The organism is Aminobacter sp. GW821-FHT11F06 (assembly GCF_058808215.1).
Genome location: NZ_JBXARL010000001.1, coordinates 337506 through 393570 on the forward strand (window position 1 = coordinate 337506; position 56065 = coordinate 393570).

At 63.1% G+C, this 56065-nt stretch carries 55 protein-coding genes and 1 pseudogene (2 of these 56 only partly in view); 11 read left to right on the forward strand and 45 right to left on the reverse strand.

What is annotated here, in order from left to right; translation table 11 throughout:
• From AC1RTB_RS01645 to AC1RTB_RS01690, 10 genes are all read right to left on the reverse strand, one after another.
• Positions 1-473, reverse strand: partial view of an Ldh family oxidoreductase gene (locus tag AC1RTB_RS01645; protein ID WP_492876721.1) — the 5' portion only. 442 nt of this gene lie to the left of the window's left edge; 473 of the gene's 915 nt are visible here — the first part of the coding sequence; the start codon lies at positions 471-473; its stop codon lies beyond the left edge, outside the window.
• Positions 470-1189 carry a GntR family transcriptional regulator gene (locus tag AC1RTB_RS01650; protein ID WP_492876720.1) on the reverse strand — a complete coding sequence of 240 codons (720 nt, stop codon included), beginning with the start codon at positions 1187-1189 and terminating at the stop codon, positions 470-472. Before AC1RTB_RS01650 ends, AC1RTB_RS01645 begins: the two co-directional genes overlap by 4 nt.
• Before the next feature lie 21 nt (positions 1190-1210).
• On the reverse strand, positions 1211-2026 hold the full coding sequence (locus tag AC1RTB_RS01655) for an ABC transporter permease (RefSeq protein ID WP_492876718.1): 816 nt from the start codon (positions 2024-2026) through the stop codon (positions 1211-1213).
• 1 nt (position 2027) lies between these two features.
• On the reverse strand, positions 2028-2831 hold the full coding sequence (locus AC1RTB_RS01660) for an ABC transporter ATP-binding protein (protein WP_492876716.1): 804 nt from the start codon (positions 2829-2831) through the stop codon (positions 2028-2030).
• On the reverse strand, positions 2831-3850 hold the full coding sequence (locus AC1RTB_RS01665) for an ABC transporter substrate-binding protein (RefSeq protein WP_492876714.1): 1020 nt from the start codon (positions 3848-3850) through the stop codon (positions 2831-2833). Before AC1RTB_RS01665 ends, AC1RTB_RS01660 begins: the two co-directional genes overlap by 1 nt.
• 215 nt (positions 3851-4065) lie before the next feature.
• On the reverse strand, positions 4066-5694 hold the full coding sequence (locus AC1RTB_RS01670) for an MFS transporter (protein WP_492876712.1): 1629 nt from the start codon (positions 5692-5694) through the stop codon (positions 4066-4068).
• Between the two features lie 89 nt (positions 5695-5783).
• Positions 5784-7478 carry an amidohydrolase gene (locus AC1RTB_RS01675; protein WP_492876710.1) on the reverse strand — a complete coding sequence of 565 codons (1695 nt, stop codon included), beginning with the start codon at positions 7476-7478 and terminating at the stop codon, positions 5784-5786.
• Between the two features lie 47 nt (positions 7479-7525).
• Positions 7526-9358: a phosphoenolpyruvate carboxykinase (GTP) gene (locus tag AC1RTB_RS01680; RefSeq protein WP_492876708.1), complete on the reverse strand. Its 1833-nt coding sequence runs from the start codon at positions 9356-9358 to the stop codon at positions 7526-7528.
• Positions 9359-9363: 5 nt separating this feature from the next.
• On the reverse strand, positions 9364-9609 hold the full coding sequence (locus AC1RTB_RS01685) for a hypothetical protein (RefSeq protein ID WP_492876707.1): 246 nt from the start codon (positions 9607-9609) through the stop codon (positions 9364-9366).
• A gap of 96 nt (positions 9610-9705) precedes the next feature.
• Entirely contained in the window at positions 9706-9909 is a 204-nt protein-coding gene (locus AC1RTB_RS01690) for an FAD-binding protein (RefSeq protein ID WP_492877303.1), read from the reverse strand.
• Positions 9910-10256: 347 nt separating this feature from the next.
• On the opposite strand from AC1RTB_RS01690, the gene AC1RTB_RS01695 reads away from it, so the two are divergent.
• On the forward strand, positions 10257-11474 hold the full coding sequence (locus AC1RTB_RS01695; RefSeq protein WP_492876705.1) for an ABC transporter substrate-binding protein: 1218 nt from the start codon (positions 10257-10259) through the stop codon (positions 11472-11474).
• Positions 11475-11898: 424 nt separating this feature from the next.
• Complete coding sequence (locus AC1RTB_RS01700; RefSeq protein WP_492876703.1) at positions 11899-12966, forward strand: helix-turn-helix transcriptional regulator; 1068 nt, start codon at positions 11899-11901, stop codon at positions 12964-12966.
• Between the two features lie 94 nt (positions 12967-13060).
• Here the strand turns inward: AC1RTB_RS01700 and AC1RTB_RS01705 are convergent, their stop codons facing one another.
• From AC1RTB_RS01705 to AC1RTB_RS01750, 10 genes are all read right to left on the reverse strand, one after another.
• Positions 13061-14155: an NADH:flavin oxidoreductase gene (locus AC1RTB_RS01705; RefSeq protein ID WP_492877301.1), complete on the reverse strand. Its 1095-nt coding sequence runs from the start codon at positions 14153-14155 to the stop codon at positions 13061-13063.
• 4 nt (positions 14156-14159) lie between these two features.
• On the reverse strand, positions 14160-14795 hold the full coding sequence (locus AC1RTB_RS01710) for a nuclear transport factor 2 family protein (protein WP_492876701.1): 636 nt from the start codon (positions 14793-14795) through the stop codon (positions 14160-14162).
• Positions 14796-14831: 36 nt separating this feature from the next.
• On the reverse strand, positions 14832-15290 hold the full coding sequence (locus AC1RTB_RS01715) for a MaoC family dehydratase (protein ID WP_492877299.1): 459 nt from the start codon (positions 15288-15290) through the stop codon (positions 14832-14834).
• Complete coding sequence (locus tag AC1RTB_RS01720; RefSeq protein ID WP_492876700.1) at positions 15265-16092, reverse strand: SDR family oxidoreductase; 828 nt, start codon at positions 16090-16092, stop codon at positions 15265-15267. The genes AC1RTB_RS01715 and AC1RTB_RS01720 overlap by 26 nt, the downstream gene beginning before the upstream one ends.
• A 24-nt stretch (positions 16093-16116) precedes the next feature.
• Complete coding sequence (locus tag AC1RTB_RS01725) at positions 16117-16875, reverse strand: enoyl-CoA hydratase family protein (protein WP_492876699.1); 759 nt, start codon at positions 16873-16875, stop codon at positions 16117-16119.
• Positions 16876-16889: 14 nt separating this feature from the next.
• Entirely contained in the window at positions 16890-17957 is a 1068-nt protein-coding gene (locus AC1RTB_RS01730) for an NAD(P)H-dependent flavin oxidoreductase (RefSeq protein ID WP_492876697.1), read from the reverse strand.
• Between the two features lie 129 nt (positions 17958-18086).
• Positions 18087-18854, reverse strand: a complete 768-nt coding sequence (locus AC1RTB_RS01735; RefSeq protein WP_492876695.1) for an SDR family NAD(P)-dependent oxidoreductase — start codon at positions 18852-18854, stop codon at positions 18087-18089.
• Positions 18855-18895: 41 nt separating this feature from the next.
• Positions 18896-19432, reverse strand: a complete 537-nt coding sequence (locus tag AC1RTB_RS01740; RefSeq protein ID WP_492876693.1) for a nuclear transport factor 2 family protein — start codon at positions 19430-19432, stop codon at positions 18896-18898.
• Between the two features lie 50 nt (positions 19433-19482).
• Positions 19483-20658, reverse strand: a complete 1176-nt coding sequence (locus AC1RTB_RS01745; protein ID WP_492876691.1) for an acyl-CoA dehydrogenase family protein — start codon at positions 20656-20658, stop codon at positions 19483-19485.
• On the reverse strand, positions 20655-21797 hold the full coding sequence (locus tag AC1RTB_RS01750) for an acyl-CoA dehydrogenase family protein (RefSeq protein ID WP_492876689.1): 1143 nt from the start codon (positions 21795-21797) through the stop codon (positions 20655-20657). The genes AC1RTB_RS01745 and AC1RTB_RS01750 overlap by 4 nt, the downstream gene beginning before the upstream one ends.
• Before the next feature lie 200 nt (positions 21798-21997).
• Between AC1RTB_RS01750 and AC1RTB_RS01755 the strand changes: the two genes are divergently transcribed.
• Positions 21998-22768: an SDR family NAD(P)-dependent oxidoreductase gene (locus AC1RTB_RS01755; RefSeq protein WP_492876687.1), complete on the forward strand. Its 771-nt coding sequence runs from the start codon at positions 21998-22000 to the stop codon at positions 22766-22768.
• Between the two features lie 6 nt (positions 22769-22774).
• On the opposite strand, the gene AC1RTB_RS01760 is transcribed toward AC1RTB_RS01755, so the two are convergent.
• Positions 22775-23188, reverse strand: a complete 414-nt coding sequence (locus AC1RTB_RS01760) for a nuclear transport factor 2 family protein (protein WP_492876685.1) — start codon at positions 23186-23188, stop codon at positions 22775-22777.
• Between the two features lie 133 nt (positions 23189-23321).
• Here AC1RTB_RS01760 and AC1RTB_RS01765 point away from each other — a divergent pair, with 133 nt between their 5' ends.
• The 4 genes from AC1RTB_RS01765 to AC1RTB_RS01780 all read left to right on the forward strand — a co-directional run bounded on the left by AC1RTB_RS01765 (position 23322) and on the right by AC1RTB_RS01780 (position 26600).
• Positions 23322-23810 (forward strand): nuclear transport factor 2 family protein, encoded by a 489-nt coding sequence (locus AC1RTB_RS01765; RefSeq protein ID WP_492876684.1) that lies wholly within the window; start codon positions 23322-23324, stop codon positions 23808-23810.
• A gap of 96 nt (positions 23811-23906) precedes the next feature.
• Entirely contained in the window at positions 23907-24785 is an 879-nt protein-coding gene (locus AC1RTB_RS01770) for an SDR family NAD(P)-dependent oxidoreductase (RefSeq protein WP_492876683.1), read from the forward strand.
• Positions 24782-25675, forward strand: coding sequence for an SDR family NAD(P)-dependent oxidoreductase (locus AC1RTB_RS01775; protein ID WP_492876682.1), 894 nt, complete (start codon positions 24782-24784; stop codon positions 25673-25675). The genes AC1RTB_RS01770 and AC1RTB_RS01775 overlap by 4 nt, the downstream gene beginning before the upstream one ends.
• Before the next feature lie 184 nt (positions 25676-25859).
• Positions 25860-26600, forward strand: coding sequence for a TetR/AcrR family transcriptional regulator (locus tag AC1RTB_RS01780; RefSeq protein ID WP_492876681.1), 741 nt, complete (start codon positions 25860-25862; stop codon positions 26598-26600).
• A 43-nt stretch (positions 26601-26643) separates the two neighbouring features.
• On the opposite strand, the gene AC1RTB_RS01785 is transcribed toward AC1RTB_RS01780, so the two are convergent.
• The 9 genes from AC1RTB_RS01785 to AC1RTB_RS01825 form a co-directional block, all read right to left on the reverse strand.
• The gene (locus tag AC1RTB_RS01785; RefSeq protein WP_492876680.1) at positions 26644-27249 is read right to left on the reverse strand and encodes a VOC family protein; all 606 of its coding nucleotides are present in this window, start codon (positions 27247-27249) and stop codon (positions 26644-26646) included.
• 26 nt (positions 27250-27275) lie between these two features.
• Positions 27276-28481, reverse strand: a complete 1206-nt coding sequence (locus tag AC1RTB_RS01790; protein ID WP_492876678.1) for an acetyl-CoA C-acyltransferase — start codon at positions 28479-28481, stop codon at positions 27276-27278.
• Between the two features lie 185 nt (positions 28482-28666).
• Complete coding sequence (locus tag AC1RTB_RS01795) at positions 28667-29446, reverse strand: SDR family NAD(P)-dependent oxidoreductase (RefSeq protein WP_492876676.1); 780 nt, start codon at positions 29444-29446, stop codon at positions 28667-28669.
• Between the two features lie 13 nt (positions 29447-29459).
• Positions 29460-30530: a phosphotransferase gene (locus AC1RTB_RS01800; RefSeq protein ID WP_492876673.1), complete on the reverse strand. Its 1071-nt coding sequence runs from the start codon at positions 30528-30530 to the stop codon at positions 29460-29462.
• A gap of 9 nt (positions 30531-30539) precedes the next feature.
• A complete protein-coding gene (locus tag AC1RTB_RS01805) occupies positions 30540-31748 on the reverse strand; it encodes an acyl-CoA dehydrogenase family protein (RefSeq protein ID WP_492876672.1) in 1209 nt (402 codons plus the stop codon).
• Between the two features lie 65 nt (positions 31749-31813).
• Positions 31814-32614: a CoA-transferase subunit beta gene (locus AC1RTB_RS01810; RefSeq protein ID WP_492876670.1), complete on the reverse strand. Its 801-nt coding sequence runs from the start codon at positions 32612-32614 to the stop codon at positions 31814-31816.
• A gap of 11 nt (positions 32615-32625) precedes the next feature.
• On the reverse strand, positions 32626-33504 hold the full coding sequence (locus AC1RTB_RS01815) for a CoA transferase subunit A (protein ID WP_492876668.1): 879 nt from the start codon (positions 33502-33504) through the stop codon (positions 32626-32628).
• 50 nt (positions 33505-33554) lie between these two features.
• Positions 33555-35648, reverse strand: coding sequence for a 3-hydroxyacyl-CoA dehydrogenase NAD-binding domain-containing protein (locus AC1RTB_RS01820; protein ID WP_492876666.1), 2094 nt, complete (start codon positions 35646-35648; stop codon positions 33555-33557).
• Entirely contained in the window at positions 35645-36655 is a 1011-nt protein-coding gene (locus AC1RTB_RS01825) for an NADPH:quinone oxidoreductase family protein (RefSeq protein WP_492876664.1), read from the reverse strand. The genes AC1RTB_RS01820 and AC1RTB_RS01825 overlap by 4 nt, the downstream gene beginning before the upstream one ends.
• A 225-nt stretch (positions 36656-36880) precedes the next feature.
• Between AC1RTB_RS01825 and AC1RTB_RS01830 the strand changes: the two genes are divergently transcribed.
• Complete coding sequence (locus AC1RTB_RS01830) at positions 36881-37636, forward strand: SDR family NAD(P)-dependent oxidoreductase (protein ID WP_492876662.1); 756 nt, start codon at positions 36881-36883, stop codon at positions 37634-37636.
• Positions 37637-37735: 99 nt separating this feature from the next.
• The gene (locus AC1RTB_RS01835) at positions 37736-39274 is read left to right on the forward strand and encodes a class I adenylate-forming enzyme family protein (protein WP_492876660.1); all 1539 of its coding nucleotides are present in this window, start codon (positions 37736-37738) and stop codon (positions 39272-39274) included.
• Between the two features lie 102 nt (positions 39275-39376).
• Here AC1RTB_RS01835 and AC1RTB_RS01840 read toward each other — a convergent pair whose 3' ends face one another.
• The 8 genes and pseudogenes from AC1RTB_RS01840 to AC1RTB_RS01875 all read right to left on the reverse strand — a co-directional run bounded on the left by AC1RTB_RS01840 (position 39377) and on the right by AC1RTB_RS01875 (position 45930).
• Positions 39377-40162 (reverse strand): SDR family NAD(P)-dependent oxidoreductase, encoded by a 786-nt coding sequence (locus AC1RTB_RS01840; protein WP_492876658.1) that lies wholly within the window; start codon positions 40160-40162, stop codon positions 39377-39379.
• Positions 40159-40920, reverse strand: a complete 762-nt coding sequence (locus AC1RTB_RS01845) for an SDR family NAD(P)-dependent oxidoreductase (protein WP_492876656.1) — start codon at positions 40918-40920, stop codon at positions 40159-40161. The genes AC1RTB_RS01840 and AC1RTB_RS01845 overlap by 4 nt, the downstream gene beginning before the upstream one ends.
• The gene (locus AC1RTB_RS01850) at positions 40917-41822 is read right to left on the reverse strand and encodes a branched-chain amino acid ABC transporter permease (RefSeq protein ID WP_492943793.1); all 906 of its coding nucleotides are present in this window, start codon (positions 41820-41822) and stop codon (positions 40917-40919) included. Before AC1RTB_RS01850 ends, AC1RTB_RS01845 begins: the two co-directional genes overlap by 4 nt.
• 126 nt (positions 41823-41948) lie before the next feature.
• A pseudogene (locus tag AC1RTB_RS01855) lies at positions 41949-42857 on the reverse strand (branched-chain amino acid ABC transporter permease); the annotation flags it as partial.
• Positions 42858-42861: 4 nt separating this feature from the next.
• Positions 42862-43578: an ABC transporter ATP-binding protein gene (locus AC1RTB_RS01860; RefSeq protein WP_476801085.1), complete on the reverse strand. Its 717-nt coding sequence runs from the start codon at positions 43576-43578 to the stop codon at positions 42862-42864.
• Entirely contained in the window at positions 43571-44338 is a 768-nt protein-coding gene (locus AC1RTB_RS01865) for an ABC transporter ATP-binding protein (protein WP_492876654.1), read from the reverse strand. The genes AC1RTB_RS01860 and AC1RTB_RS01865 overlap by 8 nt, the downstream gene beginning before the upstream one ends.
• Before the next feature lie 52 nt (positions 44339-44390).
• Positions 44391-44675 carry a DUF1330 domain-containing protein gene (locus AC1RTB_RS01870; RefSeq protein WP_492876652.1) on the reverse strand — a complete coding sequence of 95 codons (285 nt, stop codon included), beginning with the start codon at positions 44673-44675 and terminating at the stop codon, positions 44391-44393.
• Positions 44676-44730: 55 nt separating this feature from the next.
• Positions 44731-45930 (reverse strand): ABC transporter substrate-binding protein, encoded by a 1200-nt coding sequence (locus tag AC1RTB_RS01875; protein WP_492876650.1) that lies wholly within the window; start codon positions 45928-45930, stop codon positions 44731-44733.
• Positions 45931-46170: 240 nt separating this feature from the next.
• On the opposite strand from AC1RTB_RS01875, the gene AC1RTB_RS01880 reads away from it, so the two are divergent.
• Positions 46171-47775 (forward strand): GMC family oxidoreductase, encoded by a 1605-nt coding sequence (locus tag AC1RTB_RS01880; RefSeq protein WP_492876648.1) that lies wholly within the window; start codon positions 46171-46173, stop codon positions 47773-47775.
• A gap of 114 nt (positions 47776-47889) precedes the next feature.
• On the opposite strand, the gene AC1RTB_RS01885 is transcribed toward AC1RTB_RS01880, so the two are convergent.
• Complete coding sequence (locus tag AC1RTB_RS01885; protein ID WP_492876646.1) at positions 47890-49098, reverse strand: ABC transporter substrate-binding protein; 1209 nt, start codon at positions 49096-49098, stop codon at positions 47890-47892.
• A gap of 98 nt (positions 49099-49196) precedes the next feature.
• A complete protein-coding gene (locus AC1RTB_RS01890) occupies positions 49197-50003 on the reverse strand; it encodes an SDR family oxidoreductase (protein ID WP_492876644.1) in 807 nt (268 codons plus the stop codon).
• 183 nt (positions 50004-50186) lie between these two features.
• Between AC1RTB_RS01890 and AC1RTB_RS01895 the strand changes: the two genes are divergently transcribed.
• Positions 50187-51773, forward strand: a complete 1587-nt coding sequence (locus AC1RTB_RS01895; RefSeq protein ID WP_492876642.1) for a FadD3 family acyl-CoA ligase — start codon at positions 50187-50189, stop codon at positions 51771-51773.
• Between the two features lie 179 nt (positions 51774-51952).
• Here AC1RTB_RS01895 and AC1RTB_RS01900 read toward each other — a convergent pair whose 3' ends face one another.
• The 5 genes in view from AC1RTB_RS01900 to AC1RTB_RS01920 are tightly spaced (at most 15 nt apart) and all read right to left on the reverse strand, a layout consistent with a single transcriptional unit that may run on beyond the window.
• Complete coding sequence (locus AC1RTB_RS01900; protein WP_492876640.1) at positions 51953-52858, reverse strand: SDR family oxidoreductase; 906 nt, start codon at positions 52856-52858, stop codon at positions 51953-51955.
• Between the two features lie 11 nt (positions 52859-52869).
• The gene (locus AC1RTB_RS01905) at positions 52870-53472 is read right to left on the reverse strand and encodes a gamma carbonic anhydrase family protein (protein ID WP_492876638.1); all 603 of its coding nucleotides are present in this window, start codon (positions 53470-53472) and stop codon (positions 52870-52872) included.
• Between the two features lie 2 nt (positions 53473-53474).
• Positions 53475-54626 (reverse strand): acetyl-CoA C-acetyltransferase, encoded by a 1152-nt coding sequence (locus AC1RTB_RS01910; RefSeq protein WP_492876636.1) that lies wholly within the window; start codon positions 54624-54626, stop codon positions 53475-53477.
• Positions 54619-55683 carry an acyl-CoA dehydrogenase family protein gene (locus AC1RTB_RS01915; RefSeq protein WP_492876634.1) on the reverse strand — a complete coding sequence of 355 codons (1065 nt, stop codon included), beginning with the start codon at positions 55681-55683 and terminating at the stop codon, positions 54619-54621. The genes AC1RTB_RS01910 and AC1RTB_RS01915 overlap by 8 nt, the downstream gene beginning before the upstream one ends.
• A gap of 15 nt (positions 55684-55698) precedes the next feature.
• Positions 55699-56065, reverse strand: partial view of an acyl-CoA dehydrogenase family protein gene (locus AC1RTB_RS01920; RefSeq protein WP_492876632.1) — the 3' end only. It continues 797 nt past the right edge of the window; only the last 367 of its 1164 coding nucleotides appear in the window; its start codon lies off the right edge, out of view — the gene reads right to left on this strand; the stop codon is at positions 55699-55701.

Here is a 56065-nt window from a genome sequence, read left to right on the forward strand (position 1 = left end):
ACGACGCGAGTGGCGCCCTGCCCCATGGCAAGCGCCAGCGGATTGGTGCCGATCACCGGACGGTTGCCGCCATGCGCCGCGACGAAAGGCGGGCCTTCGGCGCCGGCGATACCCAGGAGGCCGGCATCGGCGAGATGGCGGACGAAGGGAGCGAGCCGGCCAAAGCCCCTGACGCCGCGCAGGAAGACGGCGGCGATGCCGAACTGTCGGGCAGTCGCGGCCAGGTCGAGCGTCGCGCTGGCGACCGCCAGCGGCGCAAAGCAGGACGAGCAGTCGAGCCAGGCAATGGCCTGCGGGCCCTCGCCCGCCGGCACCGGGACGGCATCGGCCGTCCATTCATCGAGCATGGCGATGCCAAAGCGCGGCATGCCGAGCGCATCGGCCTCGACCAGAGCCGAAGCCGCGAGCTTCGCCGCCGGGCCGCCGCCCAGGGCCGCCGATAGCCGGCTTGCCGCGTCAGGGATCGCGATCATTCGCCTGGGCTCCGTGCTGTGCCGCCAAGCTGAATTTCGCTTTCCGACAGGTAGCCCAACGTCATCAGGCGTTCGATCAGGAATTCCCGGCTGTGCTTGATATGGGCGGCCTCGATCGCGGCGGCCCGCTCGCCGTCGCCGGCTTCGATTGCATCGACAAGTGCTGTGTGCTCGTCAGAATGCTCGCCTGTCTTGACCGTGAAATCGATGGCGAAGCGCAGGAGGCGTTCGAGCTCGTCGAACAGGCTCTCCGAGAGAGCGACGACGCGCTTGTTGCGGCTGCAGCGGGCAATGGCGATGTGAAAGCGCCGTGCAACCTGTTGCATGGTGCCGATGTCCATCGGCGCGGCGTATTCCCTGACGATCTGGCGCAGCAGGGCTATTTCGGCCGCCGTGGCGTAGCGAGCCGCCTGCCGGGCAGCATGCGGTCCGATCGCCGCGCGCATGTCGAGGATATCGTGCACCGCCTGGAACGTGATGGGGGCGACGCGATAGCCGCTGCGGGGCAGAATGGTGACCAACCCGTCGGCGGCGAGTTTTTGCATGGCATCGCGCACCGGCGTCTTCGAGACCTCGTATTGGCTGGCAATGGAGGCTGCGTCGAGTGTCGTCCCCGGCACGATCTCGCAGCGCATGATCTTCTGGCGAAGCGCCAGGTAGATGCGCTCCGAAACAGGTGCGTGGGTGGTATTGGCCGGGTCGGCATCGACGGTCATGAGCCTCTGGTCCTCAGCCCCTCAATGTTTCGCCCAGGGCACTAGACGCCGCTCCAGCGCCTCGAGCGCGAGGATGGTGAGATAGCCCATAGCGGAGATCGCTACGATGCCGACGAACATTCGCGATACCGCGAAGGTCTGCCACGATGCCCAGATGAAGAAGCCGACGCCGCTGCGCGCGCCAAGGAACTCGGCGGCTGCAATGATGATATAGGACGAACCAGCGGCGAGCTTCAGTCCGGTGAAGATGCTCGGCAACGCAGCCGGGAAGGCGACGCGCCTGAAGGTCTGCAGGCTGGTCGCGCCAGCATTCTTGGCCACGTCCATGTAGATTTGCGGCATCTGCATCACCCCGCCCATGGTGTTGTAGAGCATGAGGAAGAACACGCCGATGGCGATCACGACGAACTTCGATGCATCGCCAACACCGAAGATCAGCAGGATCAGCGGCAGGATGGCGATCTTCGGCACAGGGTAGAGCGCTGCAAAAATCGGCCCGAGCAGCCGGCGGACCGGTCGCGACAGGCCCAGGATAAGCCCCATGGCGATACCTGGCACGGCACCCATGACATAGCCAATGCCGACGCGACGCAGCGTAGCCCCGATATGCTCGAACAGTTCGAAGCTCACGGTCATGCGCCATGCGGTGCCGGCAATCGCGCTCGGAGGCGGGAAAAAGCGCCGGTCAATCAGATTGAACTGGCTCGACAGCTCCCACAGCAACAGCAGCAGCAGAGGGCTGAAATAGGAAGCAAGGCGGAATATCCGTTCGCGGCGCGCCGGCGCCCTGAGCCGACGCCATTGTTCTTCCGTCAGTGTTACGGGAGTGGCGCTCATCTCAGTCCCTCGCAGGAGAGGCCAGCAGACGCCAGACCTCATAAGTCAAATCCCAGAACCGCTTGTCACGTCGCATCTCGACAACGTCGCGTGGCCGCTCGAAGGGAACCGTCAGATTGGCGACCAATGTGCCGGGACGCGGGGACATCACGATCACGCGGTCGGCAAGCGTCAGCGCTTCGTCGACACTGTGGGTGATGAAGACCACGGTCTTGCCGGTCGTCTCCCAAATCCGCAGCAGCTCCTGTTGCAAAACGAGGCGGGTCTGCTCATCGAGTGCGCCGAAGGGCTCGTCCATCAGCAGGATGTCGCGGTCGTCGACCAGGGCGCGCGCCACCGAGACGCGCTGCTTCATGCCGCCGGAAAGCTGATGGGGGCGTGCGTCGGCAAAATCGGTGAGGCCCGTCAGTGCCAACAGGTCGCGCACGCGCGCTTGCTGCTTTGGACGAGAGACACCCTTGAGGCTCAGCGGAAAGGCAATGTTCTCCGATACCGTCAACCAGGGCAGAACGGACGCCTCCTGGAAAACCATGGCCGGCGGGGTCGTGCTGTGCAACGTCACCGTGCCGCCGAGCTGTTCTTCAAGATCAGCGAGGATGCGCAGGACTGTGGTCTTGCCGCAGCCGCTCGGCCCGACGATGCAGACGAACTCGCCGCGCGTCACGGAGAAGCTGACATCGGAAACGGCCACGGTCGCGCGGTCGCTTTCGCTGTCGTAGAAGGCCTTGGTCAGATGACTGACCTCGACCGCCAGCGGAGCCGCTTCCGCTTCGGACGGATGCACTGTCTCACGCACAGCCGTCATCACTTCTTGCTTGCGAGGAGGTCGTTGGCGCGCTTCAACAGATCGAGACGATAGACCCCGTCAATGTCGGCAGGGCCCTCATATTCGAGCGTGCCGCGCTTGCGGAAGAACTCCTCCTGCTCGCGCACCGAAGCCATGTCGATGGCGCCGTCCTCGGAACGAACGGTGTAGGGGATACCGCGCAGCGTATCGGGCTCGGTCCCAGTGTATTTCGACACAATCGTAACGACCTTGTCGTCCTTCCAGCCACCATTGTCGAGCAGGCGTGCAGCCTTGAGATAGCCCGCCATGAAGCGCACCACCAGGTCTTCATTGGCAGCGACAAAATCCTGGTTGAAGGCGATCAGGCCAAGCTCGGTGCCGAAGGTGTGATCCTCGACCAGCCGACGGCCAAGCCCCTGCTTCTCAAGCTGATGGGCGAAGGGCTCGATGCTCCAGCCTGCCTCGAGTGCGCCATTGGCGAAGGCGGCAGCGGTCGCGGGCGGCGGCAGGAAGATCGCCTCGACGTCATCGAGCGTCAGCCCGCCCTTCTCCAGCGCCTTTGCGACGGAGTACATGCCGAAGCCGCCTGGACCGGGGATGCCGACCCGCTTGCCCTTGAGGTCGGCAACGGTGCGGATGCCTTCATCCCAGGCCTTTTGCGAGACCATGAAAGGCGAAGGCGATGGAACCGTCGATGGCATCCGGGCCAAGGTCGCGATGATCGCAACCGTCGCGCCGCGGTCGAGCGCGTTGAAGAGGCTGGCGCCCCAGGTCGCACCGCCGGCCTCGATGTTGCCTGAGGCGAGCATTTGGATGGTCTCGGCCGTGTCGCCCTTCGGCGAGAGCGTCACCTCGGTGCCGAACTCTTCGAAAAAGCCGAACTCCTTGGCCACGAAGAACGGCGCGTAGTCGGCGTAGGGCGAATAGAGAAATTCGAGCTTCGGCTGTTTTTGTGCCCACGTGGGCAGGGCGAATGAGGAAGCCAGGGCTGTGGCAGCGGCGGCTGCCATGAGATCACGACGACTGATTGAAGACATGCCACTCCCCATGCGCCAGTGCGGCTTTCCCGGGCCGGCACCTGACAATCCTGTTACTCCCCTGAAGCGACGAACAACGTGCCGCGGGCGAGCCGATAGTCTCATCGGAAATGACTACGTACAACTGATGCATCACCTATGCAACCTGATATTTCCGCTAGGGCAGGAAGCCGTTCAGCGCACGCTGGGAAGGCGCCCCACTCCAGCACCGGCGATCAGGCTGGCTTGTGGCCTTTGACATCCGGGGCCAGCAAATGGCGGACCTTTGGTGGCGCATCGCCGCAATGGAAGCTGACAACGGCAGACTGCAGGTCCTTGTCGGCGACCGTCACCCGGTCGTGCTGGCGAAGATGATCGAGCCAGCTGCCGACAAGGAAATACTCGGTAAAACAGCCGGGCGCTTCGACGTCTTCGAAGACATACCAGTCATAGGCGCCATCCCTGTAGCGCTCCCCGCGAAAGGCATAGAGAGCCCTGAGGAAACCGGCCCGATCTGCCTGCTCTATCTGGTAGGTGATCTCGACCATCACCGGTCCGCGATCTTGATCGAATTCGAGCTGTGGCAAGATCTGCGGCCAGTGGGCGGATGCTGCCAGGTCGATAGCCCTGTCGTCGGGAAGTGCGAAACGCGTTGCCCACAGCGCAACGAGAGCGAGCGCTGCCGCAGATACCAGCAAGGCATTGCCAACCCCGATCTGGCCGGCGACCTGCCCCCAGACCAATGATCCGGCCGCCATCGACCCGAAATAGACGGTGATGAAAACCGCAAGCCCGCGCGCGCGAACCCAATCCGGCAGCGACGACTGGACCGAAACATTCAGCGTCGAAAGCACGGCGATCCATGACGCGCCGGCGATCAGCGCGCCCGCAACGCCCAGGATCGCATGCTGGCCGATCGCAAACAGGGTCATGGCAACAGCGGTGCCGACAGAACCCGCAACAACGAGGCGGCTGGGCTTCAGCTTTCGTCGCAGTGCAGGCAGCGCGATTGCGCCGATGACAGCGCCAAGGCCGATCATCGCCATCAGCAAGCCATACATCGACGGCCCGCCTTGCAGTTGATCGCGGGCGATCAACGGCAACATCGCCCAGTACAGGCTGGCGAACATGAAAAAGCAGACAGCGCGCGCAAACGTGGCCTTGAGCGGCGCGCTGCGGGCGGCGTAACGCAAGCCGGTGAAAACAGCCTGGCCGATCGGCTCCGGCGGCAATGTGCTCGCCGCCCCCTTGGCTGGCGACCACCAGCACAGCGCGACCAGGATTCCGACACGACTGACAGCGTTCAACACAAACAGCGCGGCGATGCCCAACGGAACGATGATGATGCCGGCAAGCGCGGGGCCGATCGCGCGCGCGACATTGATGCCCATCGAATTCAGCGCGACCGCGGCCGGCAACTCCGCCCGCGGCACCAGCCGCGGCACGATCGCCTGCCAGGCAGGCGCCATGAACGCAGCACCTGTGCCGAGCAGGAACGTGAAGACCAGCAATATCTCGATGGTCACCTTGTCGGCCATCACCAACGCGGCGAAAGCCGCCGCGCAAAGCAATGTCAGCGCATTGATCACCAGCAGCATGCGCCGGCGATCCACCAGATCCGCGATCGCGCCCGCCAGCAGCGCAAACAAGAACACCGGGAGCGTCGTTGCGGCCTGGACAAGAGCGACCATCGCCGGTGACGGATCGAGGCCGATCATCAGCCAGCCCGCGCCGATGTCGTTCATCCACATTCCCATGTTGGAAACTGTGGTGGCGACCCACAACGTCGCGAAGGGGCCGTGCCGGAAGGGCGCCCATGACGACCCTTCTGGCCCGGCTTGGGCAGGTTGTTTCGGCGCGTGCATGCGAATGTCACCTCATGGCCGCGAGAACCGCGCCAACGGACGTCATGGGACGCCACCCCGACTGAGGCGCCCCATGACCGGTTTGAAGGTTACTGAGGTGCCTTCCCATTGGCATCGTGAACGATCTTGCCGCCGAGCATCGTCAGCACCGAGCGGATTGTGTGTATCTCGGTGGCCGGCATCGTCATGTATGGCTTGTCGAGCACCGCAAGGTCGGCAAGCTTGCCAGCCGCAAGCGTGCCGCGCTGATTTTCGTCGAAAGCGATCCAGGCAGCGTTTGCGGTGTAAAGCTTGAGCGCTTCCGCCCGCGTCAGCATCAGGTCGGCCCGCCTTTGCACCGTGCCGCCCAGCGACGTGCCGGTCAGCTGATATTCGATCGCCCGCCAGACGCCGAACACGCCAATTCTTGTCGAGTCGGTTCCGCCGGCGACCATCAGCCCCTTGTCCAGCGCAAGCCGGGTGCGTGGCGACGCCTCGGCAACCTCCGCGCCGTTGGCTTGCTTGATCGCGGGTGCTTCAAAGAAGGGGCCCATCTGCACGGTGTAGGCCAGACCCAGCTTTTTCATCCGCTCCAGCGTTTCGGCCGAGCCGGTGTTGAGATGGGCGATGGACCAGCGCAGATCGTTCAGCGGGTAGGTTTTGGCCACGGTCTCGAAGGCATCGAGAATGGCCTTGGCGGCATCGTCGGTATAGGCGTGGATTTCGACCGGTATGCGCTTTTGCGCCGCGAACGTCGCCACCTTGACGAGTTCGTCGCGTGCCGCTTGCGGCGGGTTGAAACCCGGTCCCATCGTCACGCCATCGTTCATGGCAAACACCAGGGCTTCACCGAGACCAAGGAAGCTCACCATGCCGTCATTGTAATGAGGCTGGCGGAAGGCCATCGTCCCGCTGAACCATTCAGCCTCGTTGCCGGGCCGCTGTGCTGGGATGCGGTAACCGGCCCGGACCGTCAGCTTACCCGCGTCCCGCAGGGCAAAAAGCGGATCGTAGCTTGCCGCTGGACCAGCCGAAGGGTCGATGAAACCGGTCACGCCAACCGCGTTCAACTCGGAGAAAAATGCCTCGAGACTGGCCTTTTTCTGCTCATCCGCGCTTGCGCTGATATGCGCGAACAAGACGTTGAAGGGGCCGATACCACCAAGCAGCTTGCCGGTGGCGCGGCCTTGTGCGTCCCGCTCGACCACGATACCGGGCACGAGTTCGACACCCGGCTCGTCGAGCCGCAGGGCGGCGATGCCCTTGGCATTCACCAGGGCATAGTCATAGAGATATTGGACATAGGCCGGGTGGTCCGGCACGGCCTGGGTCAGCTCGGCAACCGTCGGCGCCCGCTTTTCGCTGAACTGGTCGGGATGCCAGGAACCGACGACCGCCACCCATTGGTCGGGGTTGCGTTTCTCCGCCGCCGCCCGCAGCCTTTCGAGAGCCTGCTCCAGCGTGCCCACATCATACCAATAGGTCTCGAAGCGGAAGGTCTGGCCGCCACGGATCGCGTGGATATGGGTGTCGATCAATCCCGGCACGACCGTCTTGCCGGCGAGATCGATGACCGAAGTGTCCTTGGTGGCCAGCGCGTCGATCTCCTGGTTCGAACCGACAGCGACGATCCGTTCGCCTGAAATGGCCAGGGCCTGGGCGCTCGGATTGCCCGGGTCCATCGTGACCACGTCGCCATTGCGAAGGATCAGGTCGAGGCCCTCGGCCTGCGCGGCGCTGAGGGGAAGCGACGCACATATCAGGGGTAGAACTGTCAGAAAAGCATTCCGCAGCAGCCGTCTCATGGCATTTTCTCCTATTTTCTTTTCTTGTCTGGATTATCCGCCCTTGCTCAGGACGCAGCGCACCGGCCCCCCTCCAACCGGCTCGCGATCAACGTCCCGAAAATTTCAGCGTGAACGGCCTCGATGTCTTGCGGCAGCCGGTCGCCAAAAACCTCAAACAGGGTGCGGTGGTCCCGCAGTTCGACATCGAGCTGATCGATGTCGGTCGCCATCAGCGCCTCAAAACGCTCCCGGCCGAAATCGAGCCCTCTCCACTCGATATCGTCGTGGCGAGGGATAAACCCGATGGCCGGCGAACCGTCAGCGCCGGCCGTGCCGCGAACCCGTTCGACGATCCACTTCAAGACACGCATGTTCTGGCCGAAGCCCGGCCACATGAAGGCGCCGTCTTGATCGCGGCGGAACCAGTTGACGCGGAAGATCGCCGGCGGCGTCTCAAGCTTGCCGCCGAGCTTCAGCCAGTGGCCCCAATAGTCGGCCATGTTGTAGCCGCAGAACGGCAGCATCGCGAAAGGATCGCGGCGGGTTGCCGGCTGGTCGGCCGCTGCCGCCGTTGCCTCCGAGCCAAGTGTGGCCGCCCAATAGACGCCGTTGCGCCAGTCGCTTGCCTCAAACACCAGCGGAAATGTATGCGACAGCCGGCCACCGAAGATGAAGGCGGAAATCGGCACACCGCGCGGGTCGGCACGCGCAGGATCCATGCTGGGGCAGCGGCTTTGCGACACGGTGAAACGTGCGTTCGGATGCGCTGCCGGGCGCCCGCAACCCGGGGTCCAGTCGCGGCCCTGCCAGTCCACGAGGCGCGCAGGCTGCTCTTCCGTCAGGCCCTCCCACCAGACGTCGCCATCCGGCGTCAGGGCGCAGTTAGTGTAGATGACGTCGCGTTGCAGCGCCGCCATCATGTTGGGATTGGTCTTGGCATTGGTGCCGGGCGCCACCCCGAAAAAGCCGGCTTCCGGGTTCACCGCCCATAGCTTTCCGTCAGCGCCGGGCCTGATCCAGGCAATGTCGTCGCCGATTGTCTTGACCTTCCAGCCATCGAAACCGGCGGGGGGTACCAGCATGGCGAAATTGGTCTTGCCGCAGGCCGATGGGAAAGCTCCCGCGACATAGGTCGTGGCGCCATCCGGGCTTTCGACGCCCAGGATCAGCATGTGCTCGGCCAGCCAGCCTTCGCGGAAAGCCTGGTGAGATGCGCTCCGCAGCGCCAGGCATTTCTTGCCGAGAAGAGCGTTGCCACCATAACCGGAGCCAAACGAGACGATCGAGCCATCGTCCTGGAAGCTGACGATGTATTTCTTGTCGGGGTTGCAGGGCCACGGCGCATCCTGTTGGCCGGCCCGAAGCGGCGCGCCGACCGAATGCAGGCAGTGCACGAAATCGCTGTCGCCCAGTTGCCGAAGCACGGCAGCGCCGACATAGGCCATCAATTTCATGCTGATCACGACGTAAGGAGAGTCGGTGATCTGGACGCCGATCTGCGCGTGCTCGGTCCCGACCTGCCCCATCGAAAACGGGATGACATACATCGTCCGTCCCAGCATGCAGCCGTCGAACAGTGCCTTGAGTTCCGCGCGCATTGTCGCCGGGTCCGCCCAGTTGTTGGTCGGCCCGGCATCTTCTTTTTCGGCGCAGCAGACAAAGGTCCGGTGTTCGAGCCGGGCGACATCACCTGGATCGGAGCGGCAAAGATAGGAGTTGGGACGCTTTTGCGGGTCGAGCCGGATCAGCGATCCGTTGGCCACCATCTCCGCGCAGATGCGGTCATATTCTTCGGTGCTCCCGTCACAGATATGCAGCGCATCGGGCGTGCAAAGAGCACGGATCTCTTCGATCCAGTTGGACAACCCGGTATTCTCGATGATCATTTCATTTCTCACGGCAGTTATTCTGGCGAGGCGATCGTGGACGCAATCCTACCGTTGATGACGAACCTGGCGTCGGGCTCGCCGCGCGCTCCGCACAGCCTGGTCGACCTCCTCGCATTGGTGACATGCGCGATGGTCGCACCCGTCGCCGGCTCCTCGACCGAAAAGGTCGTGGCATTGCCGTCGTCGACAAATCGTCCGTCGATGAACAGTCCGAGCATACGCAACGGCGGGCGCCAGTGGTTGTCGTTTTTCTCAAGCATTCCGTCTCTCTCGAATTGCTATAAAATGTACCGGCCTTGCCAGGCCTCGGTCAGGCCGCTTCTGCCCGTTGTGGTGGACAATCGTCTTTCCAGGCATCACCTCAAGCAGCCTCGTTCCGGCCAGGCGGGCCATCGGAACCATGCTGTGGCGACCGCCTCCCTCGCCCGTTTCGAGACATAGCCGGCGTCGAACGCCGCACGGCTCGCCCCGACCGCGGCGCGCAAAATATCCGCCAGCGGCGCCGGCACGGTCTGGAAATTCGCGGCCGAAGCCCGCGGCTGTCCGCCCGACACCACCATCCACGCGCCGGCGAACTCCGGCCGCTTGGAACGAGACAACTCGTTTTAGCGGTTCCGACAGCTGGAACGACGGCAAATATTCGGTCTATGGCGAGGTGAAGTGGCAGGGGGAAGAAGCGACAGAGAGATCATCCTCCCTCGCCCACCCGCCCCCAAAATCGCATCCTTGTAGGGAAGCGTTCACGAGCAAGCTACAGCGCTTGATCGCCAGCAAACGCTGAAGACCGGCTGTCCTTCTTCATTCGGCCAAATTTCGCATTTCTGCGACCGTCCATCGTCCGACCAGACGATGCCGCCGACTGTTGGACGTGACTGGCTGGCGATTGAAGTAAGCGGAGGAGATACGCATGAACTTCCAATGGAACAAATCCATCACGCGACGTACCGCCATCGGAATGGTTTCGGTGGCTGCACTGGCGCTTTCGGCCGGCATTTCGCACGCCCAAGAGACCGTCAAGGTCGGCGGCATCATGTCGCTTACCGGTGGCGGCGCCTCCATCGGCAAGACCGCCGAAATCGGCTGGAAACTCGCCATCGAAGACATCAATGCTGCCGGCGGCATCCTCGGCAAGAAGGCTGAACTGGTCCTCGGCGACACAATGACTGATCCGACCCATGCGGTCAGCGAAGTCCGTCGCCTGATCGAAAACGAGAAGGTCCAGGTTCTTGTCGGCCCGGCGACATCCCAGGAAACCATCCCGGTGGTCCCTGTCGCGACCGAAAAGAGCATTGCCCAGGTCTCATCTGCAGCTTCGACCCAGCTGACGCCCGAAGCTGGTCCGTTCCATTTCTCCGGCTCGGTCACCGGCCTCAACCAGATGAAGCCGAACATCGACTACGCGCTCGACAAGCTGAAGCTGACCAAGCTCGCGCTGATCTCGGACAATGGCGGCATGTCGAAGGCAGCTGTCACCGAGATCGTCGACTACCTCAAGTCGCGCGGCATCGAGCCGACGGCGGTACAGGAATTCGCCTTCCGCACCGAAGACATGACCCCGCAGCTGTTTCAGATGCGCAGTTCCGGTGCCGAGGCGATCCTGCTCATCAACTCGATCGGCGACGACTCGCGCAAGTTGCTGGAAAACCGCGCCGACATCGGCTGGGACGTTCCGGTGCTGGCCAACCAGACAATGACCAACTATGCCGTCGGCAATGTCGAGGTGATCGGCGAGGAAGCCTTCGCGAATGTCTACAGCACGCAGTTCGTCGGCATGACCTATTGCCCGAGCGATCCCGTCGGCGAGTCGCCCTTTGCGAAGTTCGTCAAGCGCGCCAAGGATACGGTTCCCGAACTCGACCGCATGGGCGGCGCCCCAGCGCTAACGCCCTACTACCTCCAGCCCATCGTGCTTGCGGCGGCGATCAATGGCTCGGGCAAGACCGACGGTCCGTCGATCGCAGCCTGGCTGCAGGAGAACGCGTCCAAGGTCGAGCTGCTGATTGGGCCGATCCAGGCGAGCAAGACAAGCCACTTCCTGCCGGCGCCCGAGGCGATCAAGGTCGTCAAGAACGCCTACAAGTTGCGTGAGGACGGTCTCGTCGAGCGCGCCGATTGCGGCGCATAGACCTGCCAGATTTCTGGCCGGAAATTTAGAGATTGGCGGGCCGGGTCGCAAGATCCGGCCCGTTTCGTTTGCGCGGGTCGAGGCGACAGCGTTTATCCACTGCTGACATGGTGTCAAAAATTCTACGTTACCCATTTCGGATTTGACGCTGTGTCGATTTAATGACAATGTGTCGATACCAATCATTCGCATTCGGGAGGAGCGCGATGACCAGTTCGAGCACAATGTCTCTCACGGCTGCATCGTCATTCGTCCGGCACCGCGCCCGACGAGGTTTCCTCCCGCCGTCCTGATACGTCGACGCCCGCGATCATCGCGAGTTTGCAAGCCGAAAATTCTGCTGTCTTTGACGACCTGGGTGGCGCCATCGCCGTTCGGGATCGGCACCGCACATGCCCGTGCGATAGAATACCGGAGAGTTCCAATGACCTTTCATTCCAGATCGATCGTCGAATTCGGACTGTTCCTGAACCGCGTCTCCGACAGCGTCTTCAACGGAGCGCCGCTCAGGAGTTCGCTGGAGCTGATCCGCGAACAGTTCGACGCCTATGCGGCCGTTGTCGTCATCGAGGACCGGGCACGCACCGGCGAAACCTACTATGTCTTCACCGAGATCGACGAAAACATGACCGACGCCGCCGGCACCCCTCTCGGCCGGCCTGCTCAGTTGGCCTACCTCACCGAGCGCTGCCAGCCGATGTCGGCGACGCTGCTCACGTCCGACGAGTCCGCCCGCTACACCTTGTGGCTCTTCCGCGACCGCGCCGGACCCAAATTCGACGATGATGCGGCCTCTGTCTGCGAAATCCTGGTGTCCCAGCTATCCCGCGGCATCGAAATGTCGTGGCGCATGGGCGCGACCGAGGTCGAGCGCACGCTCTACTCCGACGTCATGGACAAGCTCTATGTCGGCGTCGTCATCCTGGACCATTCCGGCAAGATCATCCGCGCCTCCGATGCTGCCAATCGCTTCCTCGAAACGCGCGACGGCTTGCAGATCCAAGGCAACCGCTTGCGTGCGACATCGGCCAAGGAAGACCGCGATTTCCAGAACGCCATCAAGGCGGCGACGCAGGGCGCGGCCGGTGGCGAAGCGACTGTTTCGCGCGGCCTGTCGCTGACCAAGCAGTCCGGCTCGCGCAATCTCGGCGTGATCGTGCGCCCGATCCGCATCAGCAATGGAAACGCGGCCGCCGCGAATTCCGCGGTCGCCGTCTATATCCGCGACCCCGAGACCAATCCCGAGGTCGAAGGCGAACTCGTGCGCCAGCTCTTCGATCTCACGCCTGCCGAGGCAGCGGTCGCCCGCCGCCTGACAGCTGGTCTGTCGCTCGAAGATGCCGCAACCTCGCTCGACATCAGCCGCAACACGGCGCGCGCGCATCTGCGCTCCATCTTTTCGAAAAGCGGCATCACGCGCCAGACCGAACTGGTCCGCCTGGTGCTGAACAGTGCTGTCATTCTCGGTCAAGGTCCGCGCCAGGCGGCGTAAGCGGACTGCTCTTTGGAATACGATAGACGACCCAACAAAAAGCGCCGGCGGACAATGTCCCCGGCGCTCTTTTTATGTTCTGTTGTCAGGCAGCTCAGAACAGCGTCTTGAGCTGCTCCTTGGAATAGCCAATGCCTTCATGGGCGCGGCCCTGCTTGACCTTGAGCGCCCAGCCCGGATCGGCAAGCAACGCACGGCCGACGGCGAGAATATCGAACTCATCGCGCGCCAGGGGCTTTTCGAGCACGTCCAACGACGCAGGCTCCGCCGCATTCAGGCCCGGGCGGTCGAGGCCGACACCACCCACCGCGATCACCGGCAGGCCTGTCAGTTTCTTCGTCCAGCCCGCAAGCGTCAGGTCACCCTCGGCAGCAAAACCAGGTTCCCAGACGCGGCGGGTCGAACAATGCAGTATGCTGACACCGGCATCGACAAGCGGTTCCAAAACGTCAGCCAGCTCCGCTGGCGTTTCACCAAGCACGGCCTTGTAGTCCTGCTGCTTCCACTGCGAATAGCGAAACGAGATCGGAAAATCGGGGCCGACGCGCGCGCGCATGGCCTCGATCACTTCGACCGCAAAGCGCGTACGCTCGCGACGGTCGCCGCCATAACGATCGGCCCGCCTGTTGGTCGTCGCCCAGAAGAACTCGTCGATCAGATAGCCATGCGCGCCATGGATCTCGACGCCGTCGAACCCCAGACGCTGCGCCGCTTCCGCCGCATCGGCGTACGCCTCGACGACCTCGATGATTTCCTTTTCGGTCATCGCCTTGGTCGTTTCAGGGTGGCCGGTGAAAGCGTTGAGGTTTTCGGACGGCCCCACACCCGGAACACCCGGTTGTGGTGCCATTTCCGAGTTGCGGAAGCTGCCGGTATGCCAGAGTTGCGGCATGATCTTGCCACCTGCGGCATGCACCGCCGCCAGTACCTTGGCCCAGCCGGCAAGAGCCGCCTCGCCGGCGAAATGAGGCACGCCCTCATAGCTCGGGGCCGTGGGGTGGCCAATGTAGGTGGCTTCGGTGATGATCAGGCCGACCTGATTGAGCGCCCTGCGTGCATAATAGCTCGCCACCTTTTCGTGTGGGGTGCCATCAGCGCAGAAGTAGCGCGACATCGGCGCCATGGCGATGCGGTTGGCCAACTCCAACTGACCGACCTTGATCGGCCGGAACAGCTTGTCGGCGATCATGTTGTCAGCGTACGCGGTTTCCACGGACTTCGTTGCCTTTCCGCATGGTTTCAATGAATGCTTCAAGTGGTGCCGGCTCGGGCAGCGCGTCTTCGGGACCAGAACGCGCCCAGAATTCCTTCCAGGACGGGAACAGGTCGTGGAACGAACCCTCATAGGGTTCGCGACCGGGCCAGCGCATCTTGCGCGAGCCGACCGGCGGCTTGTTGAGGTCGGTGGCGTACCAGTAGAGCGGCTGGCGGCGGCGGAAGCACCAGCGCCCGTCGATCCGCTCGTAGCGGTCGTAATACATCATCTGCATGATGACCCATTCGGCGCCGCATTCGTGCTCGTTCTTGGAATAGACGACGCCAACCGCATTGTCGGCGTCGATGAACTCGATGATCGTCGAGCCGACATGGTGCGAGGTGCCGTCGAACTGCTTGCGCATCGTCTCGTCGAGCCAGTCGCGAAGGGCTGCCCTGCCCGACTTGCCACCGCCGACCTTGACATCGGGCACAAACAGCGAGGCCATTGCACTCATGTCGCGCATGTCGAGCGCCAGCGAATATTTGGAGATCAGCTGACGGATCTCGTCGCGCGACTCAAGCCTGTCCAGTCGCGCTAGGATTTCCGCCTGCGCGTCGCTCGTTGTGTCCATTGTCATCTCTCCGATGGCCGAAGGCCCCTTGGCGCCTCAGAAATAGTACCGTCCGACCATGTCGGCGACGCAGGCCGGCTTGGGCGAACCCTCGATTTCGATGGTCACCCGCACTGTCGTCTGCACGGCATTGCCAGCCAGCAGCTCGGCGTTGACCAGTTCGCCAACCGCCCTCACCTTCGACCCGACCGGCACCGGTGCAGGAAAGCGCAGCCGGTCGCAGCCGTAGTTGATGCCCATCTTCATGCCTTCGGCCTTGAACAGCTCGGGCAGGAAGCCGTTGATCAGCGAAAATGTCAGGCAGCCATGCGCGACGGTGGTGCCGAACGGCCCGTCCTTGGCGCGCACGGGATCGACGTGGATCCACTGATGATCGCCGGTCGCCTCGGCAAAAGTGTCGATGCGCTTCTGGTCGATCACAAGCCAGCCGCTTGAACCGAGGTTCTGGCCGATTGCCGCCACCGCCTCTTCAGGCGACGAGAAGACGAGCCCCATCGTCATGACCTCTGGCTGGAGACGGAGACGATCTCGCCGACCATGTAGCCCGCGTAGTCGCTGGCGAGAACATCATGACGTTGGCGATCTCCCACACTTCTGCGGCGCGGCCGAAGGCCTCCTGGCTTGCCAGCGCGTCGAGCTGTTCCTGCGGCGCCGAGCGCTTGAGGAAGTCATGCATGGCGATCGACGGCGACACCGCATTGATGCGGATGCCGTATTCGGCGGCTTCCACAGCCGAGCAGCGGGTGAACGCCATCACGCCGGCCTTGGCGGCGGCATAATGCGACTGGCCCTTCTGGGCGCGCCAACCAAGCACAGAGGCGTTGTTGACGATGGCGCCCTTGCCGCGCGGCTGCATCTTTTTCAGTGCAGCGCGCGTCATGCGCATGGTGCCGGTCAGCGTCACGTCGAGCACCAGGTTCCATTCCTGGTCGGTCATCTCGACCACCGGCTTGAGGCCGCCAAGACCGGCATTGTTGATCAGCACGTCAATGCCGCCGAGCTTTTCCTCGGCCGCGTCGACCAATGCCTGGACCTGCTCCTCGTCGGTGACGTTGCAGAGCTGGCTGTAGATCTCGACGGTCGGCGACAACTCGCGCAGCTTCTCCGCCGCTTCAGCCAGGCGGCGGTCATGAACGTCCGAGATCATGATCGCGCGGCAGCCTTCCTCGATCGCCTTGCGCGCGGCGGCAAAGCCGATGCCGACGCCTGCGGCAGCGGTGATGAGCACCGAGCGGCCCTTGAGCAGGCCATGGCCTTCGACATAGGGAGGAACGGGGATGATTTTGGTGGCGGTCATTGATCGAACGTCCTGCTATCTTGATTATTTCTTGAAGTCGGAGTCGCGCTTGCCGACGAAGGCATCACGAGCTTCCTGCGATTCCTGAGTGAGGTAGGCCTGGGCCGTGAACCCTTGTTCCCAGCGGTACTTCTTCTCGAGATCGCCGTCCTCGATGCCGTTCAGCGCCTCCTTGGCGAGCCGGATCATGATCGCGCTCTTGGCCGCGATGGTCTTTGCCAATTCCATGGCGGCAGCACGCAGTTCCTCACGCGGCACGATCTTTTCGACAGCACCCAGGCGATAGGCCTCGGCCGCATCGATCGGCTCGCCGGTGAAATACATCTGGCGGACCTTCTGCACCGGGAACAGGCGCTGCAGATGCGCACCGGCACCGAGCGCACCGCGATCGACTTCCGGCACGCCGAAGGTCGCGTCCGGCGAGCAGATGATGATGTCGGCCGAACCGCAGATGCCGATACCGCCGCCAAGAATGTAGCCGTGCGCTGCCACGATCACCGGCTTGAGGCCACGATGCACGGCGCGGAAGGTTTCCCAATTGCCGGCGTTCACCTCAGGGATGCGCTCGGGATGCTTCTGCAGTTCCTTGATATCGACGCCAGCACAGAAGCCCCTGCCCTCGGCGCGGATGACGATCACGCGCACGTCAGGGTTGGCATTGAGGCCGTCGATGGCCTGCGAAAGCTTGCGCCAGCCGATGCTGTCGAGCGCGTTGACCGGCGGGTTTTCGATCACCAGCTCGGCGATGCCGGCCTCGGTCTTGGTCCAGAACTGATCGCTCATTGTGAGAACCTCCTTCACTTCGCGGCGACCAGCGCCGAAATTTCCCTAAGCCGCGCTTCGGCCTCGGCGACGATGCGCGTAATCAGCTCCTCGCAGCTTTCGAGCTTGTCGATCATCGCAGCAGCCTGGCCGCTCGGCAGCAGGCCGGTTTCGGTGTTGCCCTCGACAACGCCGCGCTGCACCAGCGTCGGCAGGTTCGGCGCCATCACCGTCTGGGCAAAGCTGTTTTCGCCGCTCGACAGAACCTTGAGCCCAAGCTTGGCCATGGCGATGGGCCCCAGGCCGGCATCCTTGCCCCACTGACGGGCATATTTCATGCTCATCGCAAGCCGCGCCGGCAGACCCATGCTTTCAAGGCGCCTGATCTCGGCATTCTCGATGAAGCGTTGCGGCATGCCGTCGACAGCGGTCGTCGTGCGGATCAGCGTCGGGTCCTTGGTGGCAAGGTAGCGGTCGAGCGCCGAACGCGGGACCGGCGATTCCTCGGTCATGAGGAAACGCGTGCCCATGGCGATGCCGACAGCGCCATAGCCAAGTGCCGCCGCCAGGCCACGACCATCGAAGAAGCCGCCGGCGGCCACGACCGGCACCTTCACCGCGTCAAGCACCTGGGGCAAGAGGATGGTGGTCGGCACGGCACCCGTATGGCCGCCGCCCTCGCCGCCCTGCACGGTGATGATGTCGGCGCCGAGTTCGACCGCCTTGATCGCGTGCTTGACCGCGCCAACCGTCGGCATGCAGACCACGCCGGCGTCCTTCAGCCGCTTGATCGTCTTGGCGTCGGGACCGCGGCCGTAGCTGACAGCGCGCACCTTGTGCTTGATGACAGCCGCGATCACTTCCTCGGCGTTGGGCTGGAACATGTGGAAGTTGACGCCGAAGGGCCGGTCGGTCTTCGACCTGATGGCAAGGAGCTGGTTTTCGACGTCGCCCGGCTCGGTCGTCGCACCGGCAAAGAAGCCGAAGCCGCCGGCATTGCAGGTGGCGGCAGTCAGGTTCGCGTCGGCAACCCAGCCCATGGCCGTCTGCACCACCGGGTAGCGGCTGCCGAGGCGTTCGCACAGGACGGTATGCAGGCTCATGGTCATTCTCTCTTGCTGGAATTTTCGGCGACCGCCCATTGCCTTGCGACATGGGGGCGATCACCCCTCTCGTTTCAAATGATGCGCCGCACAAACTGGAACATCGTCTGAATGAACTAACGAGAACGATCAGTAGAAGACGCGGCCGCCATTGACCATCAGCGTCTGGCCGGTGATGAAACGTGCCTTTTCGCTGGACAGGAACACCACCGCGTTGGCGATGTCTTCAGGCTCGCTCAGTTCGCCAAGCGGGATCATGTTCTTGGCGCGCTCATAGGCGTCCTTGGGAATGCGCTGCATGGCGCGGGTGTTCGTCGGGCCAGGGCAAACGGCGTTGACGTTGACTTTAAACGGCCCGAGTTCGCGGGCGAGCGCACGGGTAAATCCAAGCACGCCGGCTTTAGCCGAGGCATAATCGACTGTGCCGATGTCACCATTCATCGCCGAGTCGGACGAGATGGAAACGATCTTGCCCGAGCGACGCTCGCGCATGTCCTCGACCACCTGGCGGGTGCAGGTCAGCGTGGTCATCAGCGATACGCCGACGACGAACTGCAGTGTTTCGGGCTTGGCCTGCCAGAATTCGGAATAGTTTTCACGCGCTGTCTGGCCGATGTTGTTGAGCAGGATATCGACCGGCCCCAGCTCACGCTTGATGCGGGCAAAGCTGTCGACGACAACCTGCTGATCCATCATGTCGCCGACCAGCGGCAGCGCGCGTACATCAAGCGCCCGCACCATTTCGGCGGTCTCGGCAAGGGCATCGGCCTCGCGGTCGAGAATGGCGACGTCAGCGCCTTCCTGGGCATAGGCGATGGCCGCGGCGCGGCCGATGCCGTTGCCGGCCCCCGTCACCACTGCAATCTTGCCTGCGAATTGTCTCGTTTGTGCAGTCATGTTTCCTCCGCGCGGAACGCCCGCTTTTGCACTTTTCTGGATCAACCGCCGAAGCGGCCGAACAACTTCAGGACCTCGTAGGACAGGTCATCGCGTCCCGGACGCCCGGGCGGACTGCCAGCGGCGAAATCGCGATAGGCATCGGCATCGACGCTGCGTTTGGTCGACCAGTCGAGCGTGATCGAACGGCCCATGAAACGCCATTCGCCGTCGTCGCGCCGGTAGCGGTCGAGGCTGCGGCTGCCGGTGATGACCTCGTGAGCATCCGGGCCATGCGTGCGGTGATAGTTGATCTTGTAGATCTCGCCTTCCGCGTGGTCGCCGTCGATCTCGAAGCTGGCGTTGACCACGTAGTGCGCAGTCGCCGCATAGTTCGACAGCGCCTTTTCGACAAAGGCGACATAAGCGTCCGGCCCGCCGACGAACATCTCTCCGTGCACCTCATGGGCATCGTCGTGGTAGAGGCTGCGCAGCAGCGCGAAATCACGCCGGTCGACCGCCCGCGAATAGGCCGTCACCAGCCGCCGCAGTGCGTCTCGCGCCGCGAGTTCGCCCAGGTTCGCCTCACGAATGCCCATACAGGTCCTCCCAAACCCAACCGCGCCAGGGGCAGCGCGGGTTGTATTCATCACAGCTTGCCGCGCGGCTCCTTCGGCATGCCAAGCCCCTGTTCGGCGATGATGTTGAGCTGGATCTCGTTGGTGCCGCCGTAGATCGTGTCGGCGCGGGCAAACAGGAACATCTGCTGCAACCGCTCGCGGCGCGGATCGTCGGAAACGACGTTGGCGTCCACACCCAGCACATCCATGGCAAGCTTGCCGAGATCGCGGTGCCAGTTCGACCAGTGGTATTTGTAGGCAAGCGCCTCGCGGCGCGTTTCCGCCGAGGGCTCGTCGCTCAGCACGCGCATGGCGAGATAACGCATGGCACGCAGGCCGACCCAGGCGCGTGCGACGCGCTGGCGGATACCTGGCGAGCGGTCCGAACCATTCTCCTTGGCGATCTCGACGATCAGGTCGAGTTCCTGTTGAAAGCCCATCTGCTGGCCGAGCGTGGAGATGCCACGCTCGAAACCGAGCAGCGCCATGGCGATCTTCCAGCCTTCGCCCGGTTGTCCCAGAACATGTTCGGCCTTGGCCCGCGCACCATCGAAAAACACCGAGTTGAATTCGGAGCCGCCACCGATCTGCTTGATCGGATGGATTTCGACACCCGGCTGCTCCAGCGGCATCAACAAGAAGACCAGCCCGTTGCGCCCGACCGATGCTTCCTCGCAGCGCGCCACGACGAAGATCCAGTCGGACAGATGCGCAAGCGACGTCCACACCTTTTGGCCGGAGACCAGCCAGTCGCCTGATACGGGATCCTGCCTGGCGCGGGTCTTGATGTTGCCGAAGTCCGAACCGGCGCTTGGCTCGGAGTAGCCCTGGCACCAGAATTCGGTGCCGCTCAGGATACCTGGCAGGAAGCGCTGTTTCTGCCCCTCGGTGCCGAAAGCGATCAGCGTCGGCCCCATCAGGCCCTCGCCGATATGGCCCATCCGGCCCGGCCCGCCAGCTCGGCTGTATTCTTCCTGGAACACCACCTGCTCGGCGACCGAAAGTCCACGTCCGCCATGCGCTACTGACCAGCCGGGACAGGTCCAGCGCCCTGCCGCCAGCTCGCGTTCCCATTCCTTGCGCATTTCCGGCAAGGCATCGCCCTCGCCCGAGCCGCCACGGAATTTCAGCGCGGCGAACTTGCCGACCAGATGCGCCTGCATCCAGTCGCGCACCTCAGTGCGGAACGCGTCAAGATCGCTCATGAGCGACCTCCATCGCTGAAGACAGCCGCGGCAATGCGGTCGAGATGGACTTCGCGCGAACCGAGCAGCGCGGAACTCGCTTGTGCCCGCTTGAAATAGAGATGCGGGTCGTATTCCCAAGTGAAACCGACACCGCCATGCAGCTGGATCGCCTCCTCGGCGGCGAGATACTGAACATCCGAAGCCACGACGCGTGCGCCAGCGATTTCGAGCGCGCTTTCCGCAGCAGTCGCCTGTCCCAGTGATGCCGCCGCCCCGTAGACCAGCGAGCGCGCCTCGGCGATGTCGACGACGAGCCTGGCGCAGCGATGCTTGACGGCCTGGAACGAGGCGATGGTGCGGCCGAACTGCACGCGCTCAGAAATGTAAGCGAGCGTGATATCCAGTGCGCCCTGCGCTGCGCCTACCTGCTCGGCGGCGAGACCGAGACTGGCGAATGACAAAGCCTGCAGGAACCTGCCTGCAGCCACTCCGCCGGCATCAATGCGGCTTTCCGCCGGCACGTCGAGCCCCGCCAGCTCAAGCGAGGCAATCGGGCGGGTGCCGTCCATGACTTTAAGCGGCGTGATCTTCTGGCCGGCATCGCATGCCAGGGCAAAAAGTGCGATTTCACCATTCTCAAGGCGCGCCGGGACTAACACAACGTCAGCAACGGCGAGATCGATCACCTGGTCAACCTTGCCGTCGAGCCGGTATCCGCCTGCCGTTTTCGTGGCCTTGACCGCAACCATGGCCAGCGGGTCGGCTGCGGAAAGTTCAGCATAAGCGACGGTCACGGCCATTTCGCCTGCGGCGATGGCGCCAAGATATCGAGCCTTGGCCTCCTCGCTTCCGACCGACCCAATGAGTGGTGCCGCCAGGCACACCGTCGACCAGAATGGCACGCAGGCAAGCCGCGAACCCGTGAACTCCATGAGAATTGCCACCTCGGTCGCGCCCAGCCCGAGCCCGCCGAACTCCTCAGGTATCGCCATGGCGCACCAGCCGAGCTCGCGCGAAATGCTGTTCCACAGATCGGCATCATATGCAGCGCCGGCGTCGATGACGCGCCGGATGGCTTCCGAGGACGACCGTTCGCGCAGGAAGCGCCCGGCCTCATCTCGGATCATCTGCTGGTCGGATGTGAGTTCAAGGATCATGCGGGTCCATCGGGCGCGTAAGGTGCGGCTTCAAGCTATCGGGCTTGGCAATGAATGCGAAAGCGCTTCATGCCGGATGCCACTGACTGACGCCAGCGACATCGTCCGAATGTGGGATGCCCGTTCACCGTGGCAGCCACTTTATGCGGGACGGCCTGCCAATCGGCATCAGGCGGTTGCGATTTTCACTGGAGGAGACAATGGGGCTCAAGCGTTTCGACAACAAGGTGGTGCTCGTCACCGGCGCAGCAACCGGCATCGGCCGTGCGATTGCGCTTCGGCTGGCTTGCGAGGGCGCGACGCTGATCCTCGCCGACCGCAACCTCGAAGGCGCTCAGAGAGTCTGCGCTACCGCCACCGAACAGTACGGCACGCGCGCCGACGCGATTGCCTATGATGCTGCAGACACAGGCTCCGCTCGCCGCATGGTCGAGGAAGCGCTCGCCCTGCATGGCCGCCTCGACAGCCTGATTAACAATGCAGGCATCTACCGCCGCGATCACTTCGCCAAACAGACCGGCGAAGAATGGTCACTGGTCTTTGGCATCAACCTGGAAAGCGTTTTCCATGTCGTACACCAGGCGCTGCCGGCACTGATCGCCGCGCGCGGCAATGTCGTTTCCACAGCTTCGACCGCCGGCCTCGACGGCATCGCTTATGCCGCTGCCTACGCGGCATCGAAGGCCGGCATCATCGCCATGACAAAATCGCTGGCGACCGAATATGCGCCAAAGGGCGTCCGCTTCAATGCTGTCTGCCCGGGCCGGGTGCGCACCGAGATCGGCACCGGCCTGTCGCCCATCGAGGACCAGGATCCGGCCATTTCTGTCCGCCCCTCGAAGCTTCTCGGCAAGGTCGAGACCGGCGAACCGGAAGATATCGCCGGAGCCTTTGCCTATCTTGCTTCCGACGACGCCTCTTATGTCTCGGGCGCGGTCATCGTGGTCGACGGCGCCCAGACAGTCGGCTGAAGCCCGTCAATTCGCGCGAAAAGTCATGTCCGTGCGCCGATGGGCAAAGCGCCAACCCTCGGCGGTGCGCACGAACCGGTCGAAATACCGTCCGACGACGCGCGGTGTGGTCGCCTTCGGATCATCCCGGCTGATGCCGTAGTAGGTGAATGTCGCGATACCGAAAGCATTGATCTCATCGACCACGTCGATGACGATGTTATGGGCCACATGGATCGTCGTGTCGGCCTGCGCCTTGCCGTCGAGATAGGCGCGCATTTCCGCATGGCCACTGAGCGGCCCCTTCCAGGTCTCCCAAATCCCGTCCTGCGCCCAAAGCCCCACGAGTTCCTCATGCCGGTATTCGTCCACCAAAATGCAGTAGCGCTGAATAAGCTTTGCGCATTCATGCTCCGCGACGATACGTTGCGACAGTTCCATCGTGACCTTCCCGTTGATTGATCGGCGGGCTCAACGTCGCGGCAGGCAAAAACCCTTTCATCCTCCAAATGAACGATGGCGTTTGTCGGCCTATTCGCCGCTATGAGCCGAACACAAGGCTTTGGAGAGATACATGTCGGATACCGAAACGCGACTGGCCGCACTCGAAGCGCGGACCAAGAGCCTGGAAGACCAGCTCGCCATTTATCAGTTGCTCGCAACCTATGGCCCGTCGGTCGACAGCCGCACGGGTGATGTTACCGCCGCGCTCTGGGCCGTGGACGGCACCTACGATTTCGGCGGCGATCCATTGGTCGGCGCCGACAAGGTCGGTTCTTTGGTCAACATCGAACCGCACATCCACTATGTCGCCGATGGCTGCGCCCATGTCATCTCCATGCCGCATGTCACCGTCGAAGGCGATCACGCGGTGGCTACCGGCTATTCACGTGTCTACCTCAACCAGGGCGACCATTGGCGTATCGAGCGCGCCAGCGCCAACCGCTGGGAGTTGATCCGCACCGCCGAAGGCTGGCGGGTTCAGAACCGCGTCAACCGCTTGCTCAACGGCCAGCCGGAAGCCCGCGCTTTGCTGTCCGATGGCGTCAGGCACAAGGGCTAGCACTCGTCTTGATCGGACACAGGTGCGGACATCGTCCAAATGTGGGATGCCCCACCGGTCCCTGGTCGCCATGCTTGCCGGCCGGGAGGACACGAAATGAAGTCACTTGAAGGCAAGGCGGTGGTCATCACCGGTGCTGGCTCTGGCCTGGGTGCTGCCTATGCGCGCCATGCAGCCGGGCTCGGCGCACAGGTGATTGTCAACGACATCAGCGTCCAGGCCGCCCAGGCGACTGTCGATGCTATCGCCGCTTCAGGCGGCAGAGCCGTCGCCCACGCAGGCGACGTGTCGTCCTGGAGCTACGCCCAATCGCTGGTCGACGCCTGCATCGACGCGTTCGGTGCGATATCAGGCATCGTCAACAACGCCGGCATCCTGCGCATCGGCAAGATCCTCGACATGACCGAGGCAGATCTTCGCCGGATGATCGAGGTCAATCTGATCGGCACCGCCGCCTGTGCCAGCCACGCGGCACGGCGCATGCTGGCTGCCGGCAAAGGCGGATCGATCGTCAATGTTGCGTCGGGTTCGCAAGCCGGCGACATCGCGCTCGGCGGCTATGGCGCGACCAAGGGCGGCGTCGCTTCACTGACCTACAGCTGGGCCATGGAACTGCGTGGCACAGGCGTCCGCGTCAATGCGCTCTCGCCGCTGGCTGAGACGGCAATGGCCGCCCAAAACAAGGCGCTGATGGCCGAACAGGCGGCCAGCCGAGAGGTACACTACGCCGCCCTGCCCGATCCTGGGATCAACGCACCGGTCGTCAGTTTCCTGCTCTCCGATGCCGCAGAAAAGATAAACGGCCAGGTGGTGCGCATCGCCGGCAAGCAGCTGTCATTCGTGACCCATCCCTTGATTGCCGACCCGGTTCTCGAGGGCGACTGGAACGATGTCGCGGTAAATACCGCGTTCGCCGAAACGCTGGCCGAGAAACAGCAGCCGCTCGGCCTCGGCTACGCGAGGAAACCCCATTGAGCGCAGAGAATACGAACGGGCCGGTCGCGGTTGTCACCGGCGCCAGCCGTGGCCTTGGCCGTGGCATCGCAATTGCGCTCGGTGAAGCCGGCTTCACCGTCTACTGCACCGGCCGCAGCGAGAAGGCGGCCGTCGGCGCTTGGGGCGGCACCGTCCGCGAGACCGCCGAGTCAATTGACCTGGTTGGCGGCAAGGGCATCGTCGCTGTCTGCGATCACCTCGACGACAGCCAGACCGAGGCGCTGTTCAAGCGTGTCGATGCCGAACAAGGCCGCCTCGACTTGCTGGTCAACAATGCCTTCGCCATGCCCGACTGGGCGGTGCCGGACGGCAATTTCTGGGAACGGCCGCTGTCGCTTTGGCGCGACATGATCGATGTCGGGCTGCGCTCCAGCTACGCAGCAAGCCATTTCGCCGCCCAGATCATGGTTCGCCGGCGCGCGGGGCTCATCGCCAACACCTCCGGCCCCGGCAGCAAGGTCTATCGCCACAGCCTGCCCTACGGTGTCGGCAAGGCCGGGCAGGACAAGCTCGCCCATGACATGGCGCATGAGCTGAAGCCCTTCAACGTGGCTGCGATCTCGCTATGGCCGGGCTTGATCGGCACCGAACGTACCTTGGCGGGCATCGCCGCCGGAGGCGTGGTCGGCGACAATGCGGGCAGCTTGCCGCATCTTGAAACGCCATTCTTCATTGGCCGTGTTCTCGCAGCCATCCAGATGGCTGGCGATGCCATGGCACTCAGCGGTGGTACCTTCTACTCGACCGAACTTGCAGAGCATTATGGCGTTGTCGACGCCGACGGTCGGTTGCCGGTGTCGCGCAGGCCGATGTTTGGCGCCCCGCTTTATCAGCCGATTTCCGGTGAGATCGGTGTGGAAACATCATGACCCTGGCTGGCCACGACAAGAAACCTGCGTCACCGCAGGCTTACAGACGTGCGAACCGTATTATATTCGAATTGACCACAGTCTTAGGCTACGGACGATTCGACCCACGGTTGCTTGCGAAACAATCACGGGCTTGTGTTCGCCCACTGAGCCTGGAGATTCGGCGTTGAGCAGGATGGCGCGTATGACACAAACGGATGTGGCTGGTATCAGTGCGGAAGCTCTCGATCGCGAGCTCTCGGCACGCGCGTCCACAAACCCGCGCAAGGAGCTTGTGCGCGAGCAGTTGATCGACATTGCCGCCGAACTCTTCGACAGCAAGGGCTACGTCCAGACCAGCATCAACGACATTGCCCAGGCGCTCGGCCTCGGCCGTTCGGCTGTCTACCACTACTTCCGCAACAAGGAGGAGATGCTCGCGGCTTTGGTCGAATCCGAGGCACTCACGCCTTCGCATCGGTTGCAGGAACTGATGGCTGAACCGGGCCTGTCGGCGTCGGACAGACTGCGCCGCGCGGTTGTCGACGGCATTGTCCGCAGGCTGTCTTCGGGCGCCCGGTTCATCCTGCTGTCGCGGTTGGAAACGCAGATTCCGGAAGCTCTCGGCCCGCTCTACAACCAGGGCCGCCGCCACATCTATGATTTTTACGTGCGCTGCATTTCGGACGGCATGGCAAGCGGCGAGTTCCGTGCTGTCGACCCCAAGGTCACCGCCTTCGCCGTGATCGGCATGGCCAACTGGACGTCGCGCTGGTACTCGCCATCCGGCGCCAAGACGCCGACCGAGATCGGCGAGATCATCGCAGATCTGGCGCTGACCGGCCTGCGCGCCCATGAAGACCGGCCGCGCGATGCGGAAGCTGTGCGCCAGACAATCGCCGGCCTGCGCCAACAGATCGACGATCTGGAAAAGCTGGTGAAGTGAGCCTTTTGGCACGTCCGACGGCCGTGCCAACCGTTCAGTTGTCTCAGTCGAATTTCACGCCGGCATGGGCGATGAAGGCGCTGTAGGTGTCGAAGCGAATGATCGGGTCGGCACCCTCGTAGGCGCGAATATGATCCAGCACCGCCTGGCGCGAACGGCGCCACATCGGCGGCACGATCTCCAGCATCGGTCCATAAAGCGATGGCGACTTGTAATAGATGATCGGCTGCGTCTGGCCGGCAACGCGGATTTCGTAGTCGCGTACGTAGCCGGCTGCCTCGACGCGCTTGGTCGCCTCGTCGTGGTCATGTACCCAAAAGCCGAGATGCTGCAGCCCCTCGCGGCCGGCCTTGAGGAAGTCCGTGTAGGGCGATGACGCATCATTGGTCTGTTCGATGAGCTCGATCTGCACGTCGCCCATATAGGCGAAGGCGACTTTGAGCTCGACCTGCACCGGATCTCCCCGGTGATAGGTGATGCCGACCGGCTGGCTGACGCCGCGCTCCATGAAGATGAACGGACCGATGCCGAACACATCGACCCAGTGGCGCATCGCGGCTTCGATGTCGCGAACGACGAAGCCGAGCTGGGTCGCGGGCCCGAGTATGGGCCTGAGACCCTGTTGAATTGCGATCTCGCTGCCAGTCATCGAACCCCTCCCCGTACTTCCATTCGTCAGTTGAAGATCTCGAACAGTCCGGCCGCGCCCATGCCACCGCCGACGCACATGGTGACAACGCCGTATTTCACGCCACGACGGCGGCCTTCGATCAGCAGATGGCCGCTGGTGCGCGCGCCGGTCATGCCGAAGGGATGACCGACCGCGATAGCGCCGCCATTGACGTTGAGCTTTTCCGGGTCGATGCCCAGCATGTCACGGCAATAGACGGCCTGGCTGGCGAAGGCCTCGTTCAATTCCCACAGGCCGATGTCGCCAACCTTCAGCCCGTGCTTCTGCAGCAGCTTCGGCACCGCATAGATCGGACCGATGCCCATCTCCTCGGGCGCGCAGCCGGCGACCGACATGCCTCGATAGGCGCCGAGCGGCTTCAAACCGAGCTGTTCGGCACGCTTGGCCTCCATGACCACCAGTGCCGCTGCACCGTCGGAGAGCTGCGAGGAATTGCCGGCAGTGATGTATTCACCAGCTTTGATAACTTCGCCGTCGGCGAAAACCGGCTTCAGCTTGGCCAGGCCTTCAAGATTGGTGTCGGCGCGGAAGCCTTCGTCCTGCGTAAGCGTCACATCCTGGAAGCTGGTTTCGTTGGTTTCCTTGTTGACTACCATCTTGCGCGAGGCCATCGCAACGATCTCGTCGTCGAAACGGCCGGCCTGGTGCGCTGCTGCCGTACGCAACTGGCTCGCCAGCGAAAACTCATCCTGCGCTTCGCGACTGATGCCGTATTTCCTGGCGACGATCTCGGCGGTCTCGATCATCGTCATGTACATATGCGGCCACTGTTCGATCACGGCCTGCGAGCGCGCGCGAAAAGTGTTCTTGTGCTTGTTTTGGGTCAGGCTGATCGACTCGACACCGCCGGCAACGACAGTTTCCATGCCGTCGACGATGATCTGCTTGGCCGCGATCGACAGGGCCATCAGGCCCGACGAGCACATTCGGTCGATCGTCATGCCCGGAACGCTGTCCGGCAAGCCGGCGGCGGCGGCACTCAGGCGACCGATGTTGTAACCCTGCGTGCCCTGCTGGGCCGAACAACCCAGAATGACATCCTCGACAGCGTCGGGGGCGATGCCGGCGCGCTTGACCGCTTCTCGCACCGCATGGCCGGACAGCGCCGGGGCCTCGGTGTCATTGAAGGCACCACGAAAGGCCTTGCCGATGGGGGTGCGGGCGACTGAAACGATGACGGCTTCGCGCAAGGGACGGCTCCAGAAATGCTATGTTTCGGCAAGGAACCGGAGACGAAGTGGGCGTTTGCGCCGCGCTTCGAAGTGCCCGGAACCGAAGTTTTCCAAACACTTGCCTAGGAGCGTGCCAGTGTCCGAACATCGTCTGAAAAGACTAACGGCCGACGCGGGGTCGAAAACCCGTGCCGGAAATACGATCAGACGTGGTAGCCGCCGTCGACATTGATGACTTCGCCCGTGATGAAGCCGGCGCGGTTGGAGGCCAGGAACGAAACGGCTTCGGCGATGTCGATGGCCTTGCCGTTACGCCGTAGCGGCGTGTTCATGGCGGCAGCTTGCGTGTATTTCTCGTCGATAAAACCGAGCTTGGTCAGCTCCGTGTGCTGGCCGGTCTCGATGATGCCGAGCGCGACGCCGTTGGCGCGGATGCCATAGCGCCCTTCTTCCTTGGCCACGCCCTTCATCAGCGCATGCACGGCGGATTTCGGCACCACCGACAATCCATCCGCCGAAGCGTAGCGATATTGCGCCGAGCTCTGGCAGGCGACGATTGAGCCGCGCGCCTTGCGCAGATGCGGAATGGCGAAATGGATGACGTTGAAGAAGCCGAACGCGTCCTGCATCAGGTGCTTGCGCATCTGCTCCGGCTCGATCTTGCTCAGATGGATCAGCGGCACCAGCGGCCCGGCCGCATAGACGACCGTGTGAACACCGCCGCCGGCTTCGGCAACGCCGTCAATGAACGCGCGCGTCGCTTCGACATCCTCGATATTGAGCTTGTGGATCGAAGCCTTGCGCCCCACGCCGCGCACCGCATCGGCAGCAGCTTCGGCCTTGGCCTCGTTGCTGTGATAGGTCAGTGCCACGTCGCAGCCGTCGCGCGCCAGCACGCGGCAGATCTCGGCGCCAACGCCGCCACTGCCGCCAATGACGATGGCCGTGCCTTCGGCCGGATACAGCGCTTGCGTCGTGCTCATGCGGCTCACTCCCTTATGATTTCATCGCCAGTTCGGCGTAACGCCAGCCGAACTCGGCCACTGGCCTGGCCAGCGCGCCAGCCTCGCGGGCATGCGCATTCGACGCGTTGCCGTCGACCACGCGCTTCATGATGCCCTGGCGAATGCCCGCCACGCGAAACAGGCTGTAGGCCAGGTATGAATACCAGTGGCGATCCGAAACGCCCTCCTGCCCCGTTGCCTTGAGATAGGCGTCCCGGTAGCTGCGCTCGTCGGGAATGCCGAGCACGCCGATGTCGATGTCGCCTAGGCCACGATAAGGCTTGTTCGGCAGGCGCCATGTCAGCATGTGATAGGCAAAGTCGGCCATCGGCTCGCCAAGCGTCGAAAGCTCCCAGTCGACAAGCGCCAGCACCCGCGGCTCGGTCGGATGGAACAGCATGTTGTCGATGCGGAAGTCACCGTGGATCAGCGAGGTACGGTTCTCGGGCGGGATATTTTCAGGCAGCCATTCGATCAGCTGGTCCATCGCCTCGATGGTTTCGGTTTCCGAGGCGCGGTACTGCTTGGACCAGCGCGCCACCTGGCGCGCGACATAGTTTCCCGGCTTGCCGAAACTTTCGAGGCCGATCGCCTTGTAGTCGGTGTTGTGCAGGGCAGCGGCGACACGGTTCATCTCCATGTAGATGGCGCGGCGCTCGACCGGCGACTGCTCCGGCAGCGAAGGCGCCCAGAACGAGCGGCCTTCAACAAAATCCATGACGTAGAACATCGCGCCGGCAATGCGGTCGTCTTCGCAAAGCAGCTTGGCGCCGGCAACGGGAACGTCCGTATCGCTGAGCGCGCTGATGACGCGGAATTCACGGTCGACCGCGTGTGCCGACGGCAGAAGCTGGCCGTCCGGCTTCTTGCGCAGCACCAGACTGCGCTTGCCGTCGAATGAGAGCAGCATCGTCGGGTTCGACTGGCCTCCGCGAAAGCGTTCGACCGTAAGCGCGCCCTCGCAGCCCTCGATATTGGCTTTCAGATAGGCATGCAGGCGTTCGAGATCGATCGGGCTGTCGGCAGCGAGCGGTTCGGTGCCGACGAAACGGCTGGCATCCATGACGCGCCCTCAGCCGATGTCGGTGTATTTGGCCAGTTCGATGCGACCGATCTGGTTGCGGTGCACCTCATCGGGGCCGTCGGCGAAACGCAGCTTGCGGGCATGCGCATAATAGTTGGCGAGCACGAAGTCTTGCGACACGCCAGCGGCGCCATGTGCCTGGATTGCCCAGTCGATGACCTTGCAGGCCATGTTGGGCGCTGCGACCTTGATCATGCCGATCTCGGCGCGCGCGGCCTTGTTGCCGACAGTGTCCATCATGTAGGCGGCCTTCAGCGTCAGAAGGCGTGCCTGGTCGATCATGATGCGGGATTCGGCGATGCGCTCCAGCGTCACCGACTGCTCGCCGATTGGTCGGCCGAAGGCGACGCGGCTTTTCACGCGGCGGCACATCAGCTCCAGGCAGCGTTCGGCAAGCCCGATCAGGCGCATGCAGTGATGGATGCGGCCAGGTCCGAGGCGACCTTGCGCGATCTCGAAACCGCGGCCTTCGCCAAGCAGCATGTTGGTTACAGGCACACGCACATTCTCGAAGGTCATGTCCATGTGCCCATGCGGCGCATCGTCATAACCGAACACGGTCATCGGGCGCAGAACCTTGATGCCAGGCGCGTCCATCGGTACCAGGATCATCGACTGCTGCTGATGCTTGGCTGCGTTCGGGTCGGTCTTGCCCATGAAGATCAGCAGTTCGCAATGGCGGTCGCCGACACCCGAGATCCACCACTTGCGGCCGTTGATGACATAGTCGTCGCCGTCGCGGACGATCGAACTCTGGATGTTGGTGGCGTCGCTCGAGGCGACATCGGGCTCGGTCATGGCGAAGGCCGAGCGGATCGAACCGTCGAGCATGCCGGGCAGCCAGCGCGCCTTTTGCTCCTCGGTGCCGTAGCGTTCGATGGTCTCGATATTGCCGGTGTCAGGTGCCGAACAATTGAAGATCTGCGACGAGAAATGCACCCGGCCCATCACCTCGCACAATGGCGCGTATTCGGTGTTGGTGAGGCCCGCGCCGTGACGGGATTCCGGCAGGAACAGGTTCCACAGTCCGGCGGCCTTGGCTTTTGCCTTCAGTTCTTCGAGAACCGGCGGATGACCCCAGCGGTCGGCTTCCACTTCCTCGTGATAGCGGCGTTCGTTGGGATAGACGTGCTCATCCATGAAAGCGTTGAGACGCTCGAGCAGGTCTTTGGTCTTTGCGCTGTATTCGAAGTCCATATTCCGTCCGCCGCTGGTATTTCGAGAGAGGTGCCGCCGGCTGCTTCACCGGCGGCGAGTGCGCATCAGGCAGCGCGGACGCCTGGAGGATTGCCCTTCAGCACGGTCGCGCGGACATTGTGCGGGTCGAGCCTGGCGATGATCGCCAGCTGTTCCTCGGTCGGTGCGGCCGTGGTGGTCATGCCTTCGGCGCGCAGCAGCGGGAAGCCGGTTGCTTCCTGCACCTGCTCGAAGGTGACACCCGGATGCAGCGACAGCACCTGGGCGGCATGATCGGGGCCGTTGAAGTCGAACACGCACAGGTCGGTGATGACGACGCCGAGCTTGACGTCGGCAGGCTTGGCACCTTCCGGCCAGTTCTTGGCGTTGTAGCCAACGCTCGCCACCACATCGACCTCACCTTCAACGAAAGTGCGCTTGGAGTGGTTGGGCAGGAACATCGAGTTCTTGTGGCAGATAGAGTTGCCCGGAAACCCGCGAACGCCCAGCATCGCCACTTTCGGCTTTTGGAAATCGCCGCCGAGCGCGGAAATGTTGCCCTGGCCGTAGCGATCGACCTGAACCGGCGTCACCATGGCATGGCGTCGGCCGCTCCAGACGCTGTCGAAGACGCGGCTGTACGGCATCCAGCCGGAGAGCTTCGGCTTGTAGTCGCCGCGCGGCCCAAGCGGGATCGGGTCCTCGACGAGGTAGGCTTCGCCGTCCGTCATCATGATGCCGGGGGCACAGGTGAGTTTGGCCAGGCCAGCCGCGAGACGCGGCAGAGGGCCGATGCCGGTGGCCAGAACTTCGCCATCGGCCGCCCAGGCTTGCGCGCCGGTGGCAATGATCAATTCGGCAAGCGTGAAGTCTTTTGCAGTCGTCATGTCGTATCCGATCAGAAAATGGGGAGCGGCAGGGCGCGGATCTGGGCTTCGCCGCCCACGCTCGCGATGTAGCTGGCCTCATCGCCCTTCACGTATTGGTCGACATAGCGCTGCCAGCCGCCCTCTTCGGTCGCCGATGCGGCATAGGCCTTGAGGTGCCCCATGTCCCAGCCATAGGTATCGTGCGCCGCCGTCGGGTGGGCGCCAAGCGGTGCCTTGACCACCCCGGTGACCAGGCAACGCTCGAAAAGGTTCGACTTGGCCTTGTCGGAATATTCGGCGTCGATGCGATCGACCAGCACCTCGGTGCTGACGAACACCTTGTCGGCGGCGCGTGCGAACAGGCCGTCGAAGAACGGGTCCGGACCATCGGTCTGGGTGTTGCCCAGGCGATCGGCGCGGCTTGCGTGGATCAAAGCCACGTCGAGCTTGATCGCCGGCATCGCGAGCAGCACTTCGCCGTCGTCATAGGGCGACTTCACGGTCTTGAAGTGCGGGTTGTACTTCATCACGTCGGAGCCAAGCCCGACACGGGTCGCAGCGAACGGCAAATTGTGGCCGGCTGCCTGCAGGCCGAGCAGCAGAAGGCCCTCGTCCAGCTCGGAAACCTCGACCGAGCCGGCTTCGCGCGCTTTGCGGAAGTAGGGCTCGATCGGCATCGCGTCGAGCGACACGAAGCCGTATATCAGCTTCTTCACCTTGCCGGATGCGCACAGCATGCCGATCTCGGGGCCGCCATAGGCCACCAGCGTCAAATCCTTGAGATCGGAACGCAGGATCTCACGCACCAGCGCCATCGGCTTGCGGCGGGGACCCCAGCCGCCAAATCCGATGGTCATGCCGTCGCGCAATTGGCCGACGACAGCTTTCAGGTCCATTTCCTTGTTCATAGATACCTAATCCGTTTGTTCTTCGTATTGGTTCGGCAAGGTTTTGCGGCTCAGCCGTAAAAACCCCTACCCTCGGCTGCCAGCCGCTCTATGAGCGCGGCCGGCTTGAAATACTGATCGCCCACAAGGCCCGCATATTTGTCGAGCGCCGCCTTGACCTTCGCCAAGCCGATCTGGTCGGCGTAGAACATCGGTCCACCCAGATAGGTCGGAAAACCGAAGCCGTTGGTCCAGATGACGTCGATGTCGCTTGGCCGTGCCGCCGCACCTTCGTCGAGGATCTTGGCCGCCTCGTTGACCATGGCGTAGAGGCAGCGTTCGAGGATTTCCTCGTCGGTGATGGTGCGCGCGACAAAGCCGCGTTCCTTGCGGTGTGCCTCGAGCAGTTCGTCGACTGCCGGGTCATGCGAGGCCTTGCGGTTCTCGTCATAGACATAGTAACCCGCGCCCGACTTCTGGCCGAGACGGCCGGCAGCCACCAGGCGGTCGACGATGTTGCACTGCTGCTCGCGCGGCGACATGCGGGCAACGCGTGCCGCCCTAGCTGCGGCCATGATATCCATGCCGGCAAGGTCGGCCAGGGCGAATGGCCCGATCGGAAAGCCGAAGGCGGTTAGCACGCGGTCGACCTGTTGTGGGGTCGCACCGTCCTCAAGCAAAAACTGGGCTTCGCGCGTCCGCTTGGAAAGCATGCGGTTGGCAACGAAACCTTCGGAACGCCCGACCATGACAGGCACCTTGCCGAGGCGCTTGCCGAGCGCTGTCGTCGTGGCGAGCACATCGGGGGCTGTGTTGGCTGCGCGAACGTTTTCGAGCAGCTTCATGACATTGGCGGGGTTGAAGAAATGCATGCCGGCAACGCGCGCCGCATTCTTGCTGGTCGTGGCCAGTTCCTCGATGTCGAGGAACGAGGTGTTGGTGGCGATGATCGCGTCGTCGCGCAGCACTGCGTCGAGCTTGGCGAAGACCTCTTTCTTGACGTCGAGCTGTTCGGTCACCGCTTCGATGACCAGATCGACGTCACCGATGCCGTCATAGCTGGTCGTCGTGGTCAGCAGCGCCAGGCGGCGCTCCATGTCCTCGGTCTTCAGGCTGCCGCGCTTGACGGAACCCTCGTATATCTTGGCGATCGCCTTGGTCGCGGAAGCCAAGCCTTCGTCGGTGAGGCCGATCAGCGTCACCGGAATGCCGATGTTGAGGAAGCAAGCAGCGATGCCGCGGCCCATCGTGCCGGGGCCGACGATTGCGACTTTGTTGACCTCGCGCGGCTTCACATCCGCGCCGACGCCGTCGATCTTGAGCGCTTCGCGCTCGGCGGCGAAGATGTGACGCAGAGCCTTGGACTGCGGCGAAACCAGAAGCTCCTTGCAGGTCTTGTATTCGAGCGCAGTCGCCTCGGCGACCGGCGTCTCGGTGACCATCCTGAGCAGATCAACTGCAACAAGAGGTGCCTCGAAGCCCTTGTATTTCTTCGCCAATGCGGCGCGGCTGGTCTCGAGCGCCGCCGGATCGAAGCTCGGCACCGGCAGGTCGCTGGTGCGGCGGACCTTGGCGCCGTCGGCAATCACCTTCTCGGCGAAAATCATGGCCGCAGCCTTGAGATCACCCGACACGACCTCGTCGATCAGGCCCTTCTCACGCGCGTCACGCACCGAAATCTGGCCGCCTTCGCTGATCATTGTCAGCGCCTGCTCGACACCGATCAGGCGTGGCAGGCGGACAGTGCCGCCCGAGCCCGGCAGGATGCCAAGCTTGACTTCCGGCAGGCCGACTTTCGAGCCGTCAAGCGCGATGCGGTAGCTGCAAGCGAGCGCCACTTCGAGGCCGCCGCCAAGTGCCGTGCCGTGGATGGCGGCGACGATCGGCTTGGTTGCTGCGTCGAGCGTGTCGATCACTTCGCCGAGCAAGGGTGCCATCATCGGCTTTTTGAATTCATGGATGTCGGCACCGGCGATGAAGGTGCGGCCTTCGCAGACGATGACCATGGCGCGCGCTTCCGCGTCGCTCTCCAGCGCCTGAACAGCCTCGATCAGCCCTGAGCGCACCGAATGCGACAGTGCATTGACGGGCGGATTGTCGACGGTGGCGACAAGAATGTCGCCGTGCTTTGCGACCGAAACGGTCTTGACGAGTTGCTCGGTCATACCGGCACTCCTTCCCTGCTATTTCCATTGTTCCCGGTGACCAGCACCACCTTGCCCTTGACCGCGCGCTCCATCACCACGTCGAGCGCTTCGGCGAAACGTTCGAGCGGATATTCGGCCGAGATGTGCGGCTTGAGCTTGCCCCTGGCGAACCAGTCCATCAGTTCGGCGATGTTTTCGGCGTTCTTTTCCGGTGCCGAGCGCGCAAAGGCGCCCCAGAACACGCCGATCAGCGCCGACTGCTTGAGCAGCAGAAGGTTGAGCGCGATCTTGGGAATGTCGCCGGCGGCAAAGCCGATCACCAGATGGCGGCCGAACAGCGCGAGGTTGCGCACCGCGGTTTCGCTCAATGCACCGCCGACCGGATCGTAGACGACATCCACGCCCTGCCCGTTTGTCAGGTCCTTGATGCGCTCGCGGAAATCCTCAGTGGAATAGTTGATCGTCTCGTCGGCACCATACTCGCGGCACAGCCTAAGCTTTTCGTCGCTGGAGGCAGCGGCGATGACGCGCGCGCCCATCTGCTTGCCAAGCTCGACCGCCGTCAGGCCGACGCCGCCGGCAGCACCCAGGACAAGCAGCGTCTCGCCCGGCTTGATCTGCGCCCGGTCCTTCAAAGCGTGATGCGAGGTCGCATAGGTGATGAGGAACCCAGCCGCCTCGACGAAGCTCATTTCGTCGGGGATCGGAAACACGCGCCAGGCATCGGCCGCCACCTGCTCGCCATAACCGCCGATACCGGCAAAGGCGAGAACCCGCATACCGGGCTTCAGATGCTCGACACCCGCGCCTACAGAGCTGATGACACCAGCTACTTCGCTGCCCGGCGAAAACGGCCGCTCAGGCTTGGTCTGGTACTTGCCCTCGACCATCAACCCGTCGAAGAAGTTGATGCCGCATGCCTCGACGCGGATGACAACCTGACCGTTCCCCGCCGATGGCGCGGGAACCTCTTCGATCCTGAGTTCTGCCCTTGGGGCGAACTCCCTGCAGATGACTGCCTTCATTTCCCTACGCCGCTTCTTGCTGCCATTTCGGCACTGCCAACATCCTTGATCGAGGCAAGGAATGGGACAGCGGCACAGGGCAAACATCGTCTGATGGGACTAGTCACCGGGAACCCGCAGATTTGCGCCAAAAACGACGGGTTTAATGCCCGGCGTTAGTCTTTTCGGACGATGTTGCCGGCGCCACCACGCGCAGGTTCGCGCAATCATATCAGGAGAAAAAACATGGCCCGTCTGGCTGGCAAAGTTGCATTCATCACCGGCGCAACCGGCGGCATTGGCGAGGCCGCCGCGCGGCTCTTCGCTCAGGAAGGCGCCAAGGTCGCCGTGGCCGGCCGCAGCCGCGATAAGGGCGAAGCGATTGCCGCCTCGATCGATGCCAATGGCGGCGTAGCCATGTATGTCGAAACCGATGTCACCGAGCCCGACAGCGTCGAGGCTTCGTTCAAGGAGGTAATGGCAGCCTGGGGCCGGCTCGACGTGCTCTACAACAACGCCGGCGGATCGAGCTCGGCCGACGGCCCGGTGACGGTCGCGCCGTTCGAGGAGTTCTGGCGCTGCATCAAGCTGGACCTGTTTGGTACCTGGGTCTGCTGCCGCAACGCCATTCCGCTGATGCAGCAGTCGGGCGGCGGCTCGATCATCAACTGCTCGTCGATCGTCGGCGCCATGGGCATCCCCAACCGCGACGCCTATTCCGCCGCCAAGGGCGGCGTCATCTCGTTGACGCGGTCGATGGCGGTCGAATTCGCCAAGGACAACATCCGCGTCAACACTTTGGTGCCGGGCGCTGTCGCCACCGAGCGCGTGCTTGGCTTCTTCGAGCGCGAACCACACCTCAAGGCGCAGTTTGACGCCTATCTGCTCGGCATCGCCGAACCTATCGACGTCGCCAACGCGGCACTTTATCTCGCCTCGGACGAATCGCGGCGCATGACCGGCCACCAGCTGCCCATAGACAGCGGCATCTTGATCTCTTGAAGTTGCGCCCGCCCTTAGTCTGTGCAGACGATGCCCCGCGGTGAGCGCGGGTTTTCAAGTCGGCACAGAATCCCAATTTGCAAGTGCAGGAAGACGAGTATGGAAATCCTGAGCCAGATCCTGGCGCGCAACGCGCGGCTGATCGGCGACCGCCGCTTCATCGTGACCGACAAGGAAACGATCACTTATGCGCGTTTCAGCGAGCTGACCGCGCAGCTAGCCAATGTGCTGGCAGCGCGGGGCGTTGCAAAGGGCGACCGCGTCGGGCTGTATCTGCCGAGCACGCCGATGATGGCGATCGGTTTCTGGGCCTGCCAGCGGCTCGGCGCAATCCCCGCGCCGCTGAGCGCCATGTTCCGCCATGCCGAACTGCGTAAGATCGTCACGCAAACCGGCATGAAGGCCCTCGTCGCGGACGGCTCGACCTGGCCCTATTTCTCCGAGATTCGTGACGAGTTTTCAGAGTTGAGGCATTGCCTGGTTGCGTCCGGCGAAGCTGGCGCTGACGACCTTGGCGTGCTGATGGCCGAAGCGCCCACGACCTTTGCGGATGCGCCTTGCGATATCGACGATATCTGCGCCCTGTTCTTTACCTCCGGCACGACGGGCGCCCCTAAAGGAGCCGCCCAGTCGCAGTTCAACCAGTGCTCGACCTTGCGCGACATGATGGTGTCGCATCGGACCCGCTTTGCCGAGGAAGTCTATCTCTGCGCCGTGCCGCTGTTCACCAATTTCGGCCTGACGGTGACGCTCAATTTGTGCCTCTACACCGGCGGCACCATCGTTCTGCACGAGCGCTGGGACACAAGCCGCGTGCTGGCCGACATCAGCAAGCACAAGGCAACCTATTTCGGCGGCACGCCGACCATGTATGTCTACATGGTCAACGAGGTCGACCCGGCCAGGCACGACCTGTCGTCGCTGCGCATCTGCACGACAGGCGGCTCGCCGGTTCCCCAGCCCGTCATCCGTCGTTTCGAGGACCTCTCCGGCGCGCGCGTGACCCAGGTCTACGGCTCTACCGAAACCAGCGGCCAGAACGTCATGGAACCCACTGCCGGCATCCGCAAGGCCGGTTCGGCCGGCTTGCCGGTCGGCAGTTCGCGCATTTCGATCCTCGATGACGACGGCAATGCTGTGCCGCAGGGCGAGATCGGCGAGGTCATCATCGAGGGCGACTGTGTCGCGCAAGGCTACTGGCAGGACGAAAAGGCAACGGCCGAAGCCTTCGGCAATGGCGGCTGGAGATCAGGCGATCTCGGTTATGTCGATGAGGACGGCTACCTGTTCATCGTCGACCGCAAGAAGGACGTCATCATCGCCGGCGGCCACAATGTCTATCCGCTCGAAATCGAAGCGCTGCTCTACAAGCACCCCGGCGTCGCCATGTGCGCGGTCGTCGGCGCACCCGACGAGAGCAAGGGCGAAATCCCGGTCGCGGTGATCGTCAAGGCCGAGGGGCAGGATGTCAGCGCCGAGGAGATCACGCGCTACTGCCGCGAAAACCTTGCCGCCTACAAGGCGCCTCGCGCCATCCACTTCATCGACAACATGCCCGTCGAGGCGGCCAAGATCCGCAAGCGCGAACTGGTGCTGGCCCTGCGCGAAAACCGCATGGACGATTTTCGCAACAAGTGAGCCAGTTGGCTGACACCAACCAAAAAGGCCGCATGTCGCGCGGCCTTTTTTGTTATAGATTATAATGTTGTATGATTTTTCTAGTCTAAAGCTGGAGAGCTTTCAGGCGCTCGCCACATCTCCGGCGCCGCCGAATGCGCTCCAGCCGCCATCCACCGGCAGCACGACGCCGGTGATGTAGGACGCCCAGTCCGACAGCAGGAACACCGCCGCCTGCGCCATCTCTTCCGGTCGCGCCAGGCGGCCGAGCGGCGTGCGCTTTTCCAAGATTGTCGGGTCGAATGCCTTGCGCTCGAGCAGCGCCTCGACCATCGGCGTGCGGGTGTAGGCAGGCGCAATCGCGTTGACGCGAATGCCCCGAGGACCCCATTCGCAGGCCAATGTGTGCGTCAGGTGATTGATGCCGGCCTTTGCCGCCGCATAAGCCGAGCGGCGAGGAAAGCCGCCGAGCCCGACGATGGACGACACATTGACGATGGCGCCGTGCTTCTGGGCCAGCATCGGCCGCGCCGCCGCCCGGCACATCAGATAGGTGCCGCGCAAATTGACGTCGATGATACGCTGCCAGCGCTCGACCGACTGATCGTGGACTGGCAGCAAATCGTCGCCGATGCCGGCCGAATTGAAGACGAGATCGAGCCCGCCCAGCGCAGCGATCGCTTCTGAGACCATCCGCTCGCTGTCGGCTTCGCTTGATACATCGCCTTGCGTGATGGCCTTGGCACCCGTTCGTGCCTGCGCCTCGTCCAGCTTTTCGCGACCAAGGTCGGCGATCACAACTTCGGCGCCGAGATCGTGCAGCAGCTTAGCCGCCGTCTCGCCGATGCCGCTGGCGCCACCCGTGACCAGCGCACGCTTGCCGTCGAGCCGGATAGCAGGTGCTGTCATGACAATGCGTCCGGGTCGCCGCCATCCTCCGCACCCTGGCGGAAGTGGAAATCAGGCTGCCACTCGGCGCGCGGCTGGGTGTGCAGCCGCCAATAGGCATCGGCCACCAGATCGTGATCGTAAGGCGTGCCCGCCTGCATGGTGCCGTGAATGGCGACGGTGCAGACATGCACGCCCGCCTCCGACAGCTCTTTTTCAAGCGACAGGCCAAGGCTACGCAGCGCCGCCTTGCCGAGCGAGGTCACGCCCCATTCGATCCATGGGCCGAAAGCGAGCACACCACCCGTGAGCAGGATCGTGCCCCGGCCGCGTTCGATCATGTCGGGCGCAACCGTCTGCGCGGCATGCAATGCCCCTGCGACATTGGTTCTGAAAGCATCGACGAGGTAGTCAACGCTGGCCGGTTCGCCATGCGCTTTCCAGCCATCAGCGGTGCCGTATTTCACCTCTCCCATGCGCGACGGTGTCACGAACCGCGCCGGCTCGATGATCGCCGCATTGTAGATGAGCACTTCCGGTGCGCCGTATCGTTCGCGGATGGCGGCATGCACCTTGTCCATGGACTCGGGCCTGCCGGCATCACCGACAAACCCGGTGACCTCAAAACCTTCCGCGCGAAGCTCCTGCTCGTAGCGGGCGATCGCCTCGGCGCGGCGGCCGACAAAGGCGACCTGATGACCCTCGCGCGCGAACTTCTTGACGAGCGCCTGGCCGAGTCCCGGCCCCATGCCGATGACGAGGGTAGACGGCGAGCTCATTGCGTCACCTTTGCCTTGGCCGCAGCCTCGGTCCGCTCAGCGCCTTGCGTCTTGCGCTCAGCCCGGTTGGCCAGGAACTCCTCAAGCGTTCCGATCACGCCCTTGCGCAGGAACAGCACGCAAAGAACGAAGATCACGCCCTGGATCACCACCACCCAGGCGCCGAAGGTCGCCAGTTCGCGTTGCAGGGTAACCAGCACCGCCGCACCGACCACAGGCCCGAGCAGCGTGCCGACACCGCCGATCAGCGTCATCAAGAGCACGTCGGCCGAGGTCATGAAGAACACGTCGGCGAGCGAGGCGAGCTGGAAGATGATTGCCTTCATCGCACCCGCTAGTCCTGCCAGCATCGCCGACAAGGTGAACGCGATCAGCTTGAAGCGGTCGGTCGAATAGCCGAGTGAAATGGCGCGCGGCTCGTTCTCCCGGATCGACTTCAGCGTCTGGCCGAAAGGCGAATGGATGATGCGGTAGACGAAGGCAAAGCCCGCCAGGAACACCGCCAGCGTCACATAATACATGTTCAGCGTGTTGGAGAGGTCGATCACGCCGAACAGCGTGCCGCGAGGCACCGACTGGATGCCGTCTTCGCCATGCGTCCAGGGTGCCTGAATGGCATAGAAGTAGATGATCTGGGCCAACGCCAGCGTGATCATGGCGAAATACAGCCCCTGCCGGCGGATCGCGAGCCAGCCAAACAGCGCGCCGACAGCGGTTGCAGCCGCAACGCCCATCAGGATGCACAGCTCTGTCGGCAGTCCCCAGGCAGCAGCCGCATGCGCCGTCACATAGGCCGATGTGCCGTAGAAGGCTGCATGGCCAAAGGCGAGCAGGCCGACATAGCCGAAGATCAGGTTGTAGGCCAAGGCAAACAGCGCCAGCACAAGGATCTTCATGCCCATGATGGGATAGACAAGGAACGGCAAGGCGATGCCGCCGACGGTGAAGACGGCGAGCCACAGCTTGCCGTTTTCGAGGAAGCTGCCGGCGCGGCCGGACGAAACGTCGGCGACCGAGTGACTGGTGGTTTCCTTGCCGAACAGCCCGGCGGGACGGAAGATCAGCACCAGCGCCATGATGATGAAGATCACCGTCGCCGACGCCTGCGGATAAAACACCTTGGTCAGGCCTTCGATGACACCGAGCATCAGACCCGAGACAATGGCGCCAAAGATCGAGCCCATGCCGCCGATCACCACCACCGCAAAGATGGTGATGATGATGCCTTGCCCCATTTGCGGGCTGACCTGGTAGATCGGGGCTGCCATCACACCGGCGAAACCGGCGAGGCCGACGCCGAAGGCGTAAGTCAGCATCAGCAAGCGCGGCACGTTGATGCCGAAGGCGCGCACGAGGTCGGGATTTTCGGTCGCGGCACGGAGATAGGAGCCGAGCTTGGTGCGCTCGACCACATACCAGGTGCTGAAGCAGACGACGATTGCGGCAACGATGACCCAGGCGCGGTAGATCGGCAGGAACATGAAGCCGAGATTGATACCGCCCTTGAGCGAGTCCGGCACGCCGTACATCTGCCCGGCAGCGCCATAATGGACGTTGAACGCGCCCTCGATCGCCATGGCGAGCCCAACGGTCAGCAACAGCCCGTAGGCATGGTCGAGGTCATAGACACGGCGGATGAAGATGCGCTCCATCAGGCCGCCGATGATGGCGACGGCGAGCGGCACGATGACCAGCGCCCACCAGTAGCCGATGGACGGCAGGCCGAGGCCAGGGAACAGTTCTGGTAAACGCAGCAGATACCAGGCGCCGAAGGCGCCGAGCATGTATTGCGCGCCATGCACGAAGTTGCCGATGCGCAGCATGCCGAAGATGATCGCCACGCCAAGGCTCATCATGGCGTAGAACGAGCCATTGATGAGGCCGACGAGAAGCTGGCCGAAAAGCAGTGCAGGCGGAACGCCAATCAGGTCCATCATGGCCTCACACCCCGAGATAAGCTTGGATCTTGGCTTCGTTGCCGGCGAGTTCGTCGCGGCTGAAGCGTTCGACGACCTTGCCGTGGTCGACGACAAAGTGCCGGTCGGCGAGCTTCGAGGCGAAGCGGAAATTCTGCTCGACCAGAAGGATGGTGAAGCCCCTCGCCTTGAGCTTTTCGAGCACCACAGCGATCTGTTTGACGATGACCGGGGCGAGGCCTTCGGTCGGCTCGTCGAAGATCAACAGCTTTGCGCCGGTGCGCAGGATCCGGCCGATAGCCAGCATCTGCTGTTCACCGCCCGACAGCTTGGTGCCCGGGCTCGACCAGCGCGCCTTGAGATTGGGAAATAGCTCGAGGATTTCCTGGACGCTCATGCCGCCCGGGGCGATCACCGGCGGCAATTCGAGGTTTTCCGCGACAGAAAGGCTGGAAAAGATGCCGCGCTCTTCAGGGCAATAGGCAATGCCACGGCGAGCGACGATTTCCGGTGCCTTCTGCGTCAGGTTTTCGCCCTTGTAGCTGATCGCGCCGGTTTTCTTGCGCACCAGCCCCATGATGCAGCGAAGTGCTGTCGTCTTGCCAGCGCCATTGCGGCCCAGAAGCGTGACGAGCTCGCCTTCGCGGATGTCGAAGTTCATGCCATGCAGGGCTTTGCTCTCGCCATACCAGGCATGCAGGTCGGCGATGTCGAGCACCACCTTGTTATTGTTCTCAGTCATCCGCACCACCGATATAGGCCTCGATCACGCGCGGATCGCGCGACACGGTTTCGTAATCGCCCTCGGCAAGCACGCGCCCCTGCGCCAGCACGGTGATGGTGTCGGAAAGGGCAGCGACCACTGACAGATTGTGCTCGACCATCAGGATCGTGCGCTCGGCGGACACCTTGCGGATCAGCTCGGCGATGCGGTCGACGTCCTCGTGGCCCATGCCCGAGGTCGGCTCGTCGAGCAACAGCATCTCGGGATCGAGCGCCAGCGTGGTGGCGATCTCCAAAGCGCGCTTGCGCCCATAAGGCAGGTTGACCGCGACGTGGTTGCGATAAGACAGCATGCCGACGGCGTCGAGCAGTTCGTCGATGCGGTCGTTGAGCACGCCAAGCGTGCGCTCGCTCTGCCAGAAGCGGTAGGACGTGCCGAGCGGCCGTTGCAGCGCCATGCGCACATTCTCGCGCACGCTCATGCGCGGGAACACCGCCGAGATCTGGAACGAGCGGACGATGCCCTTGCGCGCCACCTCTTCCGGCTTCAGCGCGGTGATATCCTCGCCATTGTAGCGGATGGTGCCTTCGCTCGGCGCGAGGAACTTGGTGATGAGGTTGAAGGTTGTGGTCTTGCCGGCACCGTTCGGGCCGATCAGGGCGTGGATGGTGTTGCGCCGAACCTTGAGGTCGACGTCCTTCACGGCCGCGAAGCCGTAGAAATACCGGCTCAGCCCAGACGCCTCGATGATATAGTCGTCCGCAGTGCCTTGTCGCACCTTGTCCTCCCGAATGCTTTATATGATGCGGCGATGCCGCGCTCGCCGGCCGCTAAACGTCGACGAGAATACCCTTGGCGCGTGACGCTACCTGCCTGAGTGCCACGACTTTCTGGTAGTCGTCAGAGCGGTAGAATTGCCGCGCGTCCTCAGCGCTTGGAAACTCGACGACCGAGATCGATGCCGGCTCCCAGCCACCTTCGAGGCTTTCGATGCGGTCGCTCGACAACACGAAACGTCCGCCGCTGCCAGCGAGTATCGGCCCGGCCACCGCGCGATAATGGTCATAGGCCGCCTGATCGGTGACCTCGATGTCGAAGATCAGATAGCCAGGCAAGGTGCACTCCCCAAAGGCATTGCCGGGCCATCAAACGACGGCCCGGCAATAGAACTCAGCTCTTGCCCAGCTTGCAGGCACTCTTGTCGATCGAACGGAATGCGACGTCGGCCGGAACGGTGGTCACGACCTTGAACACGTCCTGCGGATCGGCAGCCTCGCCCGGCGCACGCACCTGAAGCAGCGTGGTGTCGTGGATCAGCCGGCCGTTCGGCAACAGCGTCGCATTATGTGCGAACATGTCGTTGATCTTGCCTTCGCGCATCTTGGCGAGCACGGCGGTCGGCTCGTCGGTACCGGCGGCCTTGACCGCATTGAGGTAGTTGGTGGCTGCCGAATAGGCGCCAGCAGCAACCCAGCCCGGCGCGTTGCCTGTCTTTTTCTGCATCTCTTCCTTGAAGCGCTTGGATGCATCGTCGGTGTTCCAGTACCACGGCGATGCGAACTGGATGCCCTTCAGCGCTTCCAGGCCGATGGCACGTGCGTCCGACTGGTGCAGCACGGTCAGCGCAACGCGCTGGCCCTGGTCGATCAGGCCGAATTCCTGGACCTGCTTGAGCGCATTGACCAGTTCCGGACCATTGACCGTCAGTGCCACGACCTTGGCGCCTGAAGCCTGCGCCTGCAGGATGTAGGACGAGAAATCTGTCGTACCGAGCGGTGCGCGGATGGCGCCCAGGATCTTGCCGCCTTCTTCCTCGACAGCGGTCTTGACGCTCGCCTCGAGCACCTTGCCGGCCTCGTAGTCGGGCGAGATGATGAACCAGCTTTCGCCGCCATCCTTGAGCTGGGCGCTGACCGAAGAGCGCACCTGCGAATAGGCGTCATAGGCCCAGGCAATGCCATAGCCGTTGCAATCGGCCTCGGTCATCTTGTCGGTCATCGGCGAGACGAAGAAGCCAAGCTTCTTCTGGTCGCCAAGCAGCGTGTTGACGGAAAGCGCAATTGCCGAGTTGGCGACGTCGAACAGCGCGTCGACATTGTCGCGCTCCAGCCATTCGCGGGCGATCGACAACGCTATTTCCGGCTTGTTCTGGTGGTCGGCCGAAACCAGTTCGATCGGCTTGCCGAGCACCTCACCACCGAAATCCGAAATGGCGAGTTTCACCGCTTCAACGACCTCGGTGCCGCCAAGCGCGGAGAAGGACGAGCTCTGGTCGTTGAGCACGCCCAGCTTGACGCTCGGCGCATCCTGCGCGGCAGCGCTCAGGGCGGTCGACAGCAGCAATGCCGCCGCGAAAATGGACTTCTTCATATGTTTCCTCCCGAGAAACGAAATCTTTTGCCGCCGATCCGGTATGCGCGGCGGCATGCGCACGAGGCCGGCACACCACGGAGAGCCTGCCGACTATGGACAAGAGATCGCAGACCGCGTCCGATCCCGACATCGTCCATGCGGACTAGCGTATATTCGTTACGTCGACGTTCAGTGGGCTTTCCCCGCTTAGTTCGTTTGTGGGATGCGATAACGTTCCTGATTTACAGACATCGCCGCATGAGCGAATTCGACACGATCATCATTGGCGCCGGATCAGCCGGCTGCGTGCTGGCCAACCGGCTGAGCGAAGACCCCACGCATCGCGTCTTGCTGCTCGAAGCCGGCCCGTCCGACCTGCATCCGCTGGTGCGCATGCCACGCGGCTGGGTAAAGTTAACCAGGCATCCCAAGCGCTCGTGGAACTTCCCGGTCGCACCCGAAGCGGGTCGTCCCGAAGGCGAGGTTTGGGCCCGTGGCCGCGGGATCGGTGGCTCCAGTTCGATCAATGGCATGCTGTATTGTCGTGGTGCGCCAGAAGATTACGACGGTTGGCGCAAGTTTGGCGTGAGCGGCTGGAACTGGTCCGACATGGCGCCTGTCTTCCGCAAAATCGAAAACCATCAGCTCGGCGGAACGGATATTCGCGGGGGCGACGGCCCGCTTGAAGTCAGCATGCGGCCACTTGCCGATCCGCTCGGCAATGCCATCTTCGAAGCCGGCGCATCGCTGGGGCTGGCTAGGCTCGACGACCTCAATGGCGAAACCCGTGAAGGTATCGGCATCTATGCCCACACAGTCGGCCATGATGGCCGCCGCATGAGTGCTGCCCGCGCCTTCTTGCATCCCGCGATGAAGCGCAAGAACCTTGTCGTACGCGCTGGCGTGCAGGCGACGCGTATCCTCTTTGAAGGCCGTCGTGCCGTCGCTGTCGAATGCGACAGCGGCTCGCGCAGGCAAGTCGCGCGCGCCCGGCACGAAGTGATCATCGCTTGTGGCGCGATCCAGTCGCCCCAGCTGCTCCAGGTCTCGGGCATCGGCCCGACAGACGTGCTTGCGGCGGCTGGCGTCGATGTCGTCAAGGCATTGCCGGGCATCGGCAAGAATCTCGCCGAACATCTCGTCGTCGCCCTGCCTTACCGCCTGAACGGCCTGCCTGGCCACAATGGGCGCCTGCGCGGCCTGCGTCTCGTGGCCGAGGTCCTGCGCTATTATCTCGCGGGCACGGGCCTGATGAGTTTTGGGGCCTCCGAGATGGGCGGATTCGTCCGTTCTTCACCCGACGTCGCATATCCCGACCTTCAGCTGTCGCTTTCGCCCTACACCTTCGCGCGCGGCCTGCTGCAAGGCAAACTCAAGCTGGAGGGCAAACCCGGCCTGACGATCATCGGATATGCGCTGCGTCCCGAGAGCCGCGGCGATATCTCCATCCACACGCCTGATATGCGCGACATGCCGCTGATCAAGCCCAATTGGCTCGCCACCGAAGGCGATCGCCACACGGCGGTTGCGATGATGCGGGCCATGCGAAACTTCGTCGTCCAGCCGTCCCTGCGTCCCTACGTGAAAGACGAAATCTGGCCAGGGGCCGAGGTGGAAACGGACGAAGGTTTGCTCGATGCGTTTTGCGGCACATTCGTCTCCGGCCTGCATGCCATCGGCACATGTCGCATGGGTACAGACGCCGAAGCTGTGGTCGACGAACGCCTGCGCGTCCATGGCGTCAACGGCCTTCGTGTCGTCGATGCCTCGGTCATTCCAGCACCGGTTTCAGGCAATACCAACGGCCCGGTCATGGCCCTCGCCTGGCGCGCTGCAGAGCTGATTATTCAAGATAGAAAATAACAATAATATGTTGTTCTAAATACGAATTATAACATCCAACCTTCTACCAACCTCCAAACAAAAAAGCGCCACCGGAATCCGGCAGCGCTTTTTGAAATTCAGGTACTGTTGTGGCTACTGGGCGCAGTCGGCGCGTTCGACCAGACCGTCCTCGCGCAGCAGATAGGGGTTCTTCACCACCTTCAGGCTCTCCACCGAAGGCAGGAAATGGTTGTCGGCACTTGCCGCCAGCTTGCCCGTCAGTGTCTTGATGGTGCCGGCATTGGCCTCGATCCAGGCCGCAATGGACTTGCCATCGGTCTTGCCAGAACCATTCATCGCAGCCGCCATGATGAAGGGCTGGATGTAGTAAGGCGTCAGCGCCGAAGGCCCGCCCATGCGGTCGAGATCGGGAATATCGGCCTTCGCCTTGGCCGCGAACTTTGCGAACTCCTTCTCACCGAGAGCATCGCCGGCACAATAGGTCATGCCTTCGAACTGCACCGCGTAGACACCTTCGAACGGCTCGGCGCCGATCGTTGCCGCGTTGCCCACCGCATAGTTGGTCATGGTCAGGCTCGCCAGCACCGGCACGTCCCAGCCGATGTCGTAGCGGTTCTCAAGCATCTTCCTGGAGTCGTCGCCGATCGAATTGATCAGCAACACCGCCTGCGCTTCTGAACCGCGCAGCGAAAACAGCTGCGGGGTCATGTCTTCGGTGCGGAAGGCGAACTCCTGGATGGCAACAGGCTCGACACCCTTGGCCTTCATGTAGTTGACGATGTCGGCGACAGCCGCCTTCGACATGCCGCCATTGTCCGAGATCAGCGCCAACTTGTTGAGCTTCAGCACGTCGAGCGCATAGGCGATGTTTGGGATCATCTGGTTCTCGCCGATCGGCGAGGTCGAGAAATGATACGGCCCGACCTTGGGCGTCAGTTGGGTCGAGGCGGCGCTTGAAACCTGCGCGATATTCGCTTCCGTGCCGATCGGCATCAAAGGCATGGTTTCCTGGCTGGTGGCGGGACCGACCACGGCCTGCACCTTTTCGCTTTCGACCAGGCGGCGCATTTCGCTCACGCCATGCGTCGGGTCGGTCATGGTGTCGGCCAGAACCAGCTCGACCTTCTTGCCCAAGATACCGCCCGACGCGTTGATGTCGTCGATGGCGCGTTTCCAGGCGATCTCGGCATTCTTGCCGATCGAGGCACCAGCACCGGTCAACGACATGATGCCGCCGATCTTGATCGTCTCTTCGGCTTGTGCGGCGTTGACACCGACAAGCGTGGTGAAGGACATCAGGGCTGCGGCGAGCCTGCGCCGGCTGCGGGGCGTTGAATTCATAATGATCGTCTCCTCAAAATCCCTACCCGCCCTTCCACTCAAAGGTGGGCGCAAACATCGTCCATAAGGACCATTGCTTTGAACCAGCGGCGCAGCGCTCAGCTCGCGTCCGGCTTGGCGTGGCGTTTGATGAGGTCGAGAAACAGCGGCGTCTCGCCGCCGCCATGGACCTCGAGCGTCGTGCCGGTCAGGAAACCCGCTGTTGGCCCGGCCAGATAAAGAGCCGCCTGGGCTATGTCTTCGCCACGGCCCATGCGCTGCATCGGCACCGAAGCGGCGATTGCCTGCTGCGCCTCGCGCGAACCGTAGGTTTCGTCGGCCTTCTCGGTCTCGACCAGACCGACAACGATGGCGTTGACCCGGACTTTCGGTGCCCATTCCTGCGCCAGGCTGGTCGTCAGGCTGAGCAGCCCCGCCTTGGCTGCGCCATAGGCAGCCGTACCTGGCGAAGGACGCCGGGCCGAAACGCTGGCGATGTTGATGATGTTGCCGCCGACCGGCAGCCTGGCCATCCATTGATAGGCAGCCTGCGAAAGATAGAGCGGCGCCATGAGGTTGAGATTGACGATGGCGTCCGAAAACCGTGGCGAAACCGTCGCCGCCTCAACATATGGCGAGCCGCCGGCATTGTTGACCAAAACGTCGACGCGGCCATGCTCTTCTCCGACCCTGTCGATCAGTTCCTTGCAAGCAGCGGACGTGCGCACGTCGCATTGCATGAAGATCGCGCGGCGGCCGTTGGCATGCGGCAAGCTGTCGGGCTCGCCACGCGCGCAGACAACGACAGTCGCGCCCGCGCCCAGAAATCCTTCGGCGATGGCACGGCCGATGCCCTTGGTGCCGCCGGTCACGACGACCACACGTCCCTCGAAAATGCTCGAAGCCGGTTGTGTGGCACTGCTCATGTCGTTCTCCAAGCCTGCGTCTGCCGTTGCGCGTGGTCCTACACGCCTTTAAGTCCATCACCGGCGGGTTTATTCGTCCCTTCGGACGATGCCGGACGGCCTCCGATGCCTATGTTTCCGCCAAACTAGCCCGGCTGGCACTGACACGCCCAGCCAAATCGTCCCCGCCGGACAGGTAGCCAGATGATATCAGAAGACGCCGACTGGAAATTCACCACCATTCCAAACCTCTGCGCGCGCGCGGCCGAAGTCTACGGCACGCGAACCGCCGTCGAGGACGGCATCACCTTGAATTTCGTCGAGCTTGACGCCGTCCGCCGCCGCGTCGCCAAGGCGATGATCGCAGCCGGCGTGCAGAAAGGCGACCGGATCATGATCTGGGCGCCCAACACCTGGAAATGGTTTGCCACAGCGCTTGGGCTGGTTACTGCCGGCGCTGTCCTCATCCCCGCCAGCACCCGCTTCAAGGGCGCCGAGATCGCCGAACTGGTCAAGCGCAGCGGCACCTCGATGCTGTTTTCGGCCGGCACGTTCCTGGGCACCTATTACCCCGACCAGCTCAAGGCGGAAACGCGCGAAATCCTGCGCCAGGTCGTCGTCATCGGCGACACGCGTGGCGGCGGTGACCTTGACTGGGACAGCTTCGTTGCCGCTGGCGACGGCATCAGCGACGCGGAGCTTGCCGAACGCGAGGCGACTGTCGGTCCGGACGACCTGTGCGACATGCTCTTCACCTCTGGCACAACGGGCTATCCCAAGGGTGTCATGTACGGACATCAACAGTGCCTCAAGGCGATCGACGCATGGGCGACACGCGTCGGCATCCGCGAACACGACCGTATCCTGGTGATCCCCCCTTTCTTCCACGCCTTCGGCTACCGCTCCGGCGCCATCGTTTCAATGATGCGCGGCGCCGTGCTGATGCCGCATCTCACCTACGACGCCGGTGAAATCCTCAAGCGCGTTTCGGAAGAAAAGATCAGCGTCATTCCCGGCCCGCCGGCGATCTTCCACGGGATGCTCCAGCATCCGGAACTGGCGAAATTCAACACCAAATCGTTGCGCCTCGGCGTCACCGGCGGCGCGGTCGTTCCGTCGATCCTGATCCGGCGCATGCGCGAGGAATTGGGCTTTGCCGGCGTCGTCAACGGCTATGGCCTCACCGAATGCGGCGGTTATGGCACCATGTGCCTGGCAACCGATCCCGACGAGGTCATCGCCAATACCGCCGGCAAGGCAGCACCCGGCGTCGAAGTCCGCATCATGGGCGACGACAGGATTTTCCTGCCCGACGGCCAGCCGGGCGAAGTCGTCATCCGTGGCTATATCGTCATGAAGGGCTACTTCAACGACCCCGAGGCGACCGCCAAGACAATCGACTCTGAGGGTTGGCTGCACACTGGCGACGTCGGCTATTTCGATGCCGATGGCAATTTGCGTATCGAGGACCGCCTCAAGGACATGTACATCACCGGCGGCTTCAACTGCTATCCGGCCGAGATCGAACGCATGCTCAGCACCCATCCAGCAATCGGCATCGTCGCCGTCATCGGTGTAGCAGACGAGCGCCTCGGCGAAGTCGGCAAGGCTTTCGTCGTGCTGCGACCGGGCACGAGCGCCACCGAAAAGGACATCATCGACTGGTCGCGCGCCAACATGGCCAACTACAAATGCCCGCGCAGTGTCGAAATCCGGCCGTCGCTGCCCACCAGCCCCCAGGGCAAGGTGCTGAAAAATCTTCTGCGCGAAGAAATGCCCCAAGACGCCTGATCGCAGCCGCCGGCCCTTCAGCCTCGAGGTATGCCCGACGCCTTAGGCTTGCAATCAATCACGGGACGGCACGTCGCCGTCCCGTTTCATTTCAGCCCGGTCAGTCGAGCGTCCGCAGGACAGCAAAAAAGGGCGCCGGTTTCCCGACGCCCTTTGAAATGCCTGGAAGTCTGGCTGGCTTACGAGCCGTAAACCGGCTTCGGCGCCGGGCGCTCCGCCACCAGCTGCTTGATCTTGGCGCCGAGCTCGGCGGCATCCCAGCGGCTGCCCTTGTCGAATTCGGGTCCGTCGTTCCAGCCCAGTGTCACGCGGATCTTGCCGCCGATCAGCTCGAAGATTTGCCCAGTCACGTCGGCCGAGGCCGAGCTGCACAGCCAGGCGACCAGCGGCGCGGTGTTTTCCGGCGCGAAGATGTCGAATTCCCCGTCCTTGGCCTGCATCGCCTCGGCGAATGCTGTCTCGGTCATGCGTGTGCGCGCGTTGGGCGCCAGACCGTTCGCGGTGATGCCATAGCGGCGCAATTCCGCCGCTTGAACCAGCGTCAGCGAGGCGATGCCGCCCTTGGCCGCCGAATAGGCACTTTGGCCAACGCTGCCCTGCAGGCCAGCACCTGACGAGGTGTTGACGATGCGGGCATCGACGGTCTTGCCGGCCTTCTGCTGAGCGCGCCAGTGGTCGACGGCATGGCGGCTGACGCAGAAATGGCCGCGCAGATGCACGCGCAGCACCGCATCCCACTCTTCCGGCGTACAGGACACGAACATGCGGTCGCGCACGAAGCCGGCATTGTTGACCACGGCATGCAGGTCGCCGAAAGCGTCGAGCGCGGCCTTGACGATGCGTCCGCCCGCCTCGAAATCGGCGACGTCGTCATAGTTCGCGACCGCCTCGCCACCCAGCGCCCTGATCTCATCGACCACCTGCTGGGCCGGCGTTTCGACTGTCGAGTCACCATGCGTGCCGACGCCGAGATCGTTGACCACGACCTTGGCGCCTTCGGCCGCCAGGCCGAGCGCATAGGCGCGGCCAAGGCCCCGGCCCGCGCCGGTGACGATCACAACCCTGTTTTCGCAGATCCCCGACATGTCAGTCCTTCTCACTTGGTCTTGGTCGACAGCCGCACGGCACGCGCCTGGCCGGCATTGCGCTTGCGGTTAGGCTCCGGCACCCGGAGCGGTTCGCATTCCAGAAGATCGGCAAGCGACCGGTCGGCGAGGCGCTGGTATTCGCCATCGCCATTGTTGCGCCACCGGATCGCCTCTTCAGGCATTTCCTTGATGACCTTTGCCGGATTGCCAGCGATCAGGCTTCGTGGCGGTGTCACCACGTCGTTCTTGACGAGGCTGAGTGCCGCCACAAGGCTGTCGTCGCCGATCACCGCCCCGTCGAGAATGACCGCGTTCATGCCGATCAGCGCGTTTTCGCCCACCGCGCAGCCGTGAAGGATGGCGCCATGGCCGACGGTCGCGCCGCGTCCGACAATGCAGTCCGAGCCGGCGCCCGTATGCAGTGTGCAGTTGTCCTGCACGCTGGCGTCACCGACAACCGTGATGCGGCCAAAGTCCCCGCGAAGCGACGCGTTCGGGCCGATATAGCAGCGCGGACCGATGGTAACGTCCCCAATCAGTACCGCCGTCGGGTGCAGGAAGGTCGTGGGATCGACCACAGGCACGATGCCCTCGAAAGAATACACCGGCATCGTCAGAGCCTTTCGATGATGGTCACGTTGGCCTGGCCGCCACCTTCGCACATGGTCTGCAGCGCATAACGGCCGTTGCGGCGTTCGAGTTCGTTCAGCATCGTCGTCATGATGCGCGCGCCAGTGGCGCCAAGCGGGTGGCCGAGCGCGATCGCGCCGCCATTGACGTTGACCTTGTCGCGCGGAATGCCAAGCTCCTTGATCCACGCCAACGGGATCGACGCAAACGCCTCGTTGCATTCGAACAGGTCGATGTCCTCGACCTTCAGTCCGGTCTTCTCCAAAGCATGGCGGGTCGCGGGAATGGGTGCTGTCAGCATCCACACCGGATCGTCACCACGCACAGTCATGTGGTGGATGCGAGCGCGCGGCTTGAGGTTGTGATCCTTGACCGCGCGCTCGGAAGCGATCAGCAGCGCTGCCGCGGCGTCGGAGTTCTGGCTGGCGACGCCGGCATGGACGCGGCCGCCCTCGATCAGCGTCTTCAACGTCGCCATCTTTTCCAGCGTCGTGTCGCGACGCGGCGTCTCGTCGACGGCGAAATCGCCGATCGGTGCGATCTCGTTGACGAAGCGGTCTTCATCGATGGCGGCAATGGCGCGCTGATGGCTTTCGAGCGCGAACTGCTCCATCTCGTCGCGCGAACATTGCCATTTCTCGGCGATCATTTCGGCCGAGCGGAACTGGCTGACCTCCTGCTCGCCATAGCGCGCAAGCCAGCCCGGCGAGGTACTGAACGGGTCGGGAAAACCGAACTGCTGGCCGACGATCATGGCGGAGGCCATCGGCACCATATTCATGTTCTGCACGCCGCCGGCAACGACAAGGTCCTGTGTGCCGCTCATCACCGCTTGGGCCGCGAAATGCACCGCCTGCTGGGCCGACCCGCATTGCCGATCGATGGTTACACCCGGCACATGATCGGGCAAGCCGGCCACCAACCAGCAGGTGCGGGCGATGTCGCCGGCCTGCGAGCCGATGGTGTCGGTGCAGCCATAGATCACATCGTCGACAGCATTCGGATCGATCCCGGTTCGCGCCATGAGTGCCTTGATTGGATGGGCACCGAGATCGGCCGAATGCATGGACGCAAGCGAGCCTTTCTTGCGGCCGACAGGCGTGCGGACGGCGTCGACGATATAGGCTTCAGGCATTTTCGGCCTCTCTGGCAAATGTATGTTCGGGTCCGAGTGCTGCACCAAAGACGCGTGCGGCAACACGTCCGCGATGGAAGGCACTGCCGCCCCACCAATTGGTCAGCGCGATGCCGCGCTTGAGGAAGAAGTGAACATCCACCTCCCAGGAATAGCCCATCGCGCCATGCACCTGGATCGAGGTGCGGGCAGCGACGTCGCAAGCGTCCGTGCAGGCGAGCTTGGCCTGCGAAATGCGGGCACGGCTGTAGAGGTCGGCGTTCTCAAGCTGTGCAGCTGCCGCATGCAGCACCGGCCGGGCGAACTCGATCTTGACCTGAGCCGTGGCAAGATGGTGCTTCACCGCCTGATAGGAGCCGATCGGCTTGCCAAACTGCTGGCGCTCCTTGGCATAGGCAACGCCGAGATCGACGCAGCGCTGGGCCATGCCTTGCATCTGCGCGGCGGCAAACAGCGCGCCCCGGTCGAGCGCTGCTGCAAGAGGTGCTGCCGCCTGCGTCGCATCTGCCAGCAGCGTGTCAGAGCTTGGCGTGAATTCCACTGTGAAAAGGCGGCGAAACGGGTCGACGCTCGGCTGCGCGGTAAGCTTGGTGGAAACCGTGTCGACCAGATGCAACGCACCGTCGCGGACCACCAGCACCGCAGCTGCTGTATCGGCATCGGCGACGAACGGATTGGCCGGGTGAGCGACCGCCACGGTCACCTCGCCTGCCAGCGCTTTTTCGAGCACTGCGGCTGCGCGCGCATTGTCGGCAAATGCCGCGAGCAGCGGCAGGGCCACACCCGCATTTTCGACCAGCGGTTCGGGCAAACAGGCATAACCGCAAGCTTCGGCGATCTGCACGAAATCGACGGCGTTGAGGCCAAGCCCGCTTTTGTCTTCGGCGACCAGCGCGCCGGCAAGGCCCATCTCGACGATCTTTGCCCAGCGGTTTTCGTCGCGAGCAACACCCTCGCCCATCAGCCGACGCAGGTCGGCGGGCTGGCAGACGTCAGTGAGCAGCTCACGCACCACATCAGCTGTCATCGTCTGTTCTTCGGAGAAACGGAAATCCATCTTTTCGTCCCCCCGTTAAGCGCGCGGCAGGCCGAGCATGCGCTCGGCGATGATGTTGCGCTGGATCTCATTCGAGCCGGCATAGATCGGACCGGCCAGCGAGAAGAAATAGCCATCGAGCCAGCGGCCGATGTCGCCGGCCTCAGGTGCTGTGCGCAGCAATTCGGCGCGCGCACCCAGGATCGACAATGCCGCCTTGTGCAGGGCTATGTCCATTTCCGACCAGAATATCTTGTTGGTGCTGGCCTCGGCGCCGATATGGCCACCGGCGGCGAGGCGCGAGGCCGTCGCATAGATCGACAGCGCATAGGCTTCGGCATCCATCCAGGATTGCAGCACGGCTGCGCGGACCGTCGGCTCGACTTCGGCCTCATGCGCCTTG

What these genes read in the sequence shown, in the direction of transcription:
- AC1RTB_RS01650 (WP_492876720.1), bottom strand. Translation starts at nt 1,189, where the DNA reads ATGACCGTCGATGCCGACCCGGCCAATACCACCCACGCACCTGTTTCG.
- AC1RTB_RS01655 (WP_492876718.1), bottom strand. Translation starts at nt 2,026, where the DNA reads ATGAGCGCCACTCCCGTAACACTGACGGAAGAACAATGGCGTCGGCTC.
- AC1RTB_RS01660 (WP_492876716.1), bottom strand. Translation starts at nt 2,831, where the DNA reads ATGACGGCTGTGCGTGAGACAGTGCATCCGTCCGAAGCGGAAGCGGCT.
- AC1RTB_RS01665 (WP_492876714.1), bottom strand. Translation starts at nt 3,850, where the DNA reads ATGTCTTCAATCAGTCGTCGTGATCTCATGGCAGCCGCCGCTGCCACA.
- AC1RTB_RS01670 (WP_492876712.1), bottom strand. Translation starts at nt 5,694, where the DNA reads ATGCACGCGCCGAAACAACCTGCCCAAGCCGGGCCAGAAGGGTCGTCA.
- AC1RTB_RS01675 (WP_492876710.1), bottom strand. Translation starts at nt 7,478, where the DNA reads ATGAGACGGCTGCTGCGGAATGCTTTTCTGACAGTTCTACCCCTGATA.
- AC1RTB_RS01685 (WP_492876707.1), bottom strand. Translation starts at nt 9,609, where the DNA reads ATGCTTGAGAAAAACGACAACCACTGGCGCCCGCCGTTGCGTATGCTC.
- AC1RTB_RS01690 (WP_492877303.1), bottom strand. Translation starts at nt 9,909, where the DNA reads ATGGTGGTGTCGGGCGGACAGCCGCGGGCTTCGGCCGCGAATTTCCAG.
- AC1RTB_RS01695 (WP_492876705.1), top strand. Translation starts at nt 10,257, where the DNA reads ATGAACTTCCAATGGAACAAATCCATCACGCGACGTACCGCCATCGGA.
- AC1RTB_RS01700 (WP_492876703.1), top strand. Translation starts at nt 11,899, where the DNA reads ATGACCTTTCATTCCAGATCGATCGTCGAATTCGGACTGTTCCTGAAC.
- AC1RTB_RS01705 (WP_492877301.1), bottom strand. Translation starts at nt 14,155, where the DNA reads ATGATCGCCGACAAGCTGTTCCGGCCGATCAAGGTCGGTCAGTTGGAG.
- AC1RTB_RS01710 (WP_492876701.1), bottom strand. Translation starts at nt 14,795, where the DNA reads ATGGACACAACGAGCGACGCGCAGGCGGAAATCCTAGCGCGACTGGAC.
- AC1RTB_RS01715 (WP_492877299.1), bottom strand. Translation starts at nt 15,290, where the DNA reads ATGGGGCTCGTCTTCTCGTCGCCTGAAGAGGCGGTGGCGGCAATCGGC.
- AC1RTB_RS01720 (WP_492876700.1), bottom strand. Translation starts at nt 16,092, where the DNA reads ATGACCGCCACCAAAATCATCCCCGTTCCTCCCTATGTCGAAGGCCAT.
- AC1RTB_RS01725 (WP_492876699.1), bottom strand. Translation starts at nt 16,875, where the DNA reads ATGAGCGATCAGTTCTGGACCAAGACCGAGGCCGGCATCGCCGAGCTG.
- AC1RTB_RS01730 (WP_492876697.1), bottom strand. Translation starts at nt 17,957, where the DNA reads ATGAGCCTGCATACCGTCCTGTGCGAACGCCTCGGCAGCCGCTACCCG.
- AC1RTB_RS01735 (WP_492876695.1), bottom strand. Translation starts at nt 18,854, where the DNA reads ATGACTGCACAAACGAGACAATTCGCAGGCAAGATTGCAGTGGTGACG.
- AC1RTB_RS01740 (WP_492876693.1), bottom strand. Translation starts at nt 19,432, where the DNA reads ATGGGCATTCGTGAGGCGAACCTGGGCGAACTCGCGGCGCGAGACGCA.
- AC1RTB_RS01745 (WP_492876691.1), bottom strand. Translation starts at nt 20,658, where the DNA reads ATGAGCGATCTTGACGCGTTCCGCACTGAGGTGCGCGACTGGATGCAG.
- AC1RTB_RS01750 (WP_492876689.1), bottom strand. Translation starts at nt 21,797, where the DNA reads ATGATCCTTGAACTCACATCCGACCAGCAGATGATCCGAGATGAGGCC.
- AC1RTB_RS01755 (WP_492876687.1), top strand. Translation starts at nt 21,998, where the DNA reads ATGGGGCTCAAGCGTTTCGACAACAAGGTGGTGCTCGTCACCGGCGCA.
- AC1RTB_RS01760 (WP_492876685.1), bottom strand. Translation starts at nt 23,188, where the DNA reads ATGGAACTGTCGCAACGTATCGTCGCGGAGCATGAATGCGCAAAGCTT.
- AC1RTB_RS01765 (WP_492876684.1), top strand. Translation starts at nt 23,322, where the DNA reads ATGTCGGATACCGAAACGCGACTGGCCGCACTCGAAGCGCGGACCAAG.
- AC1RTB_RS01770 (WP_492876683.1), top strand. Translation starts at nt 23,907, where the DNA reads ATGAAGTCACTTGAAGGCAAGGCGGTGGTCATCACCGGTGCTGGCTCT.
- AC1RTB_RS01780 (WP_492876681.1), top strand. Translation starts at nt 25,860, where the DNA reads ATGACACAAACGGATGTGGCTGGTATCAGTGCGGAAGCTCTCGATCGC.
- AC1RTB_RS01785 (WP_492876680.1), bottom strand. Translation starts at nt 27,249, where the DNA reads ATGACTGGCAGCGAGATCGCAATTCAACAGGGTCTCAGGCCCATACTC.
- AC1RTB_RS01795 (WP_492876676.1), bottom strand. Translation starts at nt 29,446, where the DNA reads ATGAGCACGACGCAAGCGCTGTATCCGGCCGAAGGCACGGCCATCGTC.
- AC1RTB_RS01800 (WP_492876673.1), bottom strand. Translation starts at nt 30,530, where the DNA reads ATGGATGCCAGCCGTTTCGTCGGCACCGAACCGCTCGCTGCCGACAGC.
- AC1RTB_RS01805 (WP_492876672.1), bottom strand. Translation starts at nt 31,748, where the DNA reads ATGGACTTCGAATACAGCGCAAAGACCAAAGACCTGCTCGAGCGTCTC.
- AC1RTB_RS01810 (WP_492876670.1), bottom strand. Translation starts at nt 32,614, where the DNA reads ATGACGACTGCAAAAGACTTCACGCTTGCCGAATTGATCATTGCCACC.
- AC1RTB_RS01815 (WP_492876668.1), bottom strand. Translation starts at nt 33,504, where the DNA reads ATGAACAAGGAAATGGACCTGAAAGCTGTCGTCGGCCAATTGCGCGAC.
- AC1RTB_RS01820 (WP_492876666.1), bottom strand. Translation starts at nt 35,648, where the DNA reads ATGACCGAGCAACTCGTCAAGACCGTTTCGGTCGCAAAGCACGGCGAC.
- AC1RTB_RS01825 (WP_492876664.1), bottom strand. Translation starts at nt 36,655, where the DNA reads ATGAAGGCAGTCATCTGCAGGGAGTTCGCCCCAAGGGCAGAACTCAGG.
- AC1RTB_RS01830 (WP_492876662.1), top strand. Translation starts at nt 36,881, where the DNA reads ATGGCCCGTCTGGCTGGCAAAGTTGCATTCATCACCGGCGCAACCGGC.
- AC1RTB_RS01835 (WP_492876660.1), top strand. Translation starts at nt 37,736, where the DNA reads ATGGAAATCCTGAGCCAGATCCTGGCGCGCAACGCGCGGCTGATCGGC.
- AC1RTB_RS01840 (WP_492876658.1), bottom strand. Translation starts at nt 40,162, where the DNA reads ATGACAGCACCTGCTATCCGGCTCGACGGCAAGCGTGCGCTGGTCACG.
- AC1RTB_RS01845 (WP_492876656.1), bottom strand. Translation starts at nt 40,920, where the DNA reads ATGAGCTCGCCGTCTACCCTCGTCATCGGCATGGGGCCGGGACTCGGC.
- AC1RTB_RS01850 (WP_492943793.1), bottom strand. Translation starts at nt 41,822, where the DNA reads ATGGGCATGAAGATCCTTGTGCTGGCGCTGTTTGCCTTGGCCTACAAC.
- AC1RTB_RS01860 (WP_476801085.1), bottom strand. Translation starts at nt 43,578, where the DNA reads ATGACTGAGAACAATAACAAGGTGGTGCTCGACATCGCCGACCTGCAT.
- AC1RTB_RS01875 (WP_492876650.1), bottom strand. Translation starts at nt 45,930, where the DNA reads ATGAAGAAGTCCATTTTCGCGGCGGCATTGCTGCTGTCGACCGCCCTG.
- AC1RTB_RS01880 (WP_492876648.1), top strand. Translation starts at nt 46,171, where the DNA reads ATGAGCGAATTCGACACGATCATCATTGGCGCCGGATCAGCCGGCTGC.
- AC1RTB_RS01885 (WP_492876646.1), bottom strand. Translation starts at nt 49,098, where the DNA reads ATGAATTCAACGCCCCGCAGCCGGCGCAGGCTCGCCGCAGCCCTGATG.
- AC1RTB_RS01890 (WP_492876644.1), bottom strand. Translation starts at nt 50,003, where the DNA reads ATGAGCAGTGCCACACAACCGGCTTCGAGCATTTTCGAGGGACGTGTG.
- AC1RTB_RS01895 (WP_492876642.1), top strand. Translation starts at nt 50,187, where the DNA reads ATGATATCAGAAGACGCCGACTGGAAATTCACCACCATTCCAAACCTC.
- AC1RTB_RS01900 (WP_492876640.1), bottom strand. Translation starts at nt 52,858, where the DNA reads ATGTCGGGGATCTGCGAAAACAGGGTTGTGATCGTCACCGGCGCGGGC.
- AC1RTB_RS01905 (WP_492876638.1), bottom strand. Translation starts at nt 53,472, where the DNA reads ATGCCGGTGTATTCTTTCGAGGGCATCGTGCCTGTGGTCGATCCCACG.
- AC1RTB_RS01910 (WP_492876636.1), bottom strand. Translation starts at nt 54,626, where the DNA reads ATGCCTGAAGCCTATATCGTCGACGCCGTCCGCACGCCTGTCGGCCGC.
- AC1RTB_RS01915 (WP_492876634.1), bottom strand. Translation starts at nt 55,683, where the DNA reads ATGGATTTCCGTTTCTCCGAAGAACAGACGATGACAGCTGATGTGGTG.